Source organism: Pseudomonas sp. NPDC077408 (assembly GCF_050269105.1).
Taxonomy (GTDB): Bacteria; Pseudomonadota; Gammaproteobacteria; order Pseudomonadales; family Pseudomonadaceae; genus Stutzerimonas.
The window spans coordinates 832,856-889,601 of record NZ_JBNNHS010000002.1 but is presented as its reverse complement, the minus strand read 5'-3'; the positions used below and the strand labels follow the sequence as shown (position 1 = coordinate 889,601).

48 protein-coding genes and 3 pseudogenes (2 of these 51 cut by a window edge) are annotated in these 56,746 nt (G+C 62.3%); 27 read left to right on the top strand and 24 right to left on the bottom strand.

From position 1 onward, the window contains the following. On the top strand, nt 1–1,875 hold the 3' portion of the coding sequence (locus ACQKEK_RS09055) for a RecQ family ATP-dependent DNA helicase (RefSeq protein WP_499142140.1). 51 nt of this gene lie to the left of the window's left edge; 1,875 of the gene's 1,926 nt are visible here — the last part of the coding sequence; the start codon falls outside the window, past its left edge; its stop codon occupies nt 1,873–1,875. A gap of 299 nt (nt 1,876–2,174) precedes the next feature. Here the strand turns inward: ACQKEK_RS09055 and ACQKEK_RS09050 are convergent. After that, nucleotides 2,175–2,549 (bottom strand): annotated as a pseudogene (locus tag ACQKEK_RS09050) (methyl-accepting chemotaxis protein); the annotation flags it as partial. 492 nt (nt 2,550–3,041) lie between these two features. Next, nucleotides 3,042–4,196, bottom strand: a pseudogene (locus ACQKEK_RS09045) (FIST signal transduction protein); the annotation flags it as partial. A 357-nt stretch (nt 4,197–4,553) separates the two neighbouring features. Here ACQKEK_RS09045 and ACQKEK_RS09040 point away from each other — a divergent pair. Both ACQKEK_RS09040 and ACQKEK_RS09035 read left to right on the top strand, forming a co-directional pair. Next, nucleotides 4,554–5,330: pseudogene (locus tag ACQKEK_RS09040) on the top strand (MCP four helix bundle domain-containing protein); the annotation flags it as partial. A 69-nt stretch (nt 5,331–5,399) separates the two neighbouring features. Further along, nucleotides 5,400–6,188 (top strand): methyl-accepting chemotaxis protein, encoded by a 789-nt coding sequence (locus ACQKEK_RS09035; RefSeq protein ID WP_499142251.1) that lies wholly within the window; start codon nt 5,400–5,402, stop codon nt 6,186–6,188. 26 nt (nt 6,189–6,214) lie between these two features. Here the strand turns inward: ACQKEK_RS09035 and ACQKEK_RS09030 are convergent, their stop codons facing one another. Then, nucleotides 6,215–6,409 (bottom strand): hypothetical protein, encoded by a 195-nt coding sequence (locus ACQKEK_RS09030; protein ID WP_128119842.1) that lies wholly within the window; start codon nt 6,407–6,409, stop codon nt 6,215–6,217. Between the two features lie 277 nt (nt 6,410–6,686). On the opposite strand from ACQKEK_RS09030, the gene ACQKEK_RS09025 reads away from it, so the two are divergent. From ACQKEK_RS09025 to ACQKEK_RS09010, 4 genes are all read left to right on the top strand, one after another. Then, nucleotides 6,687–7,604 carry an aldo/keto reductase gene (locus tag ACQKEK_RS09025; RefSeq protein WP_499142138.1) on the top strand — a complete coding sequence of 306 codons (918 nt, stop codon included), beginning with the start codon at nt 6,687–6,689 and terminating at the stop codon, nt 7,602–7,604. A gap of 34 nt (nt 7,605–7,638) precedes the next feature. Beyond that, nucleotides 7,639–8,934, top strand: coding sequence for an NTP/NDP exchange transporter (locus ACQKEK_RS09020; protein WP_499142136.1), 1,296 nt, complete (start codon nt 7,639–7,641; stop codon nt 8,932–8,934). Between the two features lie 195 nt (nt 8,935–9,129). After that, nucleotides 9,130–9,552 (top strand): HPF/RaiA family ribosome-associated protein, encoded by a 423-nt coding sequence (locus ACQKEK_RS09015; protein ID WP_499142134.1) that lies wholly within the window; start codon nt 9,130–9,132, stop codon nt 9,550–9,552. 132 nt (nt 9,553–9,684) lie between these two features. Then, complete coding sequence (locus tag ACQKEK_RS09010) at nt 9,685–10,278, top strand: histidine phosphatase family protein (RefSeq protein WP_499142132.1); 594 nt, start codon at nt 9,685–9,687, stop codon at nt 10,276–10,278. A gap of 1,163 nt (nt 10,279–11,441) precedes the next feature. Here the strand turns inward: ACQKEK_RS09010 and ACQKEK_RS09005 are convergent. Further along, complete coding sequence (locus ACQKEK_RS09005; protein WP_003281102.1) at nt 11,442–11,654, bottom strand: cold-shock protein; 213 nt, start codon at nt 11,652–11,654, stop codon at nt 11,442–11,444. A gap of 680 nt (nt 11,655–12,334) precedes the next feature. Here ACQKEK_RS09005 and ACQKEK_RS09000 point away from each other — a divergent pair. Further along, entirely contained in the window at nt 12,335–13,285 is a 951-nt protein-coding gene (locus ACQKEK_RS09000) for an alpha/beta fold hydrolase (protein ID WP_499142130.1), read from the top strand. Nucleotides 13,286–13,632: 347 nt separating this feature from the next. Here ACQKEK_RS09000 and ACQKEK_RS08995 read toward each other — a convergent pair whose 3' ends face one another. Continuing rightward, complete coding sequence (locus tag ACQKEK_RS08995) at nt 13,633–14,547, bottom strand: LysR family transcriptional regulator (protein WP_499142128.1); 915 nt, start codon at nt 14,545–14,547, stop codon at nt 13,633–13,635. Nucleotides 14,548–14,649: 102 nt separating this feature from the next. On the opposite strand from ACQKEK_RS08995, the gene ACQKEK_RS08990 reads away from it, so the two are divergent. The 4 genes from ACQKEK_RS08990 to ACQKEK_RS08975 all read left to right on the top strand — a co-directional run bounded on the left by ACQKEK_RS08990 (nt 14,650) and on the right by ACQKEK_RS08975 (nt 19,547). Then, nucleotides 14,650–15,888, top strand: a complete 1,239-nt coding sequence (locus ACQKEK_RS08990; protein WP_128119835.1) for a 3-hydroxyacyl-CoA dehydrogenase — start codon at nt 14,650–14,652, stop codon at nt 15,886–15,888. A gap of 2 nt (nt 15,889–15,890) precedes the next feature. After that, nucleotides 15,891–17,681 (top strand): acyl-CoA dehydrogenase C-terminal domain-containing protein, encoded by a 1,791-nt coding sequence (locus ACQKEK_RS08985; protein ID WP_499142127.1) that lies wholly within the window; start codon nt 15,891–15,893, stop codon nt 17,679–17,681. Nucleotides 17,682–17,882: 201 nt separating this feature from the next. After that, entirely contained in the window at nt 17,883–19,046 is a 1,164-nt protein-coding gene (locus ACQKEK_RS08980) for an iron-containing alcohol dehydrogenase (RefSeq protein WP_499142126.1), read from the top strand. 57 nt (nt 19,047–19,103) lie between these two features. Next, the gene (locus ACQKEK_RS08975; protein ID WP_499142125.1) at nt 19,104–19,547 is read left to right on the top strand and encodes an acyl-CoA thioesterase; all 444 of its coding nucleotides are present in this window, start codon (nt 19,104–19,106) and stop codon (nt 19,545–19,547) included. Nucleotides 19,548–19,637: 90 nt separating this feature from the next. Here the strand turns inward: ACQKEK_RS08975 and ACQKEK_RS08970 are convergent, their stop codons facing one another. Together ACQKEK_RS08970 and ACQKEK_RS08965 are read right to left on the bottom strand one after the other, a co-directional pair. Continuing rightward, nucleotides 19,638–20,096: a YMGG-like glycine zipper-containing protein gene (locus ACQKEK_RS08970; protein ID WP_499142124.1), complete on the bottom strand. Its 459-nt coding sequence runs from the start codon at nt 20,094–20,096 to the stop codon at nt 19,638–19,640. 139 nt (nt 20,097–20,235) lie between these two features. Next, nucleotides 20,236–21,324: a substrate-binding domain-containing protein gene (locus ACQKEK_RS08965; protein WP_499142122.1), complete on the bottom strand. Its 1,089-nt coding sequence runs from the start codon at nt 21,322–21,324 to the stop codon at nt 20,236–20,238. Between the two features lie 197 nt (nt 21,325–21,521). Here ACQKEK_RS08965 and ACQKEK_RS08960 point away from each other — a divergent pair, with 197 nt between their 5' ends. The 5 genes from ACQKEK_RS08960 (at nt 21,522) to fdhD (ending at nt 27,631) form a co-directional block, all read left to right on the top strand. Next, nucleotides 21,522–22,016 carry a formate dehydrogenase subunit gamma gene (locus tag ACQKEK_RS08960; RefSeq protein WP_499142121.1) on the top strand — a complete coding sequence of 165 codons (495 nt, stop codon included), beginning with the start codon at nt 21,522–21,524 and terminating at the stop codon, nt 22,014–22,016. Further along, on the top strand, nt 22,013–23,575 hold the full coding sequence (locus tag ACQKEK_RS08955) for a formate dehydrogenase beta subunit (RefSeq protein ID WP_499142120.1): 1,563 nt from the start codon (nt 22,013–22,015) through the stop codon (nt 23,573–23,575). The genes ACQKEK_RS08960 and ACQKEK_RS08955 overlap by 4 nt, the downstream gene beginning before the upstream one ends. 14 nt (nt 23,576–23,589) lie before the next feature. Further along, nucleotides 23,590–26,424 (top strand): formate dehydrogenase subunit alpha, encoded by a 2,835-nt coding sequence (gene fdhF, locus ACQKEK_RS08950; protein WP_499142119.1) that lies wholly within the window; start codon nt 23,590–23,592, stop codon nt 26,422–26,424. Between the two features lie 103 nt (nt 26,425–26,527). Next, a complete protein-coding gene (locus ACQKEK_RS08945; protein ID WP_128119826.1) occupies nt 26,528–26,773 on the top strand; it encodes a formate dehydrogenase subunit delta in 246 nt (81 codons plus the stop codon). 39 nt (nt 26,774–26,812) lie between these two features. Continuing rightward, nucleotides 26,813–27,631, top strand: coding sequence for a formate dehydrogenase accessory sulfurtransferase FdhD (gene fdhD / locus ACQKEK_RS08940; protein WP_499142118.1), 819 nt, complete (start codon nt 26,813–26,815; stop codon nt 27,629–27,631). Nucleotides 27,632–27,798: 167 nt separating this feature from the next. Here fdhD and ACQKEK_RS08935 read toward each other — a convergent pair whose 3' ends face one another. After that, nucleotides 27,799–29,874, bottom strand: coding sequence for a hybrid sensor histidine kinase/response regulator (locus tag ACQKEK_RS08935; protein ID WP_499142116.1), 2,076 nt, complete (start codon nt 29,872–29,874; stop codon nt 27,799–27,801). A gap of 166 nt (nt 29,875–30,040) precedes the next feature. Continuing rightward, the gene (gene yrfG / locus ACQKEK_RS08930) at nt 30,041–30,721 is read right to left on the bottom strand and encodes a GMP/IMP nucleotidase (RefSeq protein ID WP_499142114.1); all 681 of its coding nucleotides are present in this window, start codon (nt 30,719–30,721) and stop codon (nt 30,041–30,043) included. A 120-nt stretch (nt 30,722–30,841) separates the two neighbouring features. Here yrfG and nudE point away from each other — a divergent pair, with 120 nt between their 5' ends. The 3 genes from nudE (at nt 30,842) to ACQKEK_RS08915 (ending at nt 35,211) form a co-directional block, all read left to right on the top strand. Further along, entirely contained in the window at nt 30,842–31,408 is a 567-nt protein-coding gene (nudE, locus tag ACQKEK_RS08925; protein WP_045431494.1) for an ADP compounds hydrolase NudE, read from the top strand. Then, nucleotides 31,405–32,220 carry a 3'(2'),5'-bisphosphate nucleotidase CysQ gene (cysQ, locus tag ACQKEK_RS08920; protein ID WP_499142113.1) on the top strand — a complete coding sequence of 272 codons (816 nt, stop codon included), beginning with the start codon at nt 31,405–31,407 and terminating at the stop codon, nt 32,218–32,220. Before nudE ends, cysQ begins: the two co-directional genes overlap by 4 nt. 126 nt (nt 32,221–32,346) lie before the next feature. Next, nucleotides 32,347–35,211, top strand: coding sequence for an ATP-binding protein (locus ACQKEK_RS08915; protein ID WP_499142111.1), 2,865 nt, complete (start codon nt 32,347–32,349; stop codon nt 35,209–35,211). 8 nt (nt 35,212–35,219) lie between these two features. Here the strand turns inward: ACQKEK_RS08915 and ACQKEK_RS08910 are convergent, their stop codons facing one another. Beyond that, entirely contained in the window at nt 35,220–36,212 is a 993-nt protein-coding gene (locus ACQKEK_RS08910) for an asparaginase (RefSeq protein ID WP_499142110.1), read from the bottom strand. Nucleotides 36,213–36,271: 59 nt separating this feature from the next. Next, nucleotides 36,272–37,717 carry an alanine/glycine:cation symporter family protein gene (locus ACQKEK_RS08905; RefSeq protein ID WP_499142108.1) on the bottom strand — a complete coding sequence of 482 codons (1,446 nt, stop codon included), beginning with the start codon at nt 37,715–37,717 and terminating at the stop codon, nt 36,272–36,274. Nucleotides 37,718–37,868: 151 nt separating this feature from the next. On the opposite strand from ACQKEK_RS08905, the gene ACQKEK_RS08900 reads away from it, so the two are divergent. Then, nucleotides 37,869–38,690, top strand: coding sequence for a helix-turn-helix domain-containing protein (locus tag ACQKEK_RS08900; protein WP_128119818.1), 822 nt, complete (start codon nt 37,869–37,871; stop codon nt 38,688–38,690). 130 nt (nt 38,691–38,820) lie between these two features. Here ACQKEK_RS08900 and ACQKEK_RS08895 read toward each other — a convergent pair whose 3' ends face one another. Together ACQKEK_RS08895 and ACQKEK_RS08890 are read right to left on the bottom strand one after the other, a co-directional pair. Beyond that, nucleotides 38,821–39,579 carry a substrate-binding periplasmic protein gene (locus ACQKEK_RS08895; protein ID WP_499142107.1) on the bottom strand — a complete coding sequence of 253 codons (759 nt, stop codon included), beginning with the start codon at nt 39,577–39,579 and terminating at the stop codon, nt 38,821–38,823. Nucleotides 39,580–39,703: 124 nt separating this feature from the next. Continuing rightward, nucleotides 39,704–41,128, bottom strand: a complete 1,425-nt coding sequence (locus ACQKEK_RS08890) for an aspartate ammonia-lyase (RefSeq protein ID WP_499142106.1) — start codon at nt 41,126–41,128, stop codon at nt 39,704–39,706. 192 nt (nt 41,129–41,320) lie between these two features. Here ACQKEK_RS08890 and ACQKEK_RS08885 point away from each other — a divergent pair, with 192 nt between their 5' ends. Beyond that, on the top strand, nt 41,321–42,259 hold the full coding sequence (locus ACQKEK_RS08885) for a LysR substrate-binding domain-containing protein (RefSeq protein ID WP_499142105.1): 939 nt from the start codon (nt 41,321–41,323) through the stop codon (nt 42,257–42,259). Between the two features lie 94 nt (nt 42,260–42,353). On the opposite strand, the gene ACQKEK_RS08880 is transcribed toward ACQKEK_RS08885, so the two are convergent. The 4 genes from ACQKEK_RS08880 to adhP form a co-directional block, all read right to left on the bottom strand. Then, on the bottom strand, nt 42,354–43,454 hold the full coding sequence (locus tag ACQKEK_RS08880) for a polyamine ABC transporter substrate-binding protein (protein ID WP_499142103.1): 1,101 nt from the start codon (nt 43,452–43,454) through the stop codon (nt 42,354–42,356). 101 nt (nt 43,455–43,555) lie between these two features. Next, nucleotides 43,556–44,584 (bottom strand): histone deacetylase family protein, encoded by a 1,029-nt coding sequence (locus tag ACQKEK_RS08875; RefSeq protein ID WP_499142102.1) that lies wholly within the window; start codon nt 44,582–44,584, stop codon nt 43,556–43,558. 160 nt (nt 44,585–44,744) lie between these two features. Continuing rightward, nucleotides 44,745–45,734, bottom strand: a complete 990-nt coding sequence (locus tag ACQKEK_RS08870) for an AraC family transcriptional regulator (protein WP_499142101.1) — start codon at nt 45,732–45,734, stop codon at nt 44,745–44,747. 305 nt (nt 45,735–46,039) lie between these two features. Continuing rightward, nucleotides 46,040–47,062 carry an alcohol dehydrogenase AdhP gene (gene adhP, locus ACQKEK_RS08865; RefSeq protein ID WP_499142100.1) on the bottom strand — a complete coding sequence of 341 codons (1,023 nt, stop codon included), beginning with the start codon at nt 47,060–47,062 and terminating at the stop codon, nt 46,040–46,042. Between the two features lie 247 nt (nt 47,063–47,309). On the opposite strand from adhP, the gene purE reads away from it, so the two are divergent. From purE to ACQKEK_RS08840, 5 genes are all read left to right on the top strand, one after another. Next, a complete protein-coding gene (gene purE, locus ACQKEK_RS08860) occupies nt 47,310–47,801 on the top strand; it encodes a 5-(carboxyamino)imidazole ribonucleotide mutase (protein ID WP_045423408.1) in 492 nt (163 codons plus the stop codon). Continuing rightward, nucleotides 47,802–48,887: a 5-(carboxyamino)imidazole ribonucleotide synthase gene (locus ACQKEK_RS08855; RefSeq protein WP_499142099.1), complete on the top strand. Its 1,086-nt coding sequence runs from the start codon at nt 47,802–47,804 to the stop codon at nt 48,885–48,887. Between the two features lie 101 nt (nt 48,888–48,988). Continuing rightward, nucleotides 48,989–49,240: a GlsB/YeaQ/YmgE family stress response membrane protein gene (locus tag ACQKEK_RS08850; protein WP_025243550.1), complete on the top strand. Its 252-nt coding sequence runs from the start codon at nt 48,989–48,991 to the stop codon at nt 49,238–49,240. Nucleotides 49,241–49,291: 51 nt separating this feature from the next. Next, nucleotides 49,292–49,822 (top strand): DUF3299 domain-containing protein, encoded by a 531-nt coding sequence (locus ACQKEK_RS08845; RefSeq protein ID WP_499142098.1) that lies wholly within the window; start codon nt 49,292–49,294, stop codon nt 49,820–49,822. 3 nt (nt 49,823–49,825) lie between these two features. Beyond that, nucleotides 49,826–50,509, top strand: coding sequence for a uracil-DNA glycosylase family protein (locus ACQKEK_RS08840; protein ID WP_499142096.1), 684 nt, complete (start codon nt 49,826–49,828; stop codon nt 50,507–50,509). Nucleotides 50,510–50,513: 4 nt separating this feature from the next. On the opposite strand, the gene ACQKEK_RS08835 is transcribed toward ACQKEK_RS08840, so the two are convergent. From ACQKEK_RS08835 to ACQKEK_RS08805, 7 genes are all read right to left on the bottom strand, one after another. Continuing rightward, nucleotides 50,514–51,593: an FAD-dependent oxidoreductase gene (locus ACQKEK_RS08835; protein ID WP_499142095.1), complete on the bottom strand. Its 1,080-nt coding sequence runs from the start codon at nt 51,591–51,593 to the stop codon at nt 50,514–50,516. A 224-nt stretch (nt 51,594–51,817) separates the two neighbouring features. Then, nucleotides 51,818–52,708 carry a D-hexose-6-phosphate mutarotase gene (locus tag ACQKEK_RS08830; protein ID WP_499142093.1) on the bottom strand — a complete coding sequence of 297 codons (891 nt, stop codon included), beginning with the start codon at nt 52,706–52,708 and terminating at the stop codon, nt 51,818–51,820. A gap of 155 nt (nt 52,709–52,863) precedes the next feature. Then, complete coding sequence (locus ACQKEK_RS08825) at nt 52,864–53,553, bottom strand: ABC transporter permease (RefSeq protein WP_046161500.1); 690 nt, start codon at nt 53,551–53,553, stop codon at nt 52,864–52,866. Next, complete coding sequence (locus ACQKEK_RS08820; protein WP_045423422.1) at nt 53,550–54,245, bottom strand: ABC transporter permease; 696 nt, start codon at nt 54,243–54,245, stop codon at nt 53,550–53,552. The genes ACQKEK_RS08825 and ACQKEK_RS08820 overlap by 4 nt, the downstream gene beginning before the upstream one ends. A gap of 62 nt (nt 54,246–54,307) precedes the next feature. Continuing rightward, nucleotides 54,308–55,063: an ABC transporter substrate-binding protein gene (locus ACQKEK_RS08815; RefSeq protein ID WP_046161502.1), complete on the bottom strand. Its 756-nt coding sequence runs from the start codon at nt 55,061–55,063 to the stop codon at nt 54,308–54,310. 16 nt (nt 55,064–55,079) lie between these two features. Further along, nucleotides 55,080–55,853 carry an ABC transporter ATP-binding protein gene (locus ACQKEK_RS08810; RefSeq protein ID WP_019340445.1) on the bottom strand — a complete coding sequence of 258 codons (774 nt, stop codon included), beginning with the start codon at nt 55,851–55,853 and terminating at the stop codon, nt 55,080–55,082. A 294-nt stretch (nt 55,854–56,147) separates the two neighbouring features. Further along, on the bottom strand, nt 56,148–56,746 hold the 3' end of the coding sequence (locus ACQKEK_RS08805; protein ID WP_045423427.1) for a BCCT family transporter. The gene runs 1,459 nt beyond the window's last position; 599 of the gene's 2,058 nt are visible here — the last part of the coding sequence; its start codon lies off the right edge, out of view; it ends in the stop codon at nt 56,148–56,150.

Sequence of the window (56,746 nt, the reverse complement as noted above, 5' to 3'; positions counted from 1 at the left end):
GGCCAGGATCAGGCCATTCGCGCCGTGGTGGCCGGGCGCTCAGCGGCCGCCATCTTTCCCACCGGGTCGGGAAAATCCCTGTGCTACCAGTTGCCAGCGCTATTGCTGCCGCATCTGACCTTGGTGGTTTCGCCACTTTTGGCGCTGATGCAAGATCAGCTGGCGTTCCTGCATCGGCACGGTATCGCGGCAGCCAGCATCGATTCGGCGCAAAGCCGCGAGCAGGCCAGCGAAACCATGACGCGGGCCAAGTCCGGTGAACTGAAGATCCTGATGATTTCGGTGGAGCGGTTGAAGAACGAGCGTTTCCGTAACTTCATCAGCCAGGTGCCGATCTCTCTGCTGGTCGTTGATGAAGCGCACTGCATTTCCGAGTGGGGGCACAACTTCCGTCCGGATTACCTCAAGCTTCCCGACTATCAGCGCCAGTTCAATATTCCCCAGGTGCTGCTGCTGACCGCGACGGCGACGCCGCCGGTGATCGCCGACATGCAGGCCAAATTCTCGATTGCCGCGGACGACGTGGTGACGACCGGTTTTTACCGGCCCAATCTCAATCTGCTGGTCGAACCGGTCAGCGGCTTCAACAAGCAGCGCCGGCTAGTGGAATGGCTAAAGGACAAGGCTGGGCAGCCGACCATCGTCTACGTCACCCAGCAGAAGACCGCGGAGCAGGTCGCCGAGCATCTGGCGCAACGAGGCTTTCCGGCCAGCGCCTATCACGCCGGTATGGCGCACGAGGCACGCGAGTCGATCCAGCGGCGCTTCATGGCTGGCGAGCTGAATTGCATCGTCGCCACCATTGCCTTCGGCATGGGCATCGACAAGGCGGATATCCGCAACGTGGTGCACTACGACTTGCCCAAGTCGGTGGAGAACTACAGCCAGGAAATCGGCCGTGCCGGCCGCGATGGCAAGCCATCGGACTGCCTGGTGCTGGCCAATCGCGACAGCCTCAGCGTGCTGCAGAACTTCGTCTATGGCGACACGCCGGAGCGTGAGGGCATCCGCTGCGTGCTCGACGAGCTGTTGCAATCCGGCGCGGGCGGGCAGTGGGAGCTGATGCTCAACCAGCTGTCGGACCAGAGCAACATCCGCCAGTTGCCGCTGAAAACCCTGCTGGTCCAGCTGGAGCTGCGCGGCATCATCGCGCCGCGTTTCGCTTATTTCGCCGAGTATCGCTTCAAGTACCTGCTCGAACCTGAAGCCTTTGTGGCGAAATTCGAGGGCGAGCGGCGGCAGTTCGTCGAGGCCATCGTGCACAGCTCGGCACGGGCGCGGACCTGGTGCACGCTGGATTTCGATGCGCTCTACCAGCAGCACGGTGCAGACCGTGGGCGGGTGGTCAAGGCGCTGGAGTACTTCCAGGAAAAGGGCTGGATCGAGCTGGAGAGCAAGCAGATGACCGACGTCTATGCGCTGCTCGATCCGACGTTCGATGCCCAATCCCTGAGTACCGAGTTGCATGCCTACTTCAGGCTCCACGAAGGAAGCGAAATCACCCGTATCGATAACATGCTGGCGCTGTTCGAATCACACGAGTGCTTGAGCCATCGGTTGGCCGTTTACTTCGGCGATGACCTGGCGCCGCAACGCTGCGGACACTGCTCGGTTTGCCGCGGGCAGGTTGCGCAACTACCGGAACCGCCGCCATTGGCGCCGCTGGGCGAGATGGATGTCGATGCCCGCTGCGCCGATTTCAGCCAGCGCTACGGGCAGCTCAAGGACCACGAGCCCAGCGCCGAATGCCTGACGCGCTTTCTCTGTGGCATCAACGTGCCGGTGTTCACCAAGCTCAAGGCGCGGCAAATCCCCGGTTTCGCTTCGCTGGAGGCCTATCCCTACGCTGAGGTTCGCGCGTACCTGACGCGCTAGGGTCTGTTGACGTTTCGTTCGCGGCCGCGCCGGAGCCTGTTTTTGCGCGAGGCAAGACATGAGGAGGGACGTTTGGTTGTTCCAAATGAACGACGAATAACGCCGCATCGCGCAAAAAACAGGCCCGGCCCGAAGGGTTGCGCGGCAAATGGCGCCACGCGGCGTTGCGGGGCTTGGCAAGGGAACAACCATTACCTGCGTCCCGCGCCTTGCGGAGCGCCGCCCGGCCTGGCGCCATTTGACGCAGCAACGCGGCTCGCGACAAAACGTCAACAGACCCTGGCCATCGGCGAAGCGCCTCAGCGCGCGGTCAGGCCAATCAGCATGTCGGCGACGCCCTTGGTCTGGCGCGATGTGCCGGCGGTGAGGTTGCTGGAGTTTTCCAGTGCATCCAGCAGGCCGGTCAGCGAACCGACACCTGCCGACTGCGTCTCGATGTGTTGCGCCACCGCGCGAATCTCGCTGGCCAGCCGGTCGATGTCGGTGCCGATTTCCTCGGCGTTCTTGCCGGTGATCTCGGCCAGCTTGCGTACCTCGTCGGCCACCACCGCGAACCCGCGGCCTTGCTCGCCGGCGCGCGCTGCCTCGATCGCCGCGTTGAGCGCCAGCAGGTTGGTCTGCCCGGCGATTTGCTGAATGGTCTGCACCACTGATTGGATGCGCTGGCTGGACTGCGCCAGCTCCCGCGCGCTGCCGACCACCTCGTCAGCCTGCTTGACCATCTGCTTGACCGAGCTGCCGGCCTGTTCGATTACCGCGCCCTGCTGGTTGATGTTCAGCGTCAGGTCGTCCATGGAACCATGCAGTTCGGTGGCGCACTGGCTGACTTGATCGGAAATGGACCGGCGCTGCTCGTCGGCCTGGGACAGGACCTGGCCCAGATCAGCCAGCCCGCGAAACACCGGGCGTATGTGCTCATCCAGCCCACCGACGTCCACTGCGCTGCTGTAGTCCTGGCGCTTGAACTGCTCGATCTGCTTGACCACCACCTGGCTCAGGCCAGTGAGCTTTTTGATCTGCCGCCGCAGGAAAAACGCCTTGAACTCACCGTGATAGGCGATGAAGTTATCGGTGTATTCATCGTGGAATTCGTCTTTGCCGTTGGTGCGGAAAAAGAACACCGCAGTCAGTGTCTGGTTCAGGTTAAGCCCGAGGATTTCGCCGAATGTGGAATAGCCTGCCACGGGAACACCATCGAACACCGGGTCCATGCCGCCCAGGGCCTGTTCGTTATTCAACCGGCGCAGAATGCAGTCGTTGAGGATGCCCACCAGTGGCTTGCCAGGTTTGTTGCGCATGAACTGCTGATAGTCGCGGCGGGTAGCCTCGGCCAACGGCGTGCGCTTGACCATGATCAGCTCTTCACCGGGCGCCACATCGCAGAACAGGTGCACGCGCTCGTTGGCAAAGTCGATTTGCGAGATCGAGCGAACGAACACTTCCTCGCCGACGCGGATGGCGAAGGAGTAGTCAGACAGTCGCTGCTCGAGCTCCTGCGGCGCACACTTGAGCGCCTCGCACAGCGCCTGGACCATGGTACGGATGTTGCCGCGAGCGTCGACCACCTGGCTGATGTAGCGGTCTTCCAGGGAGGCGCTGAGTACGCTCAGGCTGAGTGGGGTGGGCTCGAAGTTTTGGCTCTTGAACACGCCGAAGCGCACGTCTCGCGCGCACTTGAGGAAGACGATCAGCGCGTGGTTCTGGTAGCTGCGCTTGCCGTCATGCAATTGGGTCGTCTTGAAATCCAGCTTGCCACCGGCCGAGCCGCCGACGAACAGGCAGGGAAAGCGCCCGGACTCGTACAGCGCCTCCATGAAAAACGACTCCGAGGCGGAAAGGCCATCGAAGAAGATATTGGCCAGGGTGTCGCGGTAATCAATCTTCATCGACACCTGCAGGCGTTTGATCGTCGCCGTGAGGCGCGCGATGCGTTCAGCCATCGGCAGGCGCTGGCCCCCGCCGCGGATGTCCTCGCACTCCAGCGGCACGCGGACGATCTCGGCAGCGGCAATGATGCTGGCATCGAACAGTTGCAACACCACCCGATCCCACTGCGCGCCGGTGGCACAGTAGAGCCGCTGGCCCTCGCTGGACAGCTCGCCCGCCGTGGTACACAAGCTGATCGTTGCGTTCGGAAAGCGCTGCGATACCTGCCGAGCCACCTCATCCAGATTCACATGGGGCGAGACGAAGCCAGCAATGTAGGTCGGGTTGAAGTGCAGGGCGGCGAGCTGCTGTGAGAGCTGCTGAGCCGAGCAGAGCAGGCTCGCCGTGCCGTTGGTTTGCGTGTGGCCTGGCTTGAATCGGGAGAGCGTAAACATGGACATTACTCGCGCTTGGTAGGACGAAGCGGAACAGCGGCCCGCTCCCGTACCGGTCGAAACGCTGATCGGTTGTCTTGGTTGTCGGCTTCGGCAGGGTCGCCTGCAGACCGCTCGGCGCTATCGCCGTCCGACACGTTATCGGTCGCAGGGGAAAAGATCGCCATGCAACCTTGGCATTCATCCGAAAGTACCGGTACGTCTCGCTGGCCCGGTCCGGCCTTGCCGCGCCGTCTACCGAGCGGGTTGATCTGACTCAACGGAACGCAGCGGTCGCTGTGCAATGGTCGACGGGTGACCTGTTGCCGCACCCATTGCGGCCGATAGCCATGGATAAGCCTGCCAAGGAGCACTGTTATGCCCCGCCTGTTCGTCGATCTCGGATTCCGCTGGAAAATCACCCTGCCCATCGCGGCGCTCGCCATCCTGCTGGTGCTGATGGGTGTCTTTGGCATACGCGGCATCGAGCGCGTCGCCGATTCCAGCGAGCGGCTCGCGTCGCGGCATCTGCCTGCCATCAGCCTGCTGCTCAATGCCGACCGCGACCTCTACCAAGCCTTCGTCGCTGAGCGCAGCCTGCTCGACAGCGATGCGGGGGATCACCTCGATGCACTCAAGGCCAGCCACGCGGAAAATCTTCAGCAGGCCTACGACCGGGTGCAGAAATACGCGGCCATGCAGCCGGGGCCTGAGGCCATGGCGCTGGTCGAGCAATTCAACCGCGGGTTCGCCCAATGGTCGGCGGTATCGCAGCGGGTCATCGAGCAGATCGACCTCGACCCGCAGGCAGCCAGCACGTTGAGCTTCGGCGACAGCGAGGCACGTTTCGACAGCATGCGCGACGCCATCGATCAGCTCGGTAATCTGGAGGACGAGGCTGCCCATGCCATTGGCGCGGCGGCGATCGCCGAGGGCGCCAGCACCGAGGCGCAACAGGGCACGCTGCTGGTGATCGGTTTGCTGGGCTGCGTACTGCTGGTGCTCGGCCTGCCGCTGGTGGTGCTCAAGCCGCTGCGTCGGCTGCTCGATCGCGTTCAGCAGATCGCTGAGGGCGACGGCGATCTGCGTGCCCGCCTGGACGTTCGCTCGGCTGACGAGCTGGGCCAGCTCGGTAATGCGTTCAATCGCTTTCTCGACAGGCTGCAACCACTGATCGCCGAAGTCGGTCGGGTGACTGCAGAAGTCGATACGGCTGCACGTGACATGGCGCGGATGGCGGCGACCAATGATCAATTGATCAACAGCGAGCACGCCGCCGTGGACCAGGTCAGCACGGCTGCCACGGAAATGAGCGCTGCGGTGCACGAGGTCGCGCTGAATGCACAGAACGCCTCGGATGCGGCACGCGACGCGCAACAACAATCAAGCCAGGGCGCTGCCGTGGTCAGCAGTACCGTCCAGTCGATCCGTCAGCTGGCTCAGGATGTGGAAAGCACCTCGAAAACCATTGAGGCACTGGCTGAAGAGACCGCCAGCATCGGTGCGGTGCTTGAAGTGATTCGCGGTATTGCCGAGCAGACCAACCTGCTGGCGCTGAATGCCGCCATCGAGGCCGCCCGTGCCGGCGAGCAGGGTCGTGGTTTCGCCGTGGTGGCGGACGAGGTGCGAGCGTTGGCGGGCCGTACTCAGGATTCAACCAAGGATATCCAGGCACGTATCGAGCGCCTGCAAAGTGGTGTCAGCAAGGCAGTGCAAGCCATGCAAATCGGCAGTGATAAGGCACGTGACAGTGTCGAGCGGGCATCGGGCGTCGATCAGGTGCTGGCGGATACGACGCAGTCGGTTCAGCGCATCAATGACATGGCGGCGCAGATTGCCACGGCCTGTGAGGAGCAGAGCAGCGTCACCGAGGAGATTGCCCGCAACATCAGCGATATCCGAGATCTATCCGATGATGCGGCCGCCAATTCATCGAAAAGCATGCAGGCCAGTCAGCAATTGTCGGGGCTGTCTCAGAGTCTGGCTGCTCTGGTGGGACGTTTCCAGGTCTGACCGCTCCCGTGGTTCGTGGCGATCGGCTAGCCGGGACCGCGTGCGCCCCAGAGCAGCTTGCCCAGCCCGGCGTCGTCTGGTAACAGCAACAGACTGAGCAGAAACACCAGCAGCAGCCCCAGGGCATAGGCCAGGCTGATCAGGCGCTGTCTTCTGCGGCGCTGTTTCAATGGCGCTGCGCTGGTCGGTTGCCCGCTGAGGCGTGAAGGGGTTGGGTGCATCGTTCTCTCGATAGGAAGCAAGCCGCAGCTTATGGGTCGAGCTGAGCCGATGCTTGCCAGTTTGGCGCGGCGAAGTAGAACTTAAATGAAAGCATAATGCCACTACTGTGCGGCCGAGCCGATGGCTGCCTGTCCTTGAAAGCTGCGCATCTTGGGCGGTCTGCTCTCACTGCGCTGTCACATACAGAAAAGCTCTGGTCATCGGATCTACCGGTGCGTCGTGCGGCGTCGACCATACTCAAACGTCGCCGCCACCGCCCGACCCGGAGACCTACTCATGCAGACTCGCCGTCAGCTGCTCCATCGTTCCGCCCTGTTAGCCACTGTTGCCACTCTCGGGCCGCTGTTGCCCTTGCTGGGAAGAGCCGCCGAAGCGTTGCGAGTGCGGGCGATCCCTGCCTCCGGCGAATTGCTTCCGGTGATCGGGCTGGGCACCTCGCGTACGCATGACATCCGCGTCGACGGTCCTGACATGCAGGCCTTGCTGGATGTGCTGCGAGTCTTCGTCGAAGGTGGCGCAAAGGTGATCGATACCGCGCCGAGCTACGGCAATGCCGATCGCGTGGTGGGCGAGCTGATCCAGCGTCGTGACGTGCGTGGTCAGGTTTTCCTCGCCACCAAGGTCTCCGCCACTGGCCGTGCGCATGGCCTGGCACAGATCGAGAAGAGTTTCGAGACGCTGCAGACCGACATCATCGACCTGATTCAAGTGCACAATCTGCAGGACACGCGCACCCAACTGGGCCTGTTGCGCGAGCTCAAGGAACAGGGGCGCATCCGTTATATCGGCGTGACGCACTATGTCGAATCCGCCCATGATCGGTTGCTCGAGGTGCTCAAGCAGGAGCCGGTCGACTTCGTTCAGTTCAACTATTCGGTCAGCGAGCGCAACGCCGAAAAGCGATTGCTGCCGTATTGCGCTGATAACGGCATCGCCACACTGATCAACCGGCCTTTTACCCGCGGCAACCTGCTCTCGCGGGTCAAGGGCAAGCCACTGCCGACCTGGGCGACGGAGGTCGATGCCAGTTCCTGGGCACAGCTGTTGCTCAAGTTCATTCTCGCTGAGCCGGCGGTAACCACGGTGATTCCCGCCACTTCCAATCCGGGTTACATGGCCGACAACATCATGGCCGGGCAGGGCCGGTTACCGGACGCCCGTCAGCGAGCAATGATCGTCGAAGCCTTTCAATGAGGAGGGTTGGAGAGGCTTCAGCGGAGGCCGGTTAATGAAGCCGCTCGCTGCGCGCGCCGCAGTTACAATCAATGCCCGTCCCGGTGAGCTGGGTGCGGCATTGGCTGGGTTCGGCCTTTTCTTCTGCCTGTTCTCCGGCTACTTCATGCTGCGACCGATTCGTGAGTCCATGGGGATTCAGGGTGGCGTCGACAACCTGCAATGGCTGTTCACCGCGACGTTTTTCGCCATGCTGTTGGCCGTGCCGCTGTTCGCCTGGCTCAACTCGCGGGTGGCGCGCATCCATTACATCGACTGGGTGTACGGCTTCTTCTGCAGCAACCTGTTGCTGTTCGCCACGCTGTTCTTCCTGCTCGACGACAGCGTCTGGCTGGCACGGGTGTTCTACGTGTGGATCTCGGTCTATAACCTGTTCGTGGTGTCGGTGGCCTGGAGCCTGATGGCCGATGTGTTCGACGCGCCTCAGGCGCGCCGGCTGTTCGCCTTCATCGCCGCTGGTGCCAGTGTCGGCGGGCTGGTCGGGCCTGCCATGAGCGCCCTGCTGGTGGGCGTGCTTGGCCAGTTTGGGCTGATGCTGTTGGCCGCGCTGTTGCTGGCGGCTGCGGTGGCGGTCAAGCATTACCTGATGGATTGGCGCGAGGTGTTGGGCGCGGGCAGGCCCGGCGCGGAGCATGCCGAGAGTCCAAAGCGGCCGGTGGCGGGCAATCCGTTCAGTGGCCTGACAAGGGTGCTCGGTTCGGGCTACCTGCTGGGCATTGCAGCTTTCGTGCTGCTGCTGACCACCGCCAGTACGTTCCTCTATTTCGAGCAGGCGCGGTTGGTAGCCGAGCTGTTTCCCGACCGCGCCGAGCAGGTGCGAGTCTTCGGCGCAATCGACTTCGTGGTGCAGGCTGGCGCGTTGCTGTCGCAGCTGTTCATTACCGGGCGCATCGCCCAGCGACTAGGGGTCAGAGTGCTACTCACTGCGGTACCGGCGCTGGTCTGCCTGGGTTTCATCGGACTGGCGCTAGCGCCGAGCTTTGCTGTGCTGGCGGCGGTGATGATCGTGCGTCGCGTCGGCGAATATGCCTTTGTCCGCCCGGGTCGGGAGATGCTTTTCGCACCGCTGGATGCCGAGAGCAAATACAAGGCGAAGAATTTCATCGATACGGTGGTTTATCGCGGTGGTGATGCTCTGAGCGGTTGGGCCAAAGCCCTTCTCGACAGCCTCGGCTACGGTGTCTGGCTGGTTGCCCTGGTCGGCGCGGTGAGTGCGGCGGTATGGGGCGCGGTGGGCTGGCGGCTCGGTGCGCAGGCCGATCAGGCGAGTAGGCGAACCGGGGGCGAATAACATCAGTTGAAGAGGCGTAGCGGCTGATGATCATGGGCGCGAGACGACGCCTGTGCCCGGCGCGCGGCTTCACTGACCTGCGTCAGGCGAGGCCAATCAACGTCTGGCGACAATTCATACAGACGAAGCCGCTGAACCTCGGCGGTACAGACGCCTCGAACCCTAGTAGGTACGTCATCAATCAGGAGTAGTCGTATGCATGTCCAAGTCAACAGCCACCACATCCCCGGCAGCGTCGAGCTGCATGAATGGGTCGGTTCGACCGTAGAGGAGCGGCTGGAGCGCTTCGACGATTTCCTCACTCGCGTCGAAGTGCACGTCAGCGACGAGAATGCACAAAAGGCTGGCGCTGATGACAAGCGCTGCCAGATAGAAGCGCGCCCTAAGGGCCATCAGGCCGTGTCGGTCACCCACAAAGCCGAGTCGTTGCAGCTTGCGGTCGATGGCGCTGTCGAGAAGATGCGTCATGCGCTTGAACACCTGATGGGCAAACTGGATACCAAGGTGCTCTCAGGTGGTGAGATCAATGATCCGCTGCTTGATGAACAACCGCAGGCAGTCAAGGATGCGATGCTCGAAGAAGATTTCCTGGAAAAACAGGAAGCCCTCGATAAGTAAGGCGTCCGGCCCTGGTCTTCTGCCGGGGCCTTCCCACCCGTATCCGCATCGGTCCCGTTATCTTTTGAACAGCCCGGAACCGGCTTTGCCGTTACGTTTCGAATAGGAATCGTCCCGTCTGGTAGCCCCGTCATGCAGATCATCCTGGTGCGTCATGGGCGGCCTGACCACAGTGCCGACCCGTGGAGCACGCCGGCCGGTATGAAGGATTGGGTCGAGCGTTACAACGCCGCCAGTGTCGTCGCTGGTGAGCGGCCCGAATCCCTGCGGCGACTCGCCGATGCGGCAGGCACCGTGGTTTGCAGCTCGCTGATGCGATGCGTGGAGTCGCGCGAGCACCTGAACTGCCAATGCCTGCACCAGCCCGACCCGTTGTTCGCCGAGGCGCACCTGCCTTATCCCGACTGGGCGTATCCGTTAATGCCTTCGCGTGTCTGGCGCATCACTTTTCGGACAGCCTGGTTTCTCGGTTTCGCGAGTCACACCGAACCGGTTAGCGAATCAAAGCGACGGGCCAGTGCGGCTGCAGACAAGCTCATTGAACTGGCAGAAACCCATGGCAGCGTGTTGTTGATGGGGCACAAGATCATGAATGCGCTGATCGCCACGCAGCTGCGACGCCGCGGTTGGCATGGGCCACCGTTACCACTGCTGTCGGGTTACTGGCATCCGAGTCGATACCGCAAGCAGGCCTTGAGCTGCGAGATCGAAAGCCGGAAGGAGTAATTCGAGTAAAACGTAGGGTTATAGGGCGGTTCTCGAAGCTACCCGCTGCTTACAGGCAGACCACAGCTAAATCAGCGTGCTGACCGACGTGTTACGTTGAAAGATAGCCGCTAATTAGCCTTTTTTGCTGTGCTAACGGCGGCAATTAGCGCAATTGTCGAATCTGGCCGGGCTGCTCCGCAACGGCTTCGGTGTCCGATCGGTTATTCACCAATAGCGAAAGGCTTACAACAACCTGCGCAGATCGCCGCTTCAGCTTCGGGGCTGAAGTAATTAATCTATGCCCACTCTGAAGCGCAGGATGCGCTCAGGATCAGGACGATCGACCATGGCCAGGAAGGCGCTCGAACGGATTCGGAAAGGTCAGAAAAAACCCGCTTCGGCGGGTTTTTGCTTTTCTGCACCCTGCCCAAGGGTCGCCGGCTGGCTTGATCAGGGGCCGGTTTCGGGGGAAGGGGCAAGCCCCTATCGCGTGGCCCGTATCCGGCCGATGCGCTGGATGCAGCGAGGCCACGTTAGCTGGTCAAGGCTACGACCAATAGGCTGTGTCGAGGCATGCATTCGAGGCCTGCCTATCGGCCGGCGTTCGATATGAGCGAGCACTGATGCCATGCACAGGCTCCGGCGCGACAATCCTGAGGCTGACCTGCGCGCCGTTCGCGCTAGACGACTCGCTTGGCGCGCGATCCGCCCGGTCGTCGAACGCGCCTACAGCGCAACGGTAGGGGTGGCGTGGGTTTCGACGAATCTGAAGGCCCTTTTTAGCGTGCGGCTCTGGTCATGTCTCAAGCTGATCTAGGGTCACGGCTTACATCCGGCGCAGGGGTATCGCTATTCAGGGACTGCTTCGTCCCCGGTTATTCTGGCCTCACTCTGAAGCGCAGGACGCGCTCAGGATCAGGATGATCGGCCCCCGCCCTGGATGGCGCTCGCAAGGACTCGGACAGGTCAGAAAAAACCCGCTTCGGCGGGTTTTTGATTTTTCAGCGCGGAGCTTTCGCCGTCCCGCCCCGTCCCGATGACCGATTGCCTCATGGTTTGTCTGCCAGGAGATGACAATGCGTGATCGAACCAATACCGGGTCGACTAGTTTCTATGCCTGAATTAAATAATTCGGACGTAAAAAAGCCCCGCCGAAGCGAGGCTTTTTCTAATCAGGCGTCTTAAGAGACTTGAACCTGATCGGCCTGCATTCCTTTCTGACCTTTAGTGGCCATGAAAGAAACCGCTTGGCCTTCGCTCAGGCTTTTGAAGCCTGCGCTTTCGATCGAACGATAATGAACGAACAGGTCTTCGCTGCCGTCGGTCGGCGTAATGAAGCCGAAACCTTTTTCATCGTTGAACCATTTTACAGTGCCGTTTTGACGAGTAGACATGAGTATCTCCCAGGTGTTTTTAAGGCTGCAGCGCTGAACCGTTCGGCGCCGAGACTGAGAAGCGAGAAGCAAAACGAACCGAGGAGATGAAACAGTAACATCAAGCCGGGTGTCGAAGTGTTAATTGCGAAGCAGTGACGACCAATATACGCAGATAAAAATATAAGTACAGCTTTTGTTTATTTGCATTGATATCTGGCGTTTTAACTGAAGTGATTATTCGAGTCCTTAATTCGTTTAGCGGCGCTTATGAACTCAATAATTTACTTGCTCAATACGTTCAATAATTAATCAATCTCCGATTATTGTGGAGCGGATATGCCCGTATTCCACCATCCGTTTTCAGTGCAACGGTCAGCCGATACGGACGCCTGAAGTGCTGGCCACAACGCTGCTTTTAGCTGCGCAATGCTCCGCTTGATCTTCAGTGATGATGTTCACACGCAGAGCACTGCGTAGCTGGGACAGACCATATCTTCGTGGGTGATCAACCATCTCGCGTCTCAGATCCTCGGTTACGGCAATCCGCGCTTTCCTAGCTCGATCGTGACTCGATTAGACGATCTGCATCATTTCAGAGAGTTTATGAATCCATACGGCTTTCTCTGATGGGCAAGATAGCTCCATCGGCCGGCACACACCGCCGACCGTAAAGCCATCTACCCATCGAGGAAACGACCATGAGCACACTGAATCGCGCACTGGCTCTCGCCGCACTTACCCTGGTCACAGCTGTTGCAGCTGAAGCGTCCCAAGTCGCTGGCGGCACCACCGCAGCGGTCCTTGGCAGCGAGCGCTCTGAAAGCTACGTCACGACCAAAGATGGTGTCAGCCTTTACTACAAGGATTGGGGGCCACGCGATGGCCAGGTGGTCACGTTCAGCCACGGCTGGCCGCTGAACTCGGATAGCTGGGAGTCCCAGATGATGTTCCTGGCATCGAAAGGCTATCGCGTCGTTGCTCATGACCGCCGTGGGCATGGCCGCTCCAGCCAGCCATGGGAAGGTAACGACATGGATCACTACGCCGATGACCTTGCGGCTGTCCTCGAAGCGCTGAACCTGAAGGACGCCACGCTGGTCGGCTTCTCGACCGGCGGCGGTGAGGTAGCGCGCTACATTGGTCGCCACGGCACGGATCGGGTGAAGAAAGCCGTGCTGGTCGCCTCGGTGCCGCCGCTGATGCTCAAGACCGAGAGCAACCCCAATGGCGTCCCGCTGGAAGTGTTCGACGGGCTGCGCCAGGCTTCACTGGACAACCGTTCGCAGCTATATCTGGATATCGCATCCGGCCCCTTCTTTGGCTATAACCGGCCAGGTGCAACGCCCTCACAGGGGCTGATCCAGTCCTTCTGGGTGCAGGGCATGCAGGCGGGCCACAAGAACACCTACGATTCGATCGCGGCGTTCTCGGCCACTGATTTCCGGGAGGACTTGAAAAAGTTCGATGTGCCCACGCTGGTGATTCATGGTGATGACGATCAGATCGTGCCGATTGATACTTCTGCTCGTGCCTCGGCGGCTATCGTCAAGGGTGCAGAACTCATCGTGTATCCAGGGGCGCCCCACGGCCTGGCAGATACGCACAAGGACCGCCTGAACCAGGATTTGCTGGATTTCCTCAAGAAGTGATGAGCCGGCGATCAGCCCCGGCAAGCGGGGCCGATCGCCGTGGCGGTATTCCGTTGGCACTTGCTACCGCCATCGGCGGCACAGCCGCAGCGAGACAGCGGAACAATGCGTTTGTTTCAGTTATAGCGAAAGGCTTACAGGGATCCCAGCCATTCGCTCTTTTGCCGTCGCCATGAGATCACTAATCTATGCCCATCTCTGAAGCGCAGGACGCGCTCAGGATCAAGGAGGATCGACCATCGCCAGGAGGGCACCCGGAAGGATTCGGAATGGTCAGGAAAAACCCGCTTCGGCGGGTTTTTTGTTGCTTGAAAAAGAGTGCCTACCTCCAGCGCTCCCGCCGTGGACTATCGCTCACCTGTGCGGTTGCTGCCCACCGCCACGATCTGTTCGATAAGCCACTGCAACGCTGCATCTCGCTCGCGCTGGGCGACACTGACGATGTCCAGCTGAAAGGTGCCGAGATCGAAGGGCAGATCGAAAAGCTGCAAGGGCAGCAGCCCTGCGAAATGCCGAGCGAGCTCGGTCGGTAGCACAGCGGCGAGATCGCTGCTGGCCACGATATGCGCCGCCTGCAGGTAGTTGGGCGTGGTGTAGACGACCTCCCGCTCAAGATCGTGATCTTTCAACCACTGATCCACCATGCCGCGGGTCTGCCCACCATGAACCCATAGATGGCGCAGCCGCAGGAAAGCCGGCAGATCGAGCCCGCTGTCGACCAGGGGATGCCCTTTGCGTAGCGCGACCCGCAGGGTTTCGCTGGCCCAGCGGCGGCTGTGGAAGCGGGTCGGGACATCGAGGAACCTTCCGACTGACAGATCGATCTCCCCGTTATCCAGCGCTTCGGCGGGCAGGGAGGGCGTCAGATGCTGGATCGCCAGCTGGATGCCCGGCGCCACATTCGCCAGATGCGCCATCAGCGCAGGCATGCAGATCAGCTCTACATAGTCCGTCACGGCAATGACGAAGCGCTGTCGACTGGTAGCCGGATCGAAGAAATCACCGGCGTTGAGCGTGTGCTCAATCTGTTGCAAGGCATCGCGAATGGGCGCTTCCAGGCTCAGCGCGCGCGGCGTCGGTTGCATGGCTCGGCCCGCACGCACCAGCAGTGGATCATCGAGCAATTCACGCAGGCGATTGAGCGCATTGCTGACCGCCGGTTGGCTGAGCGACAGCCGCTCGGCGGCGCGGGAAACGTTGCGCTCACGCAGCAGGGCGTCTAGTACGCGGAGGAGATTGAGATCGAAGTTGTAGATATTCATCTGATGAATCTGAAACATCACAAGACTAAATTTCAAAAATAGTAGCGTCTTCGTCTATGGTTGGTCTCCAGTTTTTTCTGCCTTGCGACGAGGACTGCTGCAATGAGCCAAACCCGCTTCGATATCCAGACCGCTGCCGTGATCGGCGCGGGCACCATGGGCCGCGGTATCGTCATGAGCCTGGCCAACGCCGGGGTGCAGGTGCTGTGGTTGGACAACAATCCCGAGATGCTCGAGCAGGCGCTGGGCGCGGTGGCTGACACCTACGCGCACAATGTGCGTCAGGGCCGTATCGATGAGGCCGAGGCGCAGGCGCGTCGCGGACGTATCGCCAAGGCAGCGAATTACCAGGCGCTGGCTGATGTGGATCTGGTGATCGAGGCGGTCTACGAAAACCTCGAGCTGAAGCAGAAGATCTTTCGCGAGCTGGACGGCATCGTGAAGCCGACCGGCATCCTTGCCAGCAACACCTCGGCGCTGGATATCGACGCCATCGCCGCAGTCACAGGTCGCCCCGAGCAGGTCGTGGGCCTGCACTTCTTCAGCCCGGCGCACATCATGAAGCTGCTGGAGATCGTCCGCGGCGCGAAGACTTCCAACGCGGTGCTCGAAGCATCCACCGCGCTCGGCAAGCGCATGGGCAAGGTCAGCGTAATCGCCGGCAACTGCCCGGGCTTCATCGGCAATCGGATGCTCGCCACCTATGTGCGCGAGGCGCGGATGATGCTGCTCGAAGGTGTCTACCCGCATCAGGTGGACGCCGCGCTGCAGGGCTTCGGTTTCGCCATGGGGCCGTTCCGCATGTACGACGTGGTCGGCATCGACCTAGAGTGGCGTGCGCGTCAGCTGTCCGGCAAGGGCCAGGATGAGCCTGAGGTGCAGGTCGACAATCGCCTCTGTGAATTGGGCCGCTTTGGGCAGAAATCCCGCATGGGCTACTACCGTTACGCCGAGGGCAGTCGCCAGGCCGAGCACGATCCTGAGGTCGACGCGCTGGTGCAGCGTGAGTCCGAGCGGCTCGGCTATGAGCGTCGCGAGATTGGCAGTGAGGAAATCCTCGAGCGCTGCCTGCTGGCGCTGGTCAACGAAGGCGCCAAGATCCTCGAGGAAGGCATGGCCGAGTCCAGCGCCGATATCGACACCGTCTATCTCTACGGCTACGGCTTCCCCGCCGAAGTCGGCGGGCCGATGACCTGGGCCGATCGTCAGGGCCTGCCGGCCGTTCGTGATCGCCTGAATGCCCTGGCCGAGCAGCACGGCGAGCACTGGCAGCCTGCCGAACTGATCGACAGCCTGGCCACACTCGGCGGCAGCTTCGTCGACTACAAGAAGGAGGCTTGAGCGTGGAATACAAGGCCCCCCTGCGTGACATGCGCTTCGTGTTGCACGAACTGTTCGATGCCACCGGCCATTGCGAATTGCTTGGCAACGGCCTGGACCGCGAGCTGATCGACGGCGTGCTGGAAGAAGCGGCGCGCTACACCGGCGGCGAGATCGCGCCGCTCAATCGCAACAGCGACGAAGAGGGCGTGACCCTGGAAAACGGTGAGGTCCGCACGCCGCAGGGTTTCGTCGAGGCCTACAAACAGTACGTCGACAACGGCTGGGCGAGCATGACCGGGCCGACCGAGTATGGTGGTCAGGGCTTTCCGCAATTGGTGGCCTGCAATTTCCACGAGATGCTGATGGGCGCGTCCCTGTCCTTCCGCATCTACTCGGGCCTCACCGAGGGCGCGGTGCTGGCGCTGTACAAGCACGGCAGCGACGAGCTGAAAAATGCCTATCTGGAGAAGCTGGTCAGCGGCAGTTGGAGCGGCACCATGTGCCTCACCGAGCCGCAGGCTGGCACCGACCTGGCGCTACTACGCACCCGGGCCGAACCCCAGGCGGACGGTAGCTACAAGATCAGCGGCAGCAAGATCTTCATCTCCGGCGGTGAGCACGACATGAGCGAGAACATCGTTCACCTGGTGCTGGCACGCCTGCCGGACGCACCGGCCGGGGTGAAAGGCATCAGCCTGCTGCTGGTGCCCAAGTTCATCGCCAATACCGACGGCACGCCGGGCGAGCGCAACGCGCTGAGTTGCGGTGCCGTCGAACACAAGATGGGCATCAAGGGCGCGGCCACCTGCGTGATGAACTTCGATGGCGCTACCGGCTGGATCGTCGGTGAGCCGAATCAGGGCCTGGCCTGCATGTTCACCATGATGAACGACGCGCGTTTCCAGGTCGGGCTGCAGGGGCTGGGCATTGCCGAACAGGCGTATCAGGGCTCGCTGGCCTACGCCCGCGAACGCTTGCAGTCGCGCGGGCTGGCGGGCGCGCAGCACCCTGACAAGGTGGCTGACCCGATCATCGTCCATCCGGACGTGCGGCGGATGCTGCTGACGCAGAAAACGCTGGTCGAAGGCAGTCGCATGCTGGCCGCCTACTGCGCCCAGCAACTGGACCTCGAACACGCCCATCCCGAGCCGAGCTACCGCAAGGCGGCGAGCAAGCGCGCGGCGCTGCTGATACCCATCGTCAAAGCCTTCTTCACCGATATGGGCCAGGAAGTCGCAAGCCTGGGCGTGCAGATCTACGGGGGACACGGTTACATCCGCGAGTGGGGCATGGAGCAGCTGATGCGTGACAGCCGCATCACCCAGCTCTACGAAGGGACCAATGGTATCCAGGCGCTGGACTACATCCGTCGCAAGCTGCTCGGTGATGGTGGCGCGGAACTCTCGGCGCTGCAGGCGGAATTCAGTGAAATCTGCGATCGCCAGATTGACCGGCCGGCGCTGCACGAGATGGCGAGCAAGGTTCAGGCGCGTATTGGCGAATGGCGCGAGCTGAGTGCCGAGATCATCGCCGCGACCGGCCGCGATCCGCAGGAAATCGGCGCGGTGTCGGTGGATTTCCTGCACTACTCGGCTTATGTGTTGTTGGCCGGACTGTGGCTCAAGGCCGCGGCGCGCGCGCAAGATGTGTTGGAGCAGGGGTCCGGTGAAGAGGCGTTCTATCAGGCCAAGCTGGCAAGTGCGGATTTCTACCTGCGCCGTGTACTGCCGCGCGCGAGTGCGCATCGGGAATCGATTCAGGGCGGTGCCGGGTGTTTGATGGCATTGCCGGAGGCGCATTTTGCGTTTTGAGTGAGGTTGGGTGGGCGAGCGCGACAGCCCCCTCACCCCAACCCTCTCCCCAAAGGGGCGAGGGGGTTGACCGAGTGAGGGCCAGGCCGCGCGGTTGGGCAACAACACGGAAATACCCCTCTCCCTCTGGGAGAGGGCTGGGGTGAGGGCGCTTTTCGATAGGCCGTTACCGAAGCCGAATCAAAACAATCAGGAGGCAGCATGCACCCGTTCAGCTTTGCCACAACTGCGCAATTGATCTGTGAGCCCGGCGCTTCCCGCCGTTTGGCCAGCCTCTGCAAAGAGCGCGGGGCGCGTTCCGTACTTGTCGTCACCGATCCGGGCATTACCCGTTTCGGCTTGCTCAATGAGGTCTTGCCTGGCTTCGAAAGCGAGGGCCTGTCGGTTGCCGTCTACGATCAGGTAATCGCCGACCCGCCTGAACACATCGTCATGACGGCGGTGGAGCAGGCCCGGGCAGTGGGAGCCGATCTCATCATCGGCTTCGGCGGCGGCAGCTCCATGGACGTCGCCAAGCTGGTGGCATTTCTGGCGCATCCGGCCTGTGCGCAATCACTGCAGGACATCTACGGCGTCGGCAATGCCAAGGGCCAGCGTCTGCCGCTTATTCAGGTGCCGACCACCGCCGGCACCGGCTCGGAAGTCACGCAGATCGCCATCATCACCACTGGCGAAACCACCAAGATGGGCGTGGTCTCGACTCTGCTGCTGCCCGATCTGGCACTGCTCGATGCCGATCTCACCCTCGGTTTACCGCCTGCAGTCACCGCAGCCACCGGCATCGACGCCATGGTGCACGCCATTGAGGCCTATACCAGTGCATTGAAAAAGAACCCGATGTCGGACCTGCTGGCCCGTGAGGCGCTGCGTCTGCTGGCGGCAAACCTCGACGAGGCCGTGCACAACGGCGGCAACCGCGAGGCGCGCCAGGCCATGCTGCTTGGCGCCTGCCTGGCGGGCCAGGCGTTCGCCAATGCGCCGGTGGCAGCAGTGCATGCCTTGGCCTATCCACTGGGTGGCAACTTCCATATTCCGCACGGGCTGTCGAACGCGCTGGTACTGCCGCAGGTGCTGCGCTTCAACGTCAGCGCGGCGACGACCCATTACGGCGAGCTGGCGCCGATCATCCTCGGCGACCGGCTGCGCAAGGATGATCCGTCCACCTACGCTGAACAGCTGATCAATGAGTTCGAGCAGATGAGCGCCCGCGTCGGCCTGCCGACTCGTCTACGCGATGCCGGTGTGCCCGAGGACATGCTCCCGCAACTGGCCAAGGAGGCGATGCTCCAGCAGCGGCTACTGGTCAACAACCCGCGCGAAGTGACCGAGGCTGACGCGCTGGCGATCTACCGGGCTGCATATTGACCCCTGCGCTGCGTCGCGTTTGCGTGCGCAGCGCTCTGCCAAACCAAGGATTTTCGAATGGCCGAACAACCGCAGCACCTGCGCGCCGACTACCGCCACTTCCAGCCGATCACCACGCGCTGGCATGACAACGATATTTACGGGCACGTGAACAACGTCGTCTATTACAGCTATTTCGATAGCGCCGTGAACGCCTACCTGATCGAACGTGGTGGCTTGGATATTCATGAAGGTGAGGTGGTGGGCTTTGTGGTCAGTTCGTCCTGCGACTACTTCGCCTCGATCGCCTTTCCGGATTTGCTGGACGTAGGGTTGCGTGTCGGCAAGCTCGGTAACAGTTCGGTGCAGTACGAGCTGGCGATCTTCAAGGCAGGCGAGGCGCAGGCCTGTGCGGCGGGGCGCTTCGTGCACGTGTTCGTGGACCGCGCCAGCAACCGACCGACCCCGATTCCGAGTGGTTTGCGTCAGGCACTGGAAGCGCTGGTGGTCGTGGCTGAATGACTCCGGCCCGCCAGGCATTCGGGATATCTCCGTAGGGCCGAGCTGTGGCGGTCAGCAGATCTGACCCGCTCGGCGATACGGAGCGGCTACTTAGTCGTGATGTTTGTGTTTGTGTTTCCAGTGACCCTTGGCCTTGCCAGGGTGGCCGTGATAACGGCGCTCGTCCCGGTAGCGGCGGTCTCGATAGTCGTCATCGTCGCCGTAGGCATTGCCGATAGCTCCACCTGCGCCACCACCCACGGCTGCGCCAATCAGGCCACCGGTACTGCCACCGACACGCTGACCGATGACGTTGCCGCCCGCTGCGCCCAGGCCGCCGCCGATGGCCGCTTCGGTACGGCTGCGCTTGTCGGCGCCGACCATGCCGCCCGCGGCGCCACCGACACCCGCACCGATCGTGGCGCCCGTCGAACCGCCGAGGTGCTCACCGACGACCGAGCCGAGCGCACCACCCAGTGCGCCGCCGACAACGGCTTCGGTGTTGCTCGCCATGGCAGAACCGCCGCTGGCCAGGCCGAGGGAGAGGAGGAGCAACTGCAGAGACTTCATAGACACCTCGAGGACAGAACCGCCTTACGGCGAGAATTGCGCCATAGACTGAAAGAGCCACTGTAGGTTCCCGCTTCGCTTGTTCCGTCCGCCAAGAATTGGGAAGCGGCTCACGATTTCTCCACAACTTCTAAACGACTCAGAGCAGGCTTTCGCTGCTCCATTGCTCCACTGCCTGGGTAAAAGGCAGCACGTCGCCGGGACGGCTCAGGGCATAGCCCGGCAGACGGCTGATGCGTTCCTGGAATTCCCGGTCCTGTAGTACGCGCAGCAGCGCGGCCATCGCCGGAAGCTCAAGACTGTCCTCGCGGCACAGGAGACAGTAGTGTTCGCGGGCCATGGGGATGAACGTAAGGCCGAACTGACGCGCCGCAGCCTCAACGCCAAAGCCGACGTCAGCCATGCCGCTGGCGACGTAGGCGGCGACGGCCGCGTGGGTAAACTCCTCACTGTGAAAGCCTTTGATCGCTGTGCTGTCCAGACCATCGCGGCGCAGCAGGTCTTCGAGCAACAGGCGTGTACCGGAGCCCGGCTCGCGGTTGACGAAGCGCAGCTCGGCGCGCGCCAGGTCTGCCAGCGCCTTGATGCCGAGTGGGTTGCCGGGGGCGAGCATCAGCCCTTGGGTTCGCACGACAAAGGTGATCACCCGCTGGTCGGGGCGCAGCCAGGGCTGGATGCGGTTGATGCTCAATGCACCGAGCGGCCCGGTCGGCACGTGCAGGCCGGCCACCTCGCAGTCGTGGCGCTGCAGGGCGATCATCGCCTCGCTGCCACTGCGAAACTGCACCTCCCACTGCCAGCTGGGGTCGCGTTCCAGCCACTCGCGCAGCGCCGCCACGGCGAAACCGTGACTGGCGTGGATGCGCAGGCCGGGTTTGCTGGCCTGCAAAACCCGGTTCAGTTCCAGTTCCAGCTCACCGGCCAGGTTGTCCAGCTGCGGCGACAGTCGCGCACGGATGCGCTGGTCGGCCCACAGCAATTTCTCTCCCAGCGGCGCCAGGCGTGCGCCCTTGCCGCGCTTTAGTTCGATCAGCGGGCTGCCGAAGAATGCCTGCCATTTGCCCAGCAGATTCCAGGCATGACGGTAGGAATAGCCTACCCGGGCGGCTGCTTCAGTCAGCTTGCCGGTGTCGTGCACCGCCTGCAGCAGCGCGAGCCCTTGAGGGTCAAGGCTGCTGCCGTCGCTCTGGTGAAACCGCCAGCGCGGCTGGATCTCGATTCGAATCATATGATGTATGCTTCATATTTGTTCATGGAAATGGTCATGCTACCTTGCATTACCCGGGCGATAGGTACCGGATAATAAGAACTTCATTTCATATCTGGCGAGCGCTTTTGTGCCGCCAGGGATAAGCACCCATCAGCCGTGACTGTGGCGCTTATCTCGGACAGTACCGGTTATAGCCGCCGGCTGGAGCTTCGAATATGGCCATTCTTCCCCAGCGCTTCGCTCCCGATCAGTGTCAGGCCGTTGCCCGTGAGGTACTCGCCGCCCGCCGCGGCCAGCCTGGCGCCTTGCTGCCCATTCTTCACGATATTCAGGATCGCCTTGGCGCGGTGCCGCCGGACCTGTTGCCGATGATCGCCGAGGAGCTTTGCCTGTCGCGCGCCGAGGTGCATGGGGTGGTCAGTTTTTATCACGATTTTCGCGCCAGCCCACCCGGTCGGCATGTGCTCAAGCTGTGCCAGGCGGAGGCGTGCCAGTCGATGGGCGTGAAGGCACTCACCGCCGAGCTGGAACAAAGGCTGGGCTTGTCGCTTGGCGAGACCCTCGAGGATGGCAGCCTGAGCTTCGAAGCGGTGTATTGCCTGGGTAATTGCGCTTGCGCGCCCAACGCGATGCTCAATGGCGAGCTGCACGGCCGGGTCGATGCCGAAGAGTTGATGGCGCTGCTGGCCGAACAGGAGACCCTCGCATGAATCCGTCCATCACCGTCTATGTGCCGCGCGACGTTACTGCCCTGAGCCTTGGCGCCGATAAGGTGGCCAAGGCGCTCGTGACCGAGGCTGCTGCACGCGGAATCGAACTGAATCTGGTGCGCAACGGATCTCGCGGGCTGTTCTGGCTCGAGCCGTTGGTCGAGGTGGCGACCAATGCCGGACGCGTCGCCTACGGGCCGGTCAAGCCCAAGGACGTTGCAGGCCTGTTCGACGCCGGCTTTCTCGAAGGTAAGGCGCATCCGCTGGGCCATGGCCTGACCGAGGAAATCGAGTACCTCAAGCGCCAGGAGCGCCTGACCTTCGCCCGTGCCGGCATCACCGACCCGCTGTCCCTGGACGACTACATCGCTCACGACGGGTATCGCGGCCTCAGGCGCGCCCTGGGCATGACGCCCGAGGCAATCGTCGCCGAGGTCACCGAGTCCGGCCTGCGCGGCCGCGGCGGCGCCGCGTTCCCCACCGGCATCAAATGGCGAACCGTGCTTGGCTGCGAGGCCACCCAGAAGTACATCGTCTGCAACGCGGACGAAGGCGACTCGGGGACCTTCTCCGACCGCATGGTGATGGAAGACGACCCCTTCGTGCTCATCGAGGGCATGACGATCGCCGGCCTGGCCGTCGGCGCGACCATGGGCTACATCTACCTGCGCTCTGAATACCCGCATGCCGAGGCCGTTCTCAAGGCGGCCATCGCCAGCGCCAACGCCGCCGGCTACCTGGGCGACGACCTGCTCGGCAGTGGCCACGCATTCCATTTGGAGCTGCGCCGCGGTGCGGGTGCCTATATCTGTGGTGAGGAAACCGCGCTGCTGGAGAGCGTCGAAGGCAAGCGTGGCACCGTGCGTCCGAAGCCCCCGTTGCCGGCAATCGAGGGGCTGTTCGGCAAACCGACAGTTATCAACAACGTCATCTCGCTGGCCTCGGTGCCCATCATCCTCGATAAGGGCGGCGCCTATTACAAGGATTACGGCATGGGCCGCTCGCTTGGCACCTTGCCGATCCAGCTGACCGGCAACATCGCCCGCGGCGGGCTGATCGAGAAGGCCTTCGGCATCACCCTACGCGAGCTGCTTTATGAGTACGGCGGCGGTTCGGCCAGTGGCCGTCCGATCCGTGCCGTGCAGGTCGGCGGCCCCCTCGGCGCCTATCTGCCGGAGTCGCAGTTCGACACGCCGCTGGACTACGAGGCCTTCGCCGCGCTCGGCGCGGTGCTTGGTCACGGTGGCATCGTGGTCTTCGACGACACCGTGGATATGGCCGATATGGCGCGCTACGCCATGGAGTTCTGCGCGGTCGAGTCCTGCGGCAAATGCACACCCTGTCGGATCGGCTCGACCCGTGGCGAGGAGCTGCTCGACCAGATCATTGTCGCCCGCTCCGAAGGGCCGCAGCCGGGCCGTATTGAACTGCTCAAAAGCCTGTGCGACACCATGCTCGGTGCCTCGCTGTGCGCCCTCGGCGGGATGACTCCCTACCCCGTGATGAGTGCACTCAATCATTTTCCCGAGGATTTCGGCGACTCCGCCGAAGCCCGCTGATCCGGAGGCACAACATGGCCCTGTATCGTGAACTCGACTATGGCACCCCTGCCCGCACCGGCGCTCCGGTAACCGTGGAAATCGACGGCACGGCGATCAGCGTGCCCGCGGGCACTTCGGTGATGCGCGCCGCTCAGGAAGCCGGCATCTCCGTACCCAAGCTGTGCGCCAGCGACAGCCTGGAGCCATTCGGCTCGTGCCGCCTGTGCACGGTGGAGATCGAAGGCCGGCGCGGCTTTCCTGCTTCCTGTACCACTCCGGTCGAGCCAGGCATGAAGGTGCGCACCCAGAGCCCCAAACTCGCTGAACTGCGCCGCGGCACCATGGAGCTGTACATCTCGGATCACCCGCTGGACTGCCTGACCTGCTCGGCTAACGGTAACTGCGAACTTCAGGACATGGCTGGAGTGGTCGGCCTGCGCGAGGTGCGCTACGACCCGGTGAAGACCCACCTGGCCGAGGCCAAGGACGAATCCAACCCTTATTTCACCTACGACCCGGCCAAGTGCATCGTCTGCAACCGCTGTGTGCGTGCCTGCGAAGAGGTGCAAGGCACCTTCGCCCTGACTATCGATGGCCGTGGCTTCGACTCGCGGGTCGCAGCCAGCCAGGCCGAGGACTTCCTCGACTCCGAATGCGTGTCATGTGGCGCCTGCGTGAACGCCTGCCCGACCGCCACACTGACCGAAAAGTCGCTGATTGAGATGGGCCAGGCCGAGCGCAGCGTCACCACCACCTGCGCCTACTGTGGCGTGGGCTGCTCGTTCAAGGCCGAGGTCAAGGGCAACGATGTTGTGCGCATGGTGCCGAACAAGGATGGCCACGCCAACCACGGCCATTCCTGCGTCAAGGGTCGTTTTGCCTGGGGATATGCCACTCACGCCGACCGTATCAAGACCCCGATGATCCGCGACAATATCAGCGAGCCCTGGCGCCCGGTGAGTTGGGACGAGGCGATTGGCTATGCTGCCCGGCGCTTCAAGGAGATCCAGGCGCAGTACGGCCAGAATTCTGTGGGCGGGCTGACGTCCTCGCGTTGCACCAACGAAGAAACCTATCTGGTTCAGAAGCTGGTGCGCGCAGCATTCGGCAACAACAACGTCGACACCTGTGCAAGGGTCTGCCATTCGCCCACCGGCTACGGCCTGAAGGTGACGCTCGGCGAATCCGCCGGTACCCAGGACTTCGACTCGGTGCTGTCGGCCGACGTGGTGCTGGTGATTGGCGCCAACCCCACCGACGGGCACCCTGTATTCGGTTCACAGCTCAAGCGCCGTCTGCGCGAAGGCGCCCGGCTGATCGTCGCCGACCCGCGGGGCATCGACCTGGTACGCGGGCCGCACGTAAAGGCCGACCACCATCTGCAACTTCGTCCGGGCAGCAACGTTGCCTTGCTCAACAGCCTGGCGCACGTGATCGTCACGGAGAACCTTGTCAACGAGGCCTTTGTTGCCGAGCGCTGCGAGGCCGAGGGATTCGATCAGTGGCGCGCCTTCGTCGGCGAGCAGCGCAACAGTCCCGAAGCCATGCAGGAGCTGACCGGCGTGCCGGCCGCTGAGGTTCGCGCCGCGGCGCGTCTGTACGCCACCGGCGGCAACGCGGCGATCTACTACGGCCTCGGTGTCACCGAGCACAGCCAGGGTTCGTCCACCGTAATGGCAATCGCCAACCTGGCCATGGCCACCGGCAATATCGGCCGGCCGGGAGTCGGCGTGAACCCGTTGCGCGGACAGAACAACGTGCAGGGCTCCTGCGACATGGGCTCCTTCCCGCATGAACTACCGGGCTACCGTCACGTTTCCGATCCGGTCGCGCGCCCGCAGTTCGAGCAGGCCTGGGGCGTCACCTTGCTCGATGAGCCAGGTCTGCGCATTCCGAACATGCTGGCGGCGGCCCATGCCGGTACCTTCAAGGGCCTGTACATCCAGGGCGAGGACCCGGCGCAGTCGGACCCCGATACCCAGCACGTCACCGATGCGCTCAAGGCCATGGAGTGCGTGGTGGTGCAGGACCTGTTCCTCAACGAAACCGCCAAGTTCGCTCACGTGTTCCTGCCCGGTGCTTCTTTCCTGGAGAAGAACGGCACCTTCACCAACGCCGAGCGGCGAATCTCGCCGGTGCGCAAGGTGATGCCAGCGCTGGCCGGTAAGGAAGACTGGGAAGTGACGGTGGCGCTGTCCAACGCCCTCGGCTACCCGATGAACTACACCCATCCGTCGCAGATCATGGACGAGATCGCCAGCCTGACGCCGACCTTCACCGGGGTGAGCTACGCCAAGCTCGATCGCATGGGCAGTATCCAGTGGCCATGTAACGACGAGGCGCCGGAGGGCACGCCGATCATGCATGAGGACGCATTCGTGCGCGGCAAGGGCCGCTTCGTGATCACCGAGTTCATCGCCACCGACGAGCGCACCTCGCGTAAGCGGCCGCTGGTACTGACCACCGGGCGTATTCTTTCGCAGTACAACGTCGGGGCGCAGACGCGACGTACCGCTAACAAAGCCTGGCACGCCGAGGACATCCTCGAGCTGCACCCGGTGGATGCCGAGGACCGGGGCATCAACGACGGTGATTGGGTCGGTATCAACAGCCGTGCGGGCGAGACGGTGATGCGCGCCAAGGTCACCCTGCGCATGCAGCCAGGCGTGGTGTACACCACCTTCCACCACCCGGAGTCCGGTGCCAACGTGATCACGACCGACAACTCTGACTGGGCGACCAATTGCCCCGAGTACAAGGTCACCGCGGTGCAGGTGCGTAAGGTGGAGGTGCCCTCGAAGTGGCAGCAGGAGTTCGACGCCTTCACCCGCGAGCAGGTGAACCTGCTGCCCGTGGTGCAGTTGTGAGCCACTTCGAAGCGACAGCCGTCGGCGGGGTGCGCCATGCGCCCCTGTCCCGCGCTGGGCAGCCAGCCGGTGCGGATTTCAGGTCCAATAGCGGAGCACGTCCATGGGCATGAATGCCACGCAACTGATCAGGATGGCCAACCAGATTGGCGCCTTTTTCGCATCCCAGCCCGACGCCGAGCAGGCGCGCACGGACTTTGCTTTGCATCTCAAGCGTCAGTGGGACCCGCAGATGCGTACGGCGCTTTTTGCGCACCTGGATGCTACGGCCGGCGAAGGGTTGAATCCGTTCGTCCTGAGTGCTCTGAGCGGGCTACGTGAGCAGATCGAACCGCAGGTACACGCCTGAGTCGAATATCCTTACAGCTCGACTGCAAGGAATACCCTCATGCCTCGTCCTGCGCCCCTTAGTACCACCATGCCCGTCATTAGCTCCGCGCCGGACGCTTATACCTATGCCGAGCTGGATGACGCGGCAGGTTCGGGCCGCGCGGTATTGGCGGAAGAGTGCGCGCTGGCCATCGCCTATAACGGCATCAGCCATGCGGTGATGATGGTCTCGCCCAGTGCGCTGGAAGACTTCGTGGTTGGCTTCAGTCTGAGCGGTGAAGTGGTTGGCGGTATCGAAGACATATATGACATCCAGCTCAATCGTCGCGGTGATGCATTCAGCGCCGACGTGCAGATCGGCAATAGGGCATTCTGGGCGCTCAAGGAGCAGCGGCGCAATCTGGCCGGGACCAGCGGCTGCGGGCTCTGCGGTGTTGAAGCCATCGAACAGGCGCTGCCGAAACTGACTGCGCTGGCGCCCAGCCCGCTGCCTCCGGCCGCGCATCTGCACGAGCTGCGCGATCGCATCAACGACGCGCAGCGCCTGGCGCGCCAGAGCGGTGCACTGCATGCCGCGCTATTTGTCGACGAGCAGGGAGAGATCGTGCTGTGCCGAGAGGACATCGGTCGCCACAACGCCTTGGACAAGCTGATCGGTGCGCTGCGTCGGGAAGGTCGTGATAGCCGGCAGGGGTTCGCGGTAGTTACCAGCCGTTGCAGTCTGGAGTTGATTCACAAGGCAGTGCGTGCGGGTTTATCGACCCTGGTCAGCCTCTCGGCACCGACCGACCTTTGCGTGCGCTGGGCGCGTCAGCACCGGCTCAATCTGATTCACCTGCCGCACCACAACGCGCCGCGGGTCTACAGCCCTCTGTAACAGAGCCTGGCCGGGCGCTGCTTGCAAGTAGCTGCGGCAAATCCCGCTGCGTGGCCGAGCAGGTCAGGGTAGCTTCAGCGAGCGTCTATGCTCAGGTCGTCGCTCTGTAAAACCGCCGGGCGCTTTCCCGTTAATGTTGCGCATATGGACCTGACCGCACGCGCCCTCTAGGGCATGTCAACAAGTATCTTGCGTACTCGTGCTGCCAATTGATCGATGGTGAAGGGTTTGCTGATCATGTCCATGCCGGCATCGAGAAAACCGCTGCTGATCGCCTGCTCGGCGTAGCCGGTCATGAACAGCACAGGTAATCCGGGGCGGTGCTCGCGGGCGATATCTGCCAACTGTCGGCCGTTCATCCCTGGCAGCCCGACATCGGATACCAGCAAGTCGATACGCTCGTCGCTCTGCAGCAGCTTGACCGCCGCGTTGGCCTCGGCCGCCTCCAGTGCGCAGTAGCCGAGCATGCCCAGCACGTCGATTACCAGCAGACGTACAGCAGGGTCATCCTCGACCACCAGCACGGCTTCGCCTCGCGCCGTTTGTGTGGTCTGTTCAAGCGGCGGGACCGCTACCTCGGTCGCCAGCAATGAATGGTGTGCCGGTAGATAGAGGGTGACTTCGGTGCCGTTGTCCGGTTCGCTGCGCAGCTGCACGTGGCCACCGGCCTGCCGCGCGAAGCCGTAGATCATCGACAGTCCGAGCCCGGTGCCCTGGCCGATGGGTTTGGTGGTGAAAAAGGGCTCGAAGGCCGCTGCCAGGACCTTGGGTGTCATGCCGCAGCCGCTGTCGATGACGCTGAGGCTGACATAACGTCCGGCTGGCAGCTCGCCCACCTCGCCCTGCTGCAGGGTCACATTGGCCGTCGCGATATAGAGGCTGCCGCCGTCGGGCATGGCGTCGCGTGCATTGATCACCAGATTGAGCAGGGCGCTTTCCAGTTGGTTCTCATCACTGCTGGCCGGCCACAGACCCGATTCGAGCATGGTGTCGACGAGGATGTGGCTGCCCAGGGTGCGCACGATCAGATCGCGCATCGACTCGACCAAGTCGTTCAGGTCGACTCGCTTGAGATTCAGCGGCTGGCGTCGCGCGAAGGCCAGCAGGCGATGGGTCAGCGCCGCAGCGCGGTTGGCCGAGGTGACTGCGGCATCGATGAAGCGCTGGGTTTCAGCGTGGCGACCGGTTTGGTTGTAGCGCTGGATCAGGTCCAGTCCACCGATGATGCCGGTAAGCATGTTGTTGAAGTCGTGAGCGATGCCACCGGTGAGCTGGCCGACGGTTTCCATCTTCTGTGCCTGACGCAACGCTTCCTGGGCCTGTTCCCGGCTGGCCATTTCGGTCAGCAGGCGCTCGTAGACTTCGGCTAGCGCAGTGGTGCGCTCCTGGATTCGGCTTTCAAGGGTGTCGTTGAGCTCGCGCAGCGCCTGCTCGGCGCGCCAGCGTTCAGTGACATCCTGCGCCAGCACAAAGAGCCCTAGCACCTCGCCATCACCGCCACGGTGCGGCAGATAGTGCATCAGGGTCTGGCGCAGCACGCCGTCCTGGTGAGGCATAGAGGCTTCGAACACAACGTCCTGTCCGGCAAGAGCCGCCTCGATTTCTGCGCGGCGTGCGTCGTATGCACGCTGGCCAACCACCTCTGTCAGGTGCTTCCCATAGAGCATCTCGGGAGTCTGGCCGAACCAGCTTTCATAATGGCGGTTGTTGTAGCGATAGCGTTTGTCGCGATCGACGTAGCTGATGAGCACGGGCAGGGCATCGGTGATCTCGCGGACTTCCGCTTCGCTGCGGCGCAGGCACAGCAGTTGGCCACCAATGCCTTGGCCGTCGCGGATCGGGCTGACGGCCAGGTCGAACCAGGTCGTGGTGCTGCTCGTAGTAGTTGTGGCGCAAAGGCGACGGTTGCGCAGCACGCATGCCTGGCCAGATTCGCCGCGCGCGCGCGCCTCGATCAGTTCGGGCCAGATCTTGTCCCATGTCGCGGCCACCGGCATGCCCAGTGCACCAGGGTGGTGGCTGTCGATCAGCGCGGCGTGCGCATCGTTGTACAGCTGAACGCCGGCCTCCCCCCACAACACGCACATCGGCAGCGGTGCCTCGAGCAGCGTGTCGAGGAGCACCCGTAGCGACGCTGGCCAGTGATCGACCGAGCCCAACGGCGTTTCGCTCCAATCGTGCCGGCGGATCCGCCGGCCCATTTCGCTGCGTTCGGAAGGCCAGAATCCTGCGTCTACAACCATAGTTCATCCATTTGAGCGAGCCGGGTGGGCCACAGTTTTGCACTTAAGTAGCGTTCATTTGCAAGGTGCACATCAGTCACCCGGATAGCCCTTTTCACCATCCGATCGCCCCTCTCTATAAGGCGCGAACACATGGACCTGAGTTAAGCACGCCAGCATCTTTCGGTCAGGACGAGAAACCCTGCAGGCTGCGGATCAGCTCGAGGTAGTCGTCGACAGCTATGAATTCGTCGGTTTGCTTCTTGCCGCGGCGGCTGTCCGGCTCGCTGATAGCCAGCAGATGGGCGACGCCGTAAGCCCGCGCGCTGCGCAGGACGGGCAGGCTGTCGTCGATGAACAGGGCGGTTGCCGGATCGAAATCGAGGTCGGTTTTTAGAGCGTGCCAGAACTGGGCCTGCTCTTTGGGAAAGCCATAGTCATGAGAACTGATCAAACGATCGAACCAGGGGGCCAGCTCGATGCGTTCGAGCTTCAGCGATAGCGAATCGCGATGGGCATTGGTGATCAACACCACGCGCTTGCCGGCGTCGCGCAGGGCTGCGAGAAACTCGTCTGCAGCAGGCCGCAGCGCGATCAAGTGAGCAATTTCACGCTTCATTTCGCGGATCGGCAGGTTCAGCTCGCGGGTCCAGAAATCCAGGCAGTACCAGGTGAGTTTGCCCTCGTGTTCGTTAAACAGTGGGGCCAGCTCCAGCTCGGCCATGGCGCGGCTGATGCCATGCAGCTCGGCGTAGCGCTGCGGCAGGAAGTCGAGCCAGAAATGGTTGTCGAAATGCAAATCCAGCAAGGTGCCGTCCATGTCCAGCAGGACGGTGTCGATATCGGACCAGGGCAGTGAAGCGATCATGGCAGGCTCTTGTTCGGCGGTTGGCACAATGGTGCGACAGCGGTCGGCTCGATGCAAAGCGTTCGCGGCGATCACAAAAAGCCGGGTTATGATTGGCCTTCGCGTTTCAAGGATATCCCCATGCGCCAGAAACCTACCGTACTTGCCCGTGAGATCGTCGCCAGCAGCCGCCTGTTCCGTGTCGAGGAACTGCAGCTGCGGTTTTCCAATGGCGTGGAGCGTACCTATGAACGGCTGGTGGGTAAGGGGACCGGTTATGGCGCGGTGATGATCGTCGCGCTGGAAGCCGACGGCCGGGCGTTATTAGTCGAGGAATACTGCGGCGGTACTGACACCTATGAGCTGTCGTTGCCCAAGGGGTTGATCGAGCCGGGCGAAGACGTGCTCGACGCGGCCAACCGGGAATTGAAAGAGGAGGCCGGTTTCGGCGCGCGCAGCCTGGAGCTGCTCACCGAGCTTTCGCTGTCACCGGGCTACATGAGCCAGAAGATTCAGGTAGTGTTGGCGCGCGATCTCTATCCCGAGCAGCTGCCGGGGGACGAACCGGAGCCGATGCGTGTCGATCGGGTGGATTTGCGCGAACTGTCCAGCCTGATCCAGAACCCGCAGTTCAGCGAAGGACGCGCCCTCGCAGCGCTGTACCTGGCGCGTGACCTGCTCAGCCAACGGGGCGAATTCGATCAATGAGCCATCCCTATCTGGCACCCGTCATCGATCTGGTCCGCGCCGCAGGCGAGGCGATCCTTCCGCACTGGCGCAACGATGTGCAGGTGCATGAGAAGGCCGATGCCTCGCCCGTTACCGCCGCTGACATGGCGGCCCATCACCTATTGGCCGATGGTCTCCGCGCGCTGGATGCGGCCATTCCGGTTTTGTCCGAGGAAGACTGCGCGCTGGATCTTGCCGAGCGTGCCGGGTGGACGCGCTGGTGGTTGGTCGATCCGCTGGACGGCACCAAAGAGTTCATCGCCGGAAGCGAAGAATTCACCGTCAATGTCGCGTTGATCGAGCATGGGCAGGTGTTGTTCGGTGTGGTCGGGGTTCCGGCCAACGGCCGCTGCTATTACGGAGGGGCTGGGTTCGGTGCCTGGCGCGCCGAAGCCGATGGTGCGGCGCAGCCCCTGCGGGTGCGGCACCAGGCAGCGGGCGGCTTTACCGTCGTTGCGAGCCGTCGCCACTCGAGCCCGGAGCAGGAACGCTTGCTCGATGGCTTGCGGCAGCGTTTTGGCGAGCTCGTGTTGACCAGTGTCGGCAGCTCCCTGAAGTTCTGCCTGTTGGCTGAGGGGGCCGCCGATTGTTATCCACGGTTGGCGCCGACTTCTCAATGGGATACGGCGGCTGCCCAGGGGGTACTGGAAGGTGCTGGAGGCGAGGTGCTGGATATCGCCGGTGCAGTACTGACCTACGAAGCACGGGAGAACTTCCTCAATCCCTCTTTCCTGGCGCTACCTCGTGACGCCGAATGGCGGGCCGAACTGATCGAACTGGCGAGGCGTTGACCAAAGGGAGCTTTGAGGGCCGGATATTCGCGCGAACCTCCGGGCGAGTCGGCCGCGCTTACGGCCATGCTAGGATTCGGGGCGTGAGCAAGCCAAGCGCTTGAGTCGGAACGCTGGAGCCGCGCTGTGTCGAGAAACCCAATCGGGGTACGCCAATGGATCTGGCGTGCCTTCGTTCAGACAACGCTGATCCCACTGGTACTGGTCGAGGTGGTGCTGATCGCGGCCTACCTGCTGACCAACAGTGCCATCCGCGATGCGCAAATCGAGCACCTGCGCGAAACGGCGCTTTCCGAGGTGCAGACAGCGGTCGCTCGTGAATCTCGGGTGATCAGCCAGCAGCTGCAGGAAGTGGCGAATGCAGCCACCCTGTTTCGTAATCTCACCGTTCGTGCGCTGGAAGACGACAGCCCCGCAGCGCCGGTGCCGCTTGAGCTCAACGCCGATGGGGTTCGCTATAGCCCCCGCGACTTGGGCGGCGCCGCCAGCTTCTACTCGGGGTTGACACCGCCGGAGCGCCACGATCTGCAGAAGGTTGCCAAGCTTCATCGGCTCGACCCGCTGATGAAGGAGCTGCACGCCAGCAACCCGCTGATTGCCAGCATTTATTTCAATAGTTGGGACAGCTACAACCATATCTATCCCTGGTTCGACACGGCCCGGCAGTACGCGCCGGATGTGAACATTCCCAGCTACAGCTTCTATTACCTGGCAAATGCCTGGCATAACCCGGCGCGCAGAGTGGTATGGACCGACGTCTACCTCGATCCGGCCGGGCAGGGCTGGATGATGTCGGCCGTGGCGCCGGTTTACCGGGGTGACACGCTGGAAGGTGTCAACGGTATCGATATCACTGTTAGCGGCATCCTGAACCAGATCAGCGGTCTGCGTGTGCCCTGGGATGGCTATGCAATGTTGGTCAGCCGCGACCTGAGCATCATGGCATTGCCGGAGTCGGGTGAACGGGAATTCGGGCTCAACGAGCTGACCGAGCACTACTACGACGACGCCGTGCGCCAGGAAACCCTCAAGCCTGAAGACTTCCGGCTTGATCGTCGCGGCCAGACACGCGAACTGGCAAAGGCGCTCGCTACCCAGGGTGAAGGGGTCATGAGCCTTGAGCTCAAAGGCAAACAGCGGCTGGTGGCCTGGACAACGGTGCCGCAAACCGGCTGGCACCTGCTGGCGGTGGTCGACGAAGCTGCCGTTTTCAGCCAGACCAACGCTTTGGCCAGTCGCTTTCAACAGATCGGTTATCTGCTGATTGCCGGGCTGGTGCTGTTCTATCTGCTGTTCTTCGCGTACATGTGGCTGCGCGCGCGTCAGCTCAGCCAGGCACTGCTGAAGCCGATCGCAGGGATCTCGCAGATGATGGGCCAGATCGGTCTCGGTCGGTGGCGGCCAGATCCCGTCTCGTCAGAAATCCGCGAGCTTGACGATCTGGCACAGCACACCCAGGCCATCGGCGCCCAGCTGGAAGACAGCGAGGCCCAGCGTGCGGAGGCTCAGGAGCGTCTCGAGCTGGTACTGGAAAGCGCGACTGAGAGCCTCTGGGAAAACGACATGCGCCGTGGCGTGATGCAGCTTCGTGGCCGTCTGCCTGCGCGCTTCGGGCTGACTTCGGCGCAGCTGAGCGAGGCTCAGTTTCTGCAGCGCATCCATCCGCTCGATGTTGCTCAGGTGCGGGCCGAACTGGACCGGATGCATGAAGGCCAGGCGTTGCACTATGAAAGCGAGTTCCGTTTCGCGGATGCACTGGGCGAGTATCACTGGCTGCTCAGTCGCGGCCGCGTGCTCGAGCGGGATCCTCGAACAGGCGAAGCGACGCTGGTGGCCGGTACTCATGTGGATATCGATGCGATCAAGCGGGTCGAGGACGATCTGCGCCAGGCCATCCAGCAGGCGCACGCAGCCAACGAGGCCAAGACTCATCTGATATCCAGCATCAGCCATGAGCTGCGTACGCCGCTGAATGCGATCCTCGGGTTTGCCCAGCTGATGCGTATGGACTGCTCACCGGATGCGCAGCCGGAAGCCGCTGATTACCTCGATGAGATCCTGCTGGCCAGCCGGCACCTGAACCAGCTGCTCGGCGACATTCTCGACTGGTCGAGCCTACAGGCCGAACGGCCCCGGCTGACGCTCAAGCCTGTCGAAGTCACCGCCTTGATGCGTGAGTGCGCCGAGCTGGTGGCGCTTGATGTTCAGCGCCACGGGCTGCGGTTGGATTTCGACCTGCCGCCAGGGCCCGTCGAGGTGCAGGCCGAGCCACGCCGGTTACGTCAGGTGCTGCTCAACCTGCTGTCCAACGCCATCAAGTACAACAAGCCAGGCGGGCAGATTGTGCTGCGGATCGAGACGGTCGCCGGGCAGGTGAGGCTGGTGGTCGAAGATACCGGTCTTGGAATCGATGAAGGCCTGCAGGCGCAGCTGTTCGAGCCGTTTCGCCGGCTTGGCCGTGAGAGTTCGAACATTCAGGGCGCGGGAATCGGCCTATCGCTATGTCTGGAATACGCCAAACTGATGGGCGGCAGTATCGGTGTGAAGAGCGCGCCCGGGATCGGCAGCCGCTTCTGGATAGCCCTGCCTCTGCTTGCCACGCACAGCCCACGGCCGCTTCGCCATCGGCCCCGTATTGTTTATGTCGAAGACGATCCGGCCAGCCAGCTGCTGGTACGCAAGGCGCTGGCCGATCTGGCTGAGGTCAGCGTAATCGGCAATGGGCGGATGGCGTTGGAGCACCTGCTGGCCGATCCGCCAGATTTGCTGTTACTGGACCTCAACCTGCCGGAGCTTGACGGGGAACAGCTGCTGCGTTTGCTGCGTCAGGCCCCGGCTACCCGGTACCTGCCGGTGATCGTGCTGAGTGCGGTGAGCGAGTTGAAAGCCAAACTCGAATGCCAGGGGTGGCTGAGCAAGCCACTGGACCTCGACGAGCTGCGCCGGCGGGTCCAGGCCTGTCTCCAGGAGCTCGATCTCAACCCGGGTTGAGCCACCGATCAGTCGACGCGTTCGCCGCAGAGGTCAAGTGCGAACCAGTGCTCGACCTCGGTCTGCGACAGCCCGGCACCGAGTAGGGCGAACAACTTGCCCAGCGCGGCCTCCCGGGTCATGCCGCCGCCTGACATCAGCCCGCTCGCTTCCAGCTTGCTGCCGGCGGCGTAGATCCCGAATTCGACGTGGCCCTGCGGGCATTGGCTGATGGCGGCCAGGACGATGCCGCGCTGATGGGCGCCCTGTAACCCCTGCAGCAGCTCGGTGTCATCGGCGGGGCCGGTGCCGCTGCCATAGCACTCGATCAGCACCCCCTGCACGCCACTGGACAGCAGTGCTTGCAGCTGCGCCGCCTGGATGCCTGGATAGAGCGGAAGCACCGCCAGGTTCACCTGCTGACGGGGTTGGCGATAGTCGAGCGCTGCGGGAATGCTAGGTGCGCATTGGCCCTGACGCAGCCGCGGCAGCACCCCGAACGCATCGAGGCTGGCGGTACCCAGTTTGCTGACCCGGGCGCCGTGCATGAGTTTGCCGGCGAAGTAGAGATGCACACCCGGCTCGACGCCAGCGTGCAATGCCTGCATCGCACCGAACAGGTTGTCCCAGGCGTCGCTATCGGCCGCACCGGCGGGCAGCATCGCCCCGGTCAGCACTACCGGCACCTCGAAGCCCAACAGCAGGAAGCTCAAGGCAGCAGCGCTGTAGGCGAGGGTGTCGGTGCCATGCAGGACCAGTACCGCGTCACAGCCATCTTGCTCGACGCCGGCCCGAATGGCCTCAACCATCGCCAGCCAGTGGGTCTGGTTCATGTTGGCGCTGTCGATGGGCGGTAGCAATTCACGGAACTGCCATTCCGACACGGCCAGTTCAGGGTGCTTGTCCTGCTGGTCGCGCAATCTGCTGGCGAAGCCAGAAGCGGGCATCAGCCCTTCGGCGCTCTGTTGCATGCCGATGGTGCCGCCGGTGTACAGCACCAGGGTGTTTCTGGAAGCCGACATAGGGGTCTCCTATATGAAAACAGGGGCCAGCGGCCCCTGTTCAAGCGACGCGGACCAACTTAACGCTGAGGTGCCTGACTGGCAGCGGTGCCGGTCATGACCGGCGATTGGTCGCCCACTCTGGCTGGCCAGACGCTCGGGTCCAGATCCAGGTCGGCAAAGTTCTTCGGATCGAACACCGGTGACTCGACACCTGCCTTACGCTGGCTATCGTAATCGCGCATCAGGCGCAGGCCTACCTTGAACAGCAGCGCCAGGGCGATCAGGTTGCAGATTGCCAGCAGACCCATGGTGACGTCGGCAAAACCGAATACCGTGCCCAGGTCCTGAATCGAGCCCCACATCACCAGACCAATGACCATGACCCGGTAGACCAGAACCGGCCAGCGCTTACCGGTAAAAAAGCCCAGTGCGTTCTCGCCGAGGTAGTAGTTGTAGATCAGCGTGGTGAACACAAACAGCAGCAGAGCGACGCTAATGAACACCCGGCCCCACTCGCCGACGACGGCGGCAACGGCGGTTTGCGTCAGGACCACGCCGGCCATCTCGCTGCCCGGCTGGAAAACACCGGAGAGGATGATGATCAGCGCGGTGCAGCTGCACAGCACGATGGTGTCGATGAACACGCTCAGCGACTGCACGATGCCCTGCGCCACCGGGTGCTTGACCTCTGCAACTGCCGCCACGTTGGGCGCGCTGCCCAGGCCCGCCTCGTTGGAGAACAGGCCGCGCTTGACGCCCATGATGATGGCCGCACCGATGCCGCCAGCGAAGGCCGGCTCAAGACCAAAGGCGCTGCGAAAGATGGTGCCGAAGGCTTCAGGAATGGCGCCGGCATTGCTGCCGATGACGAAGACGGCCATGGCGATGTAGGAAAACGCCATGATCGGCACCAGCACGTCGGCGAACTTGGCGATGCGCTTGATGCCACCAAAGATGATCAGGCCGATCACCACCATCAGCACGATGCCGCTGATGTAGGTCGGCACGCCAAAGGTGTCGTTCATCGAGCTGGCGACGGTGTAGGACTGCACGGCATTGAAGCCGAAGCCGAAGGTCACCAGGAGCAGCAGCGATACCACGATGCCCAGCCAGCGCTGACCGAGGCCGTGTTGAATGTAGAACGCCGGGCCGCCGCGATAGCCACCGTCGGTCTCGCGGCGCTTGTACAGCTGCGCCAGGGAGCATTCGAAATAGCTGGTGGCCATGCCGACCAGCGCGACGATCCACATCCAGAAAATCGCACCGGGTCCGCCAAGCATGATGGCGACCGAGACACCGGCGATGTTGCCGGCGCCGACGCGACCGGCGACGCTGAGCATCAGCGCCTGGAATGAACTGAGTTGGCCCGGCTGTCGTTTGAAGGCCTCGCCGAAGATCTGAAACATGCTGCCGAAGTAGCGGAACTGGACGAAGCGCGAGGCGATGGTGAAGTACAGGCCTAGGCCAATCAGCATCACGATGAGCAGCTTGCTCCAGATGAGATCATTGAGAAGATCGAGCATGGCGGAAGGGTCTCTCTTGTTGTTTTGACAAATGTTGAAACACAGGGCCGAAATGGTTGGCCAGACTCGATAGTCATGCAATTGCGCGGGTCGCGGCGATCTGGCGCAAGTTGATGCTAGAATCGCGCCGCTCGCATCACAGGGATCGACCATGCAGGACCACCTCGGCGCCAATCTCAAGCTGCTCTGCAGCCATTACCGTTCGATTGCCGAGGTCTGCCGCAAGCTCTCGATCAACCGGGCGCAGTTCAACAAATACCTGAACGGCCAGAGCCGCCCCACCGCTCACAACCTCAAGCGCATCTGTGATTTCTTCGGGGTCGAAGGCTACGAGTTGAGCCTGCCCAGCGACCAATTCACCCAGCTGATCGGTATGCGCAGTCATGACCAGGAACGCATCGCCGCCAGCGACCCGCTGCTCGAGCTGTTCCAGCCGATGCGCGACAACGCCAACAGCCTGTCGCGTTACTGCGGCTACTACTTCGAATACGCCAACTGCATGTCTGTGCCGGGGCAGATCCTGTTGTCGCTGGTGCATTTGCGCGAGGACCGTGGCAGCTATGTGTTTGAGCGACAGGAACGTCAGGAGCAGTCGCGCCCCGACAATCCCAAACAGGAGGACTGGGTCGTGCGCTGCCGCTACCTGGGCGCCGCGTTCTATCTCCAGGACCGTTTGTTTCTTATCGACTACGAGTCGCTGACGGGAAATGAAATGAGCCAGACCATCCTCATTCCCAGCTTCAAAAGTCGCATCAGTCGTCTTAATGGATTGAAAACTGGCGTTTCCAGCGGTGACCGCCGCACCCCGGCCTGCACCCGGGTGGTCTGGGAATACCTGGGCCGTGAGATCAATCGGGTCAATGCCTATCGGCAGGTGATGCTCTATGGCCTGGATGATCCGCGCATCGACCCTGAAATCCGCGAGCGACTGGCGGCGGTATCGTTGCGCGACGGGCTGTTCGAGATCGAGTGAGGGTGGGGTGCGCTGCCGGGCGGTCGATCAGGGTTGATCCAAGGCCGGCTGGAATCTGGAGCGAAGAGCAGCATGGTGGGGTGTTGCACGCTGCGATGGCGCGCCTCGCGCCATCGACCCGGTGCTGGGTTCAGCAGAGTTCAGGATGCTTGACGCAGGTGCCGTAGCCTTCGGTCTTCATCTCGTCCAGGGCGTTCTGCAGACGGGTAACCACTTCATCCGGCGTCTCCTTGTTCAGCGCCAGGTACAGCGGTGCGGAGTTGAACACCAGTACGGTATTCAGTCCGCCCACCCCTTCTTGCTTGGCGTAGTAGCGCCAGACCGGGTCGGAGGTGGCCCAGAGGTCGATCTTGCCGCTGAGCAGCTTCTGCAAATTTTCCTGGTCACGCAGCGAGTTGACCGAAGTCAGGCCCTGCGCTTCGACGCGTTGGCTCACCGCACTGCTCTTGTAGGCACCGATGGTGTAGTCCTTCGCTTGTTCGAGGCTGGTCAGCTTGAGGGTCGAGCCGGGTGCCGAAAGCAGGACGCTTTCGTACTGGGCGATAGGACCAACCCATTTGAACAGTGGGCGACGGGCATCGGTCATCGACGTCGAGAACAGGCCGTGATTCGGCGAGTCCAGGGTCGCCTGGTAGATGCGATCCCACGGAAAGCGCAGCGTCATCGAGTAGGCGATGCCGGCGCGCTTGAACATTTCCTGAACGGTTACCGCGCTGATGCCCTGGATGTGCTCTTCCTTGGCGAAGTTCTTGCCACCGTCGGCCATGTTGAAAGGCGGGAAGTTCTCGGTCTGCAGTACCACTTCGTAGCCTTGCGGGAGTTCCGCATGAGCGAGCGGCACGCCGATGATCGAGCTGAACAGCAGGGTGATGGCGAGTAGTTTGCGCATGGTGCCTCCGGGAAATCGGCGGAGTCTACGCAAGGACGGAAAACGGCGGCTTGTGCCGCATCACGCTTTGGCGGGTAGGCCTGCGCCGCCTCGCCCGAAGGCGGCGCAGGCAGTGCTGGCGGCGTTACGCCTTCAGCGGCACCAGCCGTGGCGCAATCATGTTTTCCGGACGCAGGATGTCGTCGAGGGTGGCGTCGTCGAGCAGTTGCTCCTCGCGCACCAGTTCCAACACGCCGCGGCCGCTGAGCAGTGCCTGGCCGGCGATGCGGGTGGCGTTCTCGTAGCCGATGTAGGGATTGAGTGCGGTGATCAGTCCGATGGAGCTTTCCATCAGCTGACGGCAGCGATCCTCGTTGGCTGTGATGCCAATGATGCAATGCTCGCGCAGCATATCCATGGCGCGCTGCAGCAGGCGGATCGAGTCGAACAGTTTGAAGGCAATCAGCGGCTCCATGACGTTGAGCTGCAGCTGCCCGGCCTCGGCGGCCATGGTCAGCGCCAGGTCGTTGCCGATCACCTCGAACGCCACCTGGTTGACCGCCTCGGGGATCACCGGGTTGACCTTGCCCGGCATGATCGAGCTGCCTGGCTGACGCGCAGGCAGGTTGATCTCGTTGATGCCGGTGCGTGGGCCGCTGGACAGCAGGCGCAGGTCGTTGCAGATCTTCGACAACTTCACCGCCAGGCGCTTGAGCATGCTGGAGAAGGTGACGAAGGCGCCCATGTCGGAGGTGGCTTCGATCAGGTCGGCGGCGGGTTTCAGCGGGTGGCCACTGATCGTCGCCAGGCGTTGCACCGCCAGGTTCTGGTAGTTCGGATCGGCATTGATGCCGGTGCCGATGGCCGTGCCGCCGAGGTTGACCTCGATCAACAGCTGCGGGGCGATCAGGCGCAGATGCTCGAGGTCTTCGCCGAGGGTGGTGGCGAAGGCGCGAAATTCCTGGCCAAGGGTCATGGGCACGGCGTCCTGCAGCTGGGTGCGGCCCATCTTGAGGATATGCGCGAATTCGGCAGATTTGCCGGAGAAGGCTTGGACAAGGCTGTCGAGGCTGGCCAGCAGGGTGTCGTGCCCCAGTAGCAGGCCGAGGCGGATGGCGGTGGGGTAGGCGTCGTTGGTCGACTGCGCCATGTTCACGTCGTTGTTCGGGTGCAGGTGGCGATACTCGCCTTTGGGGTGACCCATGTATTCGAGCGCCAGGTTGGCGATCACCTCGTTGGCATTCATGTTGGTCGAGGTGCCGGCGCCGCCCTGAATCATGTCCACGACGAACTGGTCGTGATGCTCGCCGCGGATAAGGTGTGCGCAGGCCTGGCTGATCGCCATGTGCTTGGCGTCGCTCAGATGCCCGAGCTCGCGATTGGCGTCCGCTGCCGCCTGTTTGACCATGGCGAGTGCCACCACCAGTTTGGGAAAGTGCGCCAGCGGTACGCCAGATAGATGAAAGTTGCGCACGGCGCGCAGGGTCTGGATGCCGTAGTAGGCGTCAGCGGGGACTTCGAGGGGGCCAAGCAGATCTTTTTCGAGGCGGAACGATGCAGCGGAGGACATGAGGGTTCTCATCCGAGAGAAAAGCGGCGATTGCCGCGAAGGCCGCTACCATAGGGGTTGAGCGGCTTTATCGGCCAATGCCGTTAAACACTGGGTCATGCCAAATCGGCATAGGCGTGGTGTGACGCGGTTGCGTTGCCGAGCGTTATTTCGCTGTGTGAGAGAAGATACTCAGGCCCGTCAGGAGTCGGCATGAACATCGAAACCAAGTGGCTGGAAGACCTGGTCGCCCTGGCGGCGACGCGCAGTTTTTCTCAAGCGGCAGAGCGGCGCTTCGTCACCCAGCCTGCGTTCAGTCGGCGTATCCGCAGCCTGGAGAACTGCCTCGGCCTGACCTTGGTGAACCGCGCCAAGACGCCGATCGAGTTGACCGAGGCGGGGCAGCTGTTTCTCGTCACCGCACGCAACATGATCGATCAAATGGGCGAGGTCGTTCAGTACCTGCACAACCTCGAGGGCCAGCGCGGTGAGGTGTTGCAGATTGCCGCCGCGCATTCGCTGGCGCTGGGCTTCTTTCCAGAATGGCTCGCGCGCCTGCGTCAGGATGGGGTGCCGGTGAACAGTCGTCTGGTCGCAACCAATGTCGGCGAGGCGGTGCATTCGCTGCGCGAGGGCACCTGCGATCTGATCCTCGCCTACTACGATCCGGATGCCGCGTTGCAGATGGATCCCGAACTGTTCCCCTCCCTGTCGCTCGGACGCACCGAAATCGTTCCGGTGTGTGGCGTCGATGCCGCTGGCGAGCCGTTGTTCGACCCGGACAGCGGCCAGAGCGTCCCGCTGCTGGCTTACAGCGCCGGTGCCTCGCTGGGACGTTCGGTCAACCTCCTGCTGCGCCAGCGCGGTCTGCGATCCTCGACGGTTTACGAAACCGCCATGGCCGACAGCCTGAAAAGCATGGCGATGCAGCGGCTCGGCCTGGCTTGGGTGCCCCGGTTGAGCGTGACGGCTGAGCTGGAACGCGGGGAGCTGGTGGTCTGCGGCGGCGAGCACTGGCGCGTGCCGCTGGAGATTCGCCTGTATCGCTGCGCATTGGTCCGCAAGGCGCCGGTCCGCCTGCTTTGGCGCAAGCTGGAAGCGGGAGCGGGAGCGGGGCAGGGCGTGGAGGATTCCCAGCCGGATGAGCGCTAGTCAGTAGCGTTCTGGAGGTTGATGTTGCGAGGGGGCTTTAGTCGCGATCACGCCCCCTTCAAGTTTTACCTCTCCCTATGTCCGGGCTGCCCGCTTACTTACCCGATTTGATGGATGTCCAGGCTCGCGTGCGCACACGCTCAATCTTTTGAGGCAGCGGCTGCACTACATAAAGCGAACGCTGCAGCTCTGGTGTTGGAGTCAGGTTCTGGTCGTCGCGGATCTCCGCGTTCACCCGTTTCATGCCTGGTAGGTTGGGGTTGGGATAGCCTAGGAAATCGCTGATCGGGGCGATAACGCTGGGCTCGAGCAGGTGGTTGATGAAGGCATGGGCTTCATCGACGTTATTCGCACTCTTGGGGATCGCCCAGGTGTCAAACCAGATCGGCGCACCCTCCTTCGGCAGACTCCAATTGATTACCACACCGTTACCCGCTTCTTTAGCGCGGTTTGCGAACTGGTAGAAGCTGCCTGAGTAGCCGATGGCTACGCAGATGTCGCCATTGGCGATGTCCGTCATGTATTTAGCAGAGTGGAAGTAGGTTACGTAGGGCCGTACTTTCAAGAGCAGTTCAGATACCTTGTCATAGTCGTCCGGGTTGGTGCTGTTAGGGTCCAGACCAAGATAGTGCAGTGCGATCGGGATGATCTCCGTGGGTGAGTCGAGCATCGCCACGCCGCAAGATTTCAGCTTCTCCATGTATTCTGGCTTGAACACCAGGTCCCAGCTGTCAACAGGGGCGTCTTCGCCTAGCGCGGCCTTTACCTTGTCTGGGTTGTAACCGAGCAGCACGGTGCCATACATGTACGGTACCCCGTGCTGGTTGCCAGGGTCGTTCGTCTCCAGCAGGCCGAGCAGTACCGGGTCGAGATTTTTCCAATTGGGCAGCTTGCTCTTGTCCAGCGGTGCGAAGACGCCGGCTCGGATCTGGGTTTCGAGGAACTGGTTGGATGGAACCACCAGGTCGTAACCCGAATTACCTGTGAGTAGCTTCGCCTCCAGCGTCTCGTTGGTCTCGAAGGTATCCCAGGTCAGGTTGATGCCGGTCTCGCGCTGGAAGTCCTTAGGGACTGAAGGCAGGATGTAGTCTGCCCAGTTGTACACGCGTAGTACACGCGATTCCGCCTGGATTGAAGCGCTGAGAAACGTGGCGGCAAAAAGGGCAATACCGAGCGATCTTTTGAAGGTTTTCATCCTGTTCACCTCTGCACTTTTCTGATCGTTAGTTAGAGTGGATGACGCTATCCATCCAAGTCTTCACGGTGCCTGATGGCTGAAGAGAGGGGTTCACTCGACTACTCGCCCTCGAAACCTTCCAGCACGTTGACTGCGTTGATTCCGATCGCCTCCACCGCGTAACCGCCTTCCATCACAAACAGGGTGGGCAGGCCCAGCGCGGCGATGCGACGGCCCATGCGCAGGTAATCCGGGCTATCCAGTTTGAATTGTGAAATGGGGTCCTGCATGAAGGTATCCACGCCTAGCGACACCACCAGCACCTCGGCACGGTTCTCGGCAATGCGCTGGCAGGCCTGTTCCAAGGCCGCACTCCAGGTGTCCCAGGCGCTGCCCATTGGCAGCGGATAGTTGAAATTGCAGCCCTCGCCGGGACCCTCTCCCAGCTCGTCAGCGTAGCCAAGGAAGAACGGAAACTCCTCAGATGGGTCGCCATGGATTGAAGCGAAGAGCACATCTGCGCGGTTGTAGAAAATGTCCTGAGTGCCATTGCCGTGGTGGTAGTCGACATCGAGAACAGCCACCTTGGGACAGCCCTGGTCGATAAATGCCTGTGCGGCAATAGCGGCATTATTCAAATAGCAGTAGCCGCCCATCAGGTCACTGGCCGCGTGGTGACCTGGCGGACGGCACAGCGCGAAAGCGCTGTGCGCACCGTTGGCGATATCAGCCTGAGCGCTAAGGGCCACCTGCGCCGCGCTGTACGCGGCTTGCCAGGTGCCGGCGGTGATCGGCGCACCACCATCAAAGCTGTAGTAGCCGAGCTGGCCGTGCAGGTCGTTGGGGATGACGCAGCGCAGGGTTCGCGCCGGCCAGGTAAAAGGCAGCAGATCGCCCTTACCGTCCTGTGCTTGCCAGCGGCTCCACGCACCCTGGAAGAAATCAAGGTAGGCAGCGCTGTGGATGCGCTCGATCGGTGCGCGGCCAAAGTCTTTAGGCGCACGGATCTCACCGAGCAGACGATCCTTTACCCGTTGCACGATATGGTCAGCACGTTGCGGCTTCTCGAAGCAGGGCATCAGCTGACCATCGATCAGTTCGCAATTGCCGTGGTGGAGGTGATGATCGTCGCTGTAGAAGGTGAGCATGCGAGGAGGCTCCAGCCGCGTTGTCGTGCTCGCATTTTTCGCATGTAGCGCCTTGCTGGGAAACGCTGGCAGTGGCCAAAAAGGGATCGAAACGGCCACATTGCCAAAACGATGCCTTCGGCATGCACATGAGCATGAGTTCTATATTGAAGTTAGGCCGTCAGGCGCGGAAACGGCTCGGAGGCACGCCGCTCCAGCGTTGGAATGCGTGACGGAAGCTGGCCGTTTCGCTGAAGCCGAGCACTTCGGCAATACGGTTAACAGGCCATTCCGGCTGACCGAGCAGAGCCTTGGCGCGCTCGAAGCGCAGCTCGTCGAGCAGGTTCTGGTAGCTGGTGCCGAGCGCCTGTAGGTGGCGACGCAGGGTGCGCGGCGAACAGTGCAGCTGTTGGGCCAGATGATCCAGGCCCACCGGCTCGGCCAGCTGCGCCACGACCAGCTGGCGCACCCGCTCCAGCCAGGCCTGGCGGTTGGTCAGTTCGGCGTTCTGCCTCCGGCAACGCTCGACGACCTCGCCGTGGGTAACGCTGTCAGCCAATGGCAGGTGCCAATCGAGCAGCTCGGCGGGAAAGGCAAAGGCGTTGCGCGAGGCGGCGAAACGCAGCGGGCAGGAAAAGCTGGTTGCGTAGCGGGCCGCATACCGCGGTCTGGCGTGAGTGAACTCGGCTCGCACCAGGGGTAAAGGCTGCCCCAGCAGTTCGTCTGCGACCAGCTTGAGCGAGGCCAGGCACATCTCCACATTGAATATCTCCAGTTCCGCGACGTCGCGGTAGTCACCGGCGCTGATCCAGGCCAGGCCGTCCTTGATCTGCAGCTGAAGCTGGAAGTAGGTACCGAGCAGCGCCGGGTAATGCAGCAGCAAGCGCCATGCGTCACCAAAGGTAGCAGCTGAGAGCGCAGCGTAACCAAGCAGCCCGTAGGACGAGACGTGCAGTCTGCGACCCAGCTCAAGGCCGAGATCGGCGCGCAGAGAGAGGGCGTTGGCACAAACCTGAAGCTCCTGCGCCCGGGTGATACGCGTTTCGGCGGTCCCAGACGCAGCCATTGCAATGTCGCTGCCAGCCAGCAATCTCGGTGCTTGCTCAGGTGTATCGGCGAAGCGCTGCAGAATCAGGGCAACTACGTGCAGGGTGGTCAGCGGGGCGTGCATAGGACGTTCCGTTTGCGCAGATGGGGGAGCATTAGCAAGAAGCGTACCGAGCGGAAAGCCCTTTGGGGGCTGCATGAGAGCGAGGCTGCGACTGCGAAAGCGTGGCGCCGAATAGGTTGCGGTATGGTGTGTCTTCGCCGGGCGGCATTGAGGTTGCGCTGACCGTTCTTTGTGTAAATCGGCAGCGACAAACGGCTGCCAGGAGAGGCCCATCCGCACTGGCTAGTGCAGTGTTCGGATGGGTTCCTTGAGAGAGAGCAAGTAGTAAGACGTGACAGCCGCCGCAGTCATTGCTCCGTATGGCTTTACATGCTCATCACGATCCGGCCTTCGATGGTGCCAGCGCGCATCTGGTCGAAGATCTGGTTGATGTCGTCCAGCTTGCCGCTGTGGATGGTCGCCTTGACCAAGCCTTGGGCGGCGAAATCCAGTGCTTCCTGCAGATCCGCGCGGGTGCCGACGATGGAGCCGGTGATGCTGATCGCCTTGAGTACCACGTCGAAAATCGGCGTTGGGAAGTCGCCCGGCGGCAGCCCGACCAACGCGACGGTGCCATGCCGCCGCGCCATGCCGATGGCTTGGCCAAACGCGCTGTTGGACACCGCCGTGACCAGTACGCCATGGGCACCGCCAATATCGCGCTGGATGACTTCAACCGGATCTTCCGTACGGGCGTTGATGGTCAGGCTGGCGCCGAGTTTTTTCGCCAGTTCCAGCTTGGCGTCGTCGACATCGACCGCCGCCACGTGCAAGCCCATCGCCTTGGCGTACTGCACCGCAACATGCCCCAGCCCGCCGACACCGGAAATCACCACCCACTGGCCTGGACGGGCGTTGGTCACTTTCAGGCCCTTATAGACAGTCACGCCGGAGCAAAGGATCGGAGCGATTTCGTCGAAGGCCACCTCTTTGGGCAGAAGGCCCACATAGTTGGGGTCAGCGAGGACGTACTCGGCATAACCGCCATTGACCGAATAGCCGGTGTTCTGCTGCTCCGTGCACAGCGTTTCCCAGCCGGTCAGGCAGTGTTCGCAGCAGCCGCAGGCGCTATACAGCCAGGGTACGCCAACGCGGTCGCCTTCCTTGACGCGGCTGACCCCACTGCCGACGGCTGCGACATAACCGACGCCTTCGTGGCCTGGAATGAACGGCAGGGACGGGCGTACAGGCCAGTCGCCTTCGACCGCGTGCAGGTCGGTGTGGCAGACGCCGCACGCCTCAATCTTCACCAGAATCTGTCCTGGGGCGGGTAGGGGCACCTTTACTTCTTCGATGCGCAGCGGTTCACCGTAGGCATGGGCCACGGCGGCTTTCATGGTCTGGGTCATGGCTGTCTCCTTGCGATCGGAAGGCCGAGTCTGCACCCGGTCTGATGACGAGGCCATTGACCCCCGGCAATTCAACTACTTTTTCCGGCCGTTTCAGATGACCGGTCGCAGGTGCCGGGGGGTGGGGCCTGCGCTATACTGCGCGGCCTTTGGTCGGACCGGTTCCGACCCTGTTCCTGCACGGCCGCGCTGTTTTCAGCGCGGCCGTTGTTCCTGATGCGCCTAGGCGCCGAAGAGAGGCACGACGATGACCGCACTGGTAGGCGTGATCATGGGCTCCAAGTCCGATTGGTCCACCTTGAGCCACACCGCAGACATGCTGGAGAAGCTCGGCATTCCGCACGAAGTCACCGTGGTGTCCGCACACCGCACGCCCGATCTGCTGTTCCAGTACGCCGAACAGGCCGAAGCGCGCGGTTTGCGGGTAATCATCGCTGGCGCCGGCGGTGCTGCCCATCTGCCGGGCATGTGCGCAGCGAAGACGCATCTTCCGGTGCTCGGCGTACCGGTGCAGTCCTCGATGCTTTCCGGTGTCGATTCGCTGCTGTCGATCGTGCAGATGCCGGCCGGCGTACCGGTCGCCACCCTGGCTATTGGCAAGGCAGGCGCGATTAATGCCGCGCTGTTGTCGGCCAGCATCCTAGGCCACGAATTCCCTGAATATCATGCCGCGCTGAAAAAATTCCGCGACGAGCAGACCCAGACCGTGCTCGATAACCCGGACCCGAGGGACGCGTAAATGAAGATTGGCGTGATCGGTGGCGGCCAGCTTGGCCGCATGCTCGCCCTGGCAGGAACCCCGCTGGGCATGAACTTCGCGTTTCTCGACCCGGCCCCGGACGCCTGTGCCGCGGCACTCGGCGAGCATCTGCGTGCGGATTACAGCGATCAGGATCACCTGCGTCAGCTGGCCGATGAGGTCGACCTGGTGACCTTCGAGTTCGAGAGCGTGCCGGCTGAAACCGTCGCCTTCCTGTCGCAGTTCGTGCCGGTTTATCCAAGCGCCGAGGCGCTGCGTATCGCCCGTGATCGCTGGTTCGAAAAGTCGATGTTCAAGGCGCTGGCAATCCCGACGCCCGAATTTGCCGACATCCAGTCCCAGGCCGATCTAGACGCTGCGGCCGCCAGCATCGGCCTGCCGGCGGTGCTCAAGACCCGCACCCTGGGGTATGACGGTAAAGGCCAGAAGGTCCTTCGCAAGCCATCCGACGTCATCGCCGCCTTCGCCGAGTTGGGCAGCGTGCCCTGTATTCTCGAAGGTTTCGTGCCCTTCACCGGAGAAGTGTCGCTGATCGCGGTACGCGGGCGTGACGGCGAGACCTGCTTTTATCCGCTGGTCCACAACACCCATGAGAACGGCATCCTGCGGTTGTCGGTGGCGAGCAGCAGCCATCCGCTGCAAGCGCTGGCCGAGGATTACGCCGGGCGCGTGCTGACAGAGCTGGAGTATGTCGGCGTGCTGGCCTTCGAGTTCTTCGAAGTCGACGGCGGGCTCAAGGCCAATGAGATTGCGCCGCGCGTGCATAACTCCGGTCACTGGACCATCGAAGGCGCCGAGTGCAGCCAGTTTGAAAACCATCTGCGAGCGGTAAGCGGTTTGCCGCTCGGCTCGACAGCCAAGGTTGGCGAGAGCGCCATGCTCAACTTCATCGGTGAAGTGCCTGCCGTGGCCAAGGTGATCGCCGTCGAGGACTGCCACCTGCATCATTACGGCAAGGCGTTCAAGGTCGGACGCAAGGTCGGCCATGCCACGCTGCGCTGCCCGGACCGCTCCACGCTGGATCGGCAGATTACAGCCGTTGAGTCGCTGATTGCCCGCGATTGACCGTCCGGCCGTCTGGCTTGCTGCTTTTGGCGGCGAACTGGCTGGATCGCCTCAGGTCCGAGAATACGTAACGCTTATTTTCGGACTTGAGGAGATTGCCCATGGGCATCATCGGAACCATTATCATCGGCCTGATCGTAGGCCTCATCGCTCGCTTCCTGAAGCCCGGCAACGACAGCATGGGTTGGATCATGACCATCCTGCTGGGTATCGGCGGTTCGCTGCTGGCCACTTACGGCGGACAAGCGCTCGGTCTGTATGAAGCCGGAGAAGGCGCAGGCTTTATCGGTGCGGTCGTCGGTGCGATCATCCTGCTGGTCATCTACGGCATGGTCACCAGCCGTAAACACTGATTCGCCCCGGGGCCGTGCCCTGCGGCCCCGTTCCCTCATCTATCGGATGTCATGCGCGCCTTAATTCTGTCTCTCCTGCTTTGCTGTGCTTCCATTGCCCATGCCGCCCCGGCGGAGCTCGACTGGCTTGAGCTGATGCCTGCTGAGGATCGCAAGGCGCTGGAAGAAATGCCGGAAATCGAGCATGACTCGCCGGAGAACGACGGTTTCAGCGATCAGGGTGGTCTCAAACAAGGGGCTGGTCTGCCCGCGGTGATGTATTCGGCCAAGACCGTGCCGTCACTCAACGGCAAGCAGGTCCGTCTGGGTGGCTACCCGGTCCCGCTGGAAACCGACAGCCAAGGCCGCAGCACTGAGTTCTTTCTGGTGCCTTATCCGGGCGCCTGTATTCATGTTCCACCGCCACCTCCCAATCAGATCGTGATGGTCCGCTACCCGGCCGGGATCATGCTGGAAGATATCTACGCGCCGCTCTGGGTCGACGGCCTGCTGCAGATCGAGCCCGTGAGCAATGATCTGGCCGATGCGGCCTACGCGATCTCGGCAGCCGAGGTGAAGCTGGTGGACGAAAGCGACCTCTAGCCGATGTCCAAGCCGCTGCCCGTTAAACCGTCACTGCGCCAGGCCTTTCGCGAACTGGCAGTTGAAACCGAGGGTATCGACGAGGCGGTCTACGAGGCGTTCGATAAAGACCCACTGGAGCCGATCATCGGTCTCGGACCGGCCGATGCGCCCCTTGCGTTCTTTGGCCGTGATCCAGGGCGCGAGGAAGTGCGCCACGGTGAACCCTTCATTGGCGGCGGTGGCCAGCTGGTCCGCCGTGCTCTCTATCGGCATGTGCATGGCGACGAAATGCCGGATTTCGAGGCCAGCCGCGCCATCGGTGATGGTTTTTTCTGGATCAACACCGTGCCTTACAAACCGCTCGGTAATCGCGCCTGGTCGATGGCGGTCAAGCGGCGCTTTCATCCACTGATGCGCCAGTTGTTGCTCGACCACTGGCAGGGCCACGACATGATCACGCTCGGCCGGGAGGCGTTTCTCTGGTTTGGCCTGGAGCAGCCCCGCGACGTGCGTCAGCAACTCGAGGCGTTCTGGCAGCGAGACGATCGATTCACGGCGCATTTCGAGCTTGATCTTGCAGCGGAAGAGGGCGGTCAGAGAACGTTTCACCTGCATCCGCTGCCGCATCCCTCGCCACGCAACCTGACCTGGTTCAAGCGTTTTCCAGAGTTGCTGGAGGCGCGTCTGCAGCAGTTACTCGGCTGACCCCTTAGTTCTCGGCACTGTGACGGCGCACGAAGCGACGATCGAGATGTTCCTTCAGGTCACCGAGCATGCGGCCATCGACCGCCACGCCACCCCAGCTCAGCAGCGCGCCATGTTGGCCATCGGCCAGTAGTGCGAGGCTGTGCGCCTGCGGATGATAGTGGCGCAGCGGTTGGCCGATCGATACACGAGCGAGGTTGGTGGCCAGCACGCGCGCCTGGCGCACCGCATGTACGCCGTTATGAACGGCGCCGGGTAGGCTGGCGCAATCGCCGCTGGCGAACACATGGGGATGGGAGCGACTCTGCAGGGATGGGCAGATCTCGATGAAGCCACGTCCGTCCACGCGCAGGCCCGACTCGCGCAGCCAACCCAGCGGGCTGGGACCTGTGGCGACGATCAGGCGCCGCCCGCGCCAACGCACCTGGCCGTCGCCGATCAGGGTATTGCCATGTACGGTCTGGATCGGGGTGTGCTCATGGACGTGCACCTTGGCATCTTGCAGGTGCCGCAGTGCCAGCCGTCTGAGGCGAGGCGGATGACCGGCAAGCAGCTCGTCTGCGCAGAACAGATCAGTCGCTGGTACACGCCCGGCCACGGCCAAAGCCAATTCGATGCCTGCCGCACCGCCCCCAACTATACCCACCGCTTCGGGAATTTCCTGCCACTGTTGCCAGCGGCGGATGAAGTCGGCGAATGGCTTGACCGAGAGCAACTCCATGCCGTCATCGGTCTGTTCCGGCAGCCAGGGCAGGGAGCCCAGGTTCAACGACAGCCAGGTGCTGCGCAGCGTCTCGCCAGTCGCCAGAAGCAATTCAGGCGTTTCGGGAAGCAGTGCGACCAAGGTGCCCTGGATGAATTCCACCTCGGCTGCGGCACACAGCTTGGGCAGCCCAACGCGGCAATCGCGCGTCTGGTAATGCTCGGCAACCAGCCCGGGCATCATGCCTGAATACCAGGCGTGGGGCTCGGCCGAGACCAGCCCGATCCGGCCCGCTGGTCGGTCGCGACTGGCCCACTGGCGCAGCACCCCGAGATGGCTATGTCCGCCGCCGGCCAGTAGGAAATCGAAGTCGGCGTTCATAGCGCACCAGAGCAGGGCTGATGCAGACGCGGCACGGGCTGGCAAGGGACCGTCTTTAGCGGCGTGGCTTCCATGGCAGAAGTCCTCCAGAGCATTGCAACTGGCCGGCAGGCTTGCATCAGCGCCCCCGGCCGTCGACCGGGTGGGGATGGTGCTCGCTTGCAGTATAGATTCAATACGTCTCGTTGCCCGGAACCTTGGCCAGCCGTTCGCTGCCGGTCGGGTCAGATGCTTTCGGCGCTGATCGAGACGCTCAGCGTGTGGCGGGCGCTGGGCTCGAGCCGGATCACATCATCCATGACGTTGGCCGTCTCGATGCACAGCATGCGTTGCCAGGCATCGTCGGCAAACTGCGACAACCGCTGTGCCTTGGCGATCCAAGGGTTCCACAGGATGGCCGAGCGTGAACCTCGCGTCTCGAGAAGGATTTGTCGCTTGAGGCCCGGGTCGCGCAGGCTCAGCCTGGAAGGCAGATCCAAATAGATGCGATCGGTCTCGCCGCCGAATATCAGGTCGCCCTGCTGCTGTCGCTGTTGCCAGTCTTCCAACGTTTCGATATAGGGACGCCCGTCCAGTCCCTCGACCGTCACCTGATGGATGTCGCTGATGGCGAAGTAGCTGTGTAAGGCCTGAGACAACGCGATTGTCGTGTCGCCGCGGTTGTGGCTGGTCAGCGACAGGTGCAGGCCCTTGCTGTCCAGGCTGATATTCAGGCTCAGGTCGACTGCATGCGGCCAGCCGGGCAGCTCGCGGTTGCTGGCAAACACCAGGGTGACGCTGTCGTCATTGGTGTCGCTGCGTACCATCACCCAGTCGATGTTGCGCACCAGCCCGTGAGCTGGCGCGGGCTGGCTGCCCTGGTAGGTGTCTTGAACCGACTGCGGGTTGCGCGCCAGATCGCCAAACCAGGGCCAGCAGACCGGCACGCCGCCCCGCACCGCCTGTCCAGCTTGAAACGCCGCTTCTTCGCTGAGCCAGATGATCGGTGCCGCCTCGCCCTGTCGATAGCTAAGTACCTGGGCGCCTTGCTCGGCGACGATCACTTCGGCGTCTTCGTGACGAAGGCGCCAGCAGCTGAGTTGGTCCTTTTCGATGCGCTGAATGTCGACGGGCATGGGCTGTCTCGTTGGCTATAGGATGGTGTGTTGAGACCCTGCCGCGGCTCAGGGATTCCGCTACGGCCAAGCGTGGCGAGCAAGGGGGTGGGCAGAGCCTGTGCCGAACGGCCCGCAGCGCAAGGCCGCGGGCTCAGGCGAGTACGGCTGCGGGCTCAGCGCCCTTGGCAGGCGTCGACACGCAGCCAGCGCTCCAGCAGCTTGAAGCCCTGCATCAGCACAAAAGCAATGATGAGGTAGATCAGGCCGGCGGTGAGGAACATCTCTTCGTGCATGTAGGTGCGCGCAGCAATTTTGCGCGCCATGCCGGTCAGCTCCAGCAAGGTGATGGTGCTCGCCAGGGCGCTGGCCTTGAGCATCAAAATCACTTCGTTGCTATACGCGGGCAAGCCGATGCGGGTAGCCCGCGGCAAGATGATATGGCGCAGAGCTTGATAGCGCGACATGCCTAGCGCGCGGGCCGCCTCGACTTCCCCGGCCGGTACGTTCTGGATCGCTCCACGCAGGATCTCCGCAATATAGGCGGCGGTGTGCAAGGTCATGGTGATGATCGCGCACCAATAAGGATCGCGCAGGAACGGCCACATCCAGCTTTCGCGCACGGCCTCGAATTGGGCCATGCCGTAGTAGACGAGGAACAGCTGGACCAGCAGCGGCGTGCCACGGAAGAAGAAGATGTAGCCATAGGGCAGCGCGCGCACCGCCAGCAGGCGCGACGACCGTGCGATGCCCAGCGGCAGTGCGAGAAACAGGCCTGCTACCACCGAGACGCCAACCAATTGCAATGTCAGCCAGGCACCTTCGATAAAGTCGGGCAGCCACTTGATGAACAATTCCCAGCTCATGCGGCGCTCCTGATAAAGCCACGACCTGCACGTTTTTCAAGGAAATACATGCCAGTCATGGCGATTACCGTTAGCCCCAGGTAGATGCAGGCAGCCACCACGAAAAAGACGAAGGGTTCTTTACTAGCCGTCACGGCGATTTGTGAGGTGCGCATGATCTCTTCCAGGCCGATGACTGAGACCAGCGCGGTGTCTTTCATCAGGATCATGAACAGGTTGCCCAGGCCGGGCAGGGCCAGGCGCCACATTTGTGGCAGGATCAGTCGCAAGAAAATCCGCCGTTTGCCCAGGCCCAGTGCGAGACCGGCTTCGCGATGACCTTTTGGAATAGCCAGCAGGGCACCTCGGAACACCTCGGTGGCATAAGCGCCGAAGCACAGGCCGAGGGCGATAGTACCGGCAGCAAATGGGCTGAGAGCCAGATTCTCAATGCCGAAGAGCTCGCCGATGCCGCGTACCAAGCCGATGGTGCCGAAATAGATCAGCAGTACCCAGAGCAGTTCGGGAACGCCGCGAACGATGGTCGAATAAGTGCCGCCCACCCAGCGCAGGGTGGCGTATGGCGATGTCTTGGCAAGTGCGCCGAGCAAGCCGAGCACCAGGCCCAAGGCCAGGGATGCTACGGCCAGCTGAATGGTCATCCAGGTACCGGCGATCAGCGCCGGACCGAATCCGTGAAGGTCGGGAATCATATAGGCTCAAACACCAAAGCCCGGCCTACCATTATTGGTGGCCGGGCTTTGATTCAGACGGATCAGTAGATGTTGAAAGGGAAGTACTTGGCGTTGATCTTCTCGTAGGTGCCATCGGCCCGGATTTCAGCCAGCGCCTTGTTCAGCTTTTGGCGCAGCTCATCGTTGCCCTTGCGCACGGCGATAGCGATCTTGTCGTTGTCGAAAACCGGCTCACCTTTGAACTCGAAGTCTTTGCCGGCATCGCTCTTGAGCCATTCCCACTGCACGAAAGAGTCGGCGAGGATGCCGTCGACGCGGCCCGAGGCCAGGTCGAGATAGGCATTTTCCTGGGTGTCGTAGAGCTTGATGTCGACTACGTCGTCCATGTTGTCTTCGAGCCAGGTACCGGCGATGGTGGCCCGCTGAGCGCCGATGGTCTTGCCTTCCAGGTAGCTTTCGTCAGTCTTGAAATCGACCGACTTCGGCGCCACGAACTGCAGCTTGTTGGTGTAGTAGTGATCGGTGAAGTCGACGGCGTTCTTGCGTTCCTCGGTGACGGACATCGAAGCCGCGAGGAAATCGAACTTGCCGGCGTTCAGGGCGGGGATGATGCCGTCCCAATCGGAGGTGACCACTTCGCATTCCACTTCCATCTTGGCGCACAGGGCGTGAGCGATGTCGAGGTCGAAGCCGACCACCTGACCGCTGGAGTCGATCAGGTTGAAGGGTGGGTAGGCACCCTCGGTACCGATGCGCAGCTTGTCGGCGGCGAAGGCGTTGGCGCCGAGCATCAGGGTGGCGGCGGCAGTCAGCAGAATCTTCTTATAGCTTTTCATGCGGTGTGTTGCTCCATTAGCGATGGCTGGACATGAACTGTTTACAGCGTGCCGATTGGGGGTTGTCGAACACCTGCTCCGGCGTTCCTTGCTCTTCGACCAGGCCCTGGTGGAGGAAGACCACCTCACTGGAGACCTGCTTGGCGAAGTTCATTTCATGAGTGACCAACAGCATGGTTCGGCCCTCATCGGCCAGCGACCGGATCACTGCAAGCACTTCTTGTACCATTTCCGGATCGAGCGCCGAGGTGGGTTCGTCGAACAGGATTACCTGGGGCTGCATCGCCAGGGTGCGCGCAATCGCAGCGCGCTGCTGCTGGCCACCGGAGAGCTGGTTCGGGTAAACGTGGCGCTTGTCGGCTATTCCCACCTTGGCCAGCAATGCCTCGGCCGTTTCGGTGGCTTCGGCCTTGCTCTGGCCCAGGACGCGACGCGGCGCCTCGATGATGTTGTCGAGCACGCTCATGTGCGGCCAGAGATTGAAATTCTGGAACACGAAGCCCAGCTTGCTGCGCATCTGGTTGATCTGCTTGGCGTCTGCAGCGACTAGATCACCGTCTTTGGCGCGCTTGAGGCGCAGCTGCTCGCCCGCGACGATGATCTCGCCCTCGTTGGGGTTTTCCAGCAGGTTGATGCAGCGCAGGAAGGTGGATTTCCCAGAGCCGGACGAGCCGAGGATCGAGATGACGTCGCCATCGCGGGCGGTCAGCGAGATCCCTTTGAGAACTTCCAGATCGCCGTAGCGCTTGTGCAGATTACGAATTTCCAGTGCAGGTATGGCCTCGGCCATAGAGCTTCCTCTTCTCGAACCCGGTCATTGCCTGGCTCGTTTCTATGTAAATTGCGCTCCGGCCAACTGCTCGCCGTCCTGGCGAGGCGCAAACCTAGCATGCGAGGGGGCATGCGCCAAGCGCGGCGCGGCCCCGAGCGCAGTGACCGGCTGGTCACGGTATCTGCCAAGGCCAATGTGCCCTTACCTATATAGATGAAATTGACGTCACCCGCCTGATATGGCGGCAGCTTCGGGTGACAAACGGCTGGCCGGCCCTGCTTGGTGGGCCGGCGACTGGCCGTTCGAACCCTGTTAGGTCGGGTCGCTCTTTGGCAGCTCGGGATCACCGGTGAGCATCTCGTCGTGCTCGCCCATTTTCCACGGCAGGCTGCCGGGCGAGATATGCAGGAAGTGCAGGTACTTCTCGAACTGATCAAGGATGTCGCTGATGATGTCAGCCTGATCGTAGCCGTAGATGTCGTAGTGCTGACCCCCGCGGCGCAGGAATACCTCGGCGCGGTAGTACTGCTCGTCCGTGTCTGGTCCCTCGGACAGGGCGAACGCCGGCATGGCGTAACCGACCGCGCGGATCTCATAGACGAAATCCACCTGGTCTTCCTTGATTACTTCCAGATACACCCGCGAGTTGGCTTCGTCGGTATGCACCTCGGCGTTCCACTCCTGGCCGCCAAGCTCACGCTGCACACGGCGCATGGCCTTGAGGACTGTACTGCTCATGAACGCGTCGACGTGCTCGCGATCGGGAAAGCTGACCATGCCGGCCAGACGCTTCTTCCACAGGCCCGGGCCGGCATTGCTGGCCAGTCGGCTGCTCTGCATATGGTTCTGCAGGCTAGTCTCATGGTGCCCTTCGATCACCAGCGCACGCCACATGCCCAGCGCCGCAATCA

Bases quoted from the DNA above. Each gene is read 5' to 3' on its own strand.
- ACQKEK_RS08850 (WP_025243550.1), top strand. From the start codon at position 48,989: ATGGGCATCATCGGAACCATTATCATCGGCCTGATCGTAGGCCTCATC.
- ACQKEK_RS08840 (WP_499142096.1), top strand. From the start codon at position 49,826: ATGTCCAAGCCGCTGCCCGTTAAACCGTCACTGCGCCAGGCCTTTCGC.
- ACQKEK_RS08830 (WP_499142093.1), bottom strand. From the start codon at position 52,708: ATGCCCGTCGACATTCAGCGCATCGAAAAGGACCAACTCAGCTGCTGG.
- ACQKEK_RS09015 (WP_499142134.1), top strand. From the start codon at position 9,130: ATGCATGTCCAAGTCAACAGCCACCACATCCCCGGCAGCGTCGAGCTG.
- ACQKEK_RS09025 (WP_499142138.1), top strand. From the start codon at position 6,687: ATGCAGACTCGCCGTCAGCTGCTCCATCGTTCCGCCCTGTTAGCCACT.
- ACQKEK_RS08900 (WP_128119818.1), top strand. From the start codon at position 37,869: ATGCAGGACCACCTCGGCGCCAATCTCAAGCTGCTCTGCAGCCATTAC.
- ACQKEK_RS09020 (WP_499142136.1), top strand. From the start codon at position 7,639: ATGAAGCCGCTCGCTGCGCGCGCCGCAGTTACAATCAATGCCCGTCCC.
- ACQKEK_RS08910 (WP_499142110.1), bottom strand. From the start codon at position 36,212: ATGTCGGCTTCCAGAAACACCCTGGTGCTGTACACCGGCGGCACCATC.
- ACQKEK_RS08845 (WP_499142098.1), top strand. From the start codon at position 49,292: ATGCGCGCCTTAATTCTGTCTCTCCTGCTTTGCTGTGCTTCCATTGCC.
- fdhF (WP_499142119.1), top strand. From the start codon at position 23,590: ATGGCCCTGTATCGTGAACTCGACTATGGCACCCCTGCCCGCACCGGC.
- ACQKEK_RS08855 (WP_499142099.1), top strand. From the start codon at position 47,802: ATGAAGATTGGCGTGATCGGTGGCGGCCAGCTTGGCCGCATGCTCGCC.
- ACQKEK_RS08890 (WP_499142106.1), bottom strand. From the start codon at position 41,128: ATGTCCTCCGCTGCATCGTTCCGCCTCGAAAAAGATCTGCTTGGCCCC.
- purE (WP_045423408.1), top strand. From the start codon at position 47,310: ATGACCGCACTGGTAGGCGTGATCATGGGCTCCAAGTCCGATTGGTCC.
- ACQKEK_RS08980 (WP_499142126.1), top strand. From the start codon at position 17,883: ATGCACCCGTTCAGCTTTGCCACAACTGCGCAATTGATCTGTGAGCCC.
- ACQKEK_RS09010 (WP_499142132.1), top strand. From the start codon at position 9,685: ATGCAGATCATCCTGGTGCGTCATGGGCGGCCTGACCACAGTGCCGAC.
- ACQKEK_RS08995 (WP_499142128.1), bottom strand. From the start codon at position 14,547: ATGAATATCTACAACTTCGATCTCAATCTCCTCCGCGTACTAGACGCC.
- ACQKEK_RS08820 (WP_045423422.1), bottom strand. From the start codon at position 54,245: ATGATTCCCGACCTTCACGGATTCGGTCCGGCGCTGATCGCCGGTACC.
- ACQKEK_RS09000 (WP_499142130.1), top strand. From the start codon at position 12,335: ATGAGCACACTGAATCGCGCACTGGCTCTCGCCGCACTTACCCTGGTC.
- ACQKEK_RS08825 (WP_046161500.1), bottom strand. From the start codon at position 53,553: ATGAGCTGGGAATTGTTCATCAAGTGGCTGCCCGACTTTATCGAAGGT.
- ACQKEK_RS08990 (WP_128119835.1), top strand. From the start codon at position 14,650: ATGAGCCAAACCCGCTTCGATATCCAGACCGCTGCCGTGATCGGCGCG.
- ACQKEK_RS08905 (WP_499142108.1), bottom strand. From the start codon at position 37,717: ATGCTCGATCTTCTCAATGATCTCATCTGGAGCAAGCTGCTCATCGTG.
- ACQKEK_RS08870 (WP_499142101.1), bottom strand. From the start codon at position 45,734: ATGCACGCCCCGCTGACCACCCTGCACGTAGTTGCCCTGATTCTGCAG.
- cysQ (WP_499142113.1), top strand. From the start codon at position 31,405: ATGAGCCATCCCTATCTGGCACCCGTCATCGATCTGGTCCGCGCCGCA.
- ACQKEK_RS08815 (WP_046161502.1), bottom strand. From the start codon at position 55,063: ATGAAAAGCTATAAGAAGATTCTGCTGACTGCCGCCGCCACCCTGATG.
- ACQKEK_RS08895 (WP_499142107.1), bottom strand. From the start codon at position 39,579: ATGCGCAAACTACTCGCCATCACCCTGCTGTTCAGCTCGATCATCGGC.
- ACQKEK_RS08885 (WP_499142105.1), top strand. From the start codon at position 41,321: ATGAACATCGAAACCAAGTGGCTGGAAGACCTGGTCGCCCTGGCGGCG.
- ACQKEK_RS08935 (WP_499142116.1), bottom strand. From the start codon at position 29,874: ATGGTTGTAGACGCAGGATTCTGGCCTTCCGAACGCAGCGAAATGGGC.
- ACQKEK_RS08810 (WP_019340445.1), bottom strand. From the start codon at position 55,853: ATGGCCGAGGCCATACCTGCACTGGAAATTCGTAATCTGCACAAGCGC.
- ACQKEK_RS08835 (WP_499142095.1), bottom strand. From the start codon at position 51,593: ATGAACGCCGACTTCGATTTCCTACTGGCCGGCGGCGGACATAGCCAT.
- ACQKEK_RS09035 (WP_499142251.1), top strand. From the start codon at position 5,400: ATGGCGCGGATGGCGGCGACCAATGATCAATTGATCAACAGCGAGCAC.
- nudE (WP_045431494.1), top strand. From the start codon at position 30,842: ATGCGCCAGAAACCTACCGTACTTGCCCGTGAGATCGTCGCCAGCAGC.
- ACQKEK_RS08880 (WP_499142103.1), bottom strand. From the start codon at position 43,454: ATGAAAACCTTCAAAAGATCGCTCGGTATTGCCCTTTTTGCCGCCACG.
- ACQKEK_RS09030 (WP_128119842.1), bottom strand. From the start codon at position 6,409: ATGCACCCAACCCCTTCACGCCTCAGCGGGCAACCGACCAGCGCAGCG.
- ACQKEK_RS08965 (WP_499142122.1), bottom strand. From the start codon at position 21,324: ATGATTCGAATCGAGATCCAGCCGCGCTGGCGGTTTCACCAGAGCGAC.
- ACQKEK_RS08975 (WP_499142125.1), top strand. From the start codon at position 19,104: ATGGCCGAACAACCGCAGCACCTGCGCGCCGACTACCGCCACTTCCAG.
- ACQKEK_RS08875 (WP_499142102.1), bottom strand. From the start codon at position 44,584: ATGCTCACCTTCTACAGCGACGATCATCACCTCCACCACGGCAATTGC.
- ACQKEK_RS08955 (WP_499142120.1), top strand. From the start codon at position 22,013: ATGAATCCGTCCATCACCGTCTATGTGCCGCGCGACGTTACTGCCCTG.
- fdhD (WP_499142118.1), top strand. From the start codon at position 26,813: ATGCCTCGTCCTGCGCCCCTTAGTACCACCATGCCCGTCATTAGCTCC.
- ACQKEK_RS08945 (WP_128119826.1), top strand. From the start codon at position 26,528: ATGGGCATGAATGCCACGCAACTGATCAGGATGGCCAACCAGATTGGC.
- ACQKEK_RS08960 (WP_499142121.1), top strand. From the start codon at position 21,522: ATGGCCATTCTTCCCCAGCGCTTCGCTCCCGATCAGTGTCAGGCCGTT.
- ACQKEK_RS09005 (WP_003281102.1), bottom strand. From the start codon at position 11,654: ATGTCTACTCGTCAAAACGGCACTGTAAAATGGTTCAACGATGAAAAA.
- adhP (WP_499142100.1), bottom strand. From the start codon at position 47,062: ATGACCCAGACCATGAAAGCCGCCGTGGCCCATGCCTACGGTGAACCG.
- yrfG (WP_499142114.1), bottom strand. From the start codon at position 30,721: ATGATCGCTTCACTGCCCTGGTCCGATATCGACACCGTCCTGCTGGAC.
- ACQKEK_RS08970 (WP_499142124.1), bottom strand. From the start codon at position 20,096: ATGAAGTCTCTGCAGTTGCTCCTCCTCTCCCTCGGCCTGGCCAGCGGC.